At 68.5% G+C, this 44,048-nt stretch carries 44 protein-coding genes (1 of these 44 only partly in view); 24 read left to right on the plus strand and 20 right to left on the minus strand.

Going from position 1 to position 44,048, the window contains the following annotated elements:
• The 4 genes from AB7E83_RS10880 to lpdA all read left to right on the plus strand — a co-directional run.
• A protein-coding gene (locus AB7E83_RS10880) for a 3-methyl-2-oxobutanoate dehydrogenase (2-methylpropanoyl-transferring) subunit alpha (RefSeq protein ID WP_428568996.1) crosses the window boundary here: on the plus strand, positions 1 to 293 show its 3' end. 943 nt of this gene lie to the left of the window's left edge; the window shows 293 of its 1,236 coding nt (coding positions 944-1,236); its start codon lies off the left edge, out of view; the stop codon is at positions 291 to 293.
• Between the two features lie 77 nt (positions 294 to 370).
• Entirely contained in the window at positions 371 to 1,381 is a 1,011-nt protein-coding gene (locus tag AB7E83_RS10885; RefSeq protein WP_428569111.1) for an alpha-ketoacid dehydrogenase subunit beta, read from the plus strand.
• Positions 1,382 to 1,383: 2 nt separating this feature from the next.
• Positions 1,384 to 2,667 carry a dihydrolipoamide acetyltransferase family protein gene (locus AB7E83_RS10890; protein WP_428568998.1) on the plus strand — a complete coding sequence of 428 codons (1,284 nt, stop codon included), beginning with the start codon at positions 1,384 to 1,386 and terminating at the stop codon, positions 2,665 to 2,667.
• Positions 2,668 to 2,755: 88 nt separating this feature from the next.
• Positions 2,756 to 4,156 (plus strand): dihydrolipoyl dehydrogenase, encoded by a 1,401-nt coding sequence (lpdA, locus tag AB7E83_RS10895; protein WP_428569001.1) that lies wholly within the window; start codon positions 2,756 to 2,758, stop codon positions 4,154 to 4,156.
• 30 nt (positions 4,157 to 4,186) lie between these two features.
• Here lpdA and AB7E83_RS10900 read toward each other — a convergent pair whose 3' ends face one another.
• From AB7E83_RS10900 to AB7E83_RS10930, 7 genes are all read right to left on the minus strand, one after another.
• Positions 4,187 to 4,888 carry an alpha/beta family hydrolase gene (locus AB7E83_RS10900; protein WP_428569004.1) on the minus strand — a complete coding sequence of 234 codons (702 nt, stop codon included), beginning with the start codon at positions 4,886 to 4,888 and terminating at the stop codon, positions 4,187 to 4,189.
• Between the two features lie 158 nt (positions 4,889 to 5,046).
• Complete coding sequence (locus tag AB7E83_RS10905; protein ID WP_428569007.1) at positions 5,047 to 6,030, minus strand: Bug family tripartite tricarboxylate transporter substrate binding protein; 984 nt, start codon at positions 6,028 to 6,030, stop codon at positions 5,047 to 5,049.
• Positions 6,031 to 6,047: 17 nt separating this feature from the next.
• Positions 6,048 to 7,109, minus strand: coding sequence for an amidohydrolase family protein (locus AB7E83_RS10910; protein WP_428569010.1), 1,062 nt, complete (start codon positions 7,107 to 7,109; stop codon positions 6,048 to 6,050).
• A complete protein-coding gene (locus tag AB7E83_RS10915) occupies positions 7,106 to 8,182 on the minus strand; it encodes an NAD(P)-dependent oxidoreductase (protein WP_428569013.1) in 1,077 nt (358 codons plus the stop codon). Before AB7E83_RS10915 ends, AB7E83_RS10910 begins: the two co-directional genes overlap by 4 nt.
• A 12-nt stretch (positions 8,183 to 8,194) precedes the next feature.
• Positions 8,195 to 8,971 carry an HpcH/HpaI aldolase family protein gene (locus AB7E83_RS10920; RefSeq protein WP_428569016.1) on the minus strand — a complete coding sequence of 259 codons (777 nt, stop codon included), beginning with the start codon at positions 8,969 to 8,971 and terminating at the stop codon, positions 8,195 to 8,197.
• 45 nt (positions 8,972 to 9,016) lie between these two features.
• A complete protein-coding gene (locus tag AB7E83_RS10925) occupies positions 9,017 to 10,225 on the minus strand; it encodes an NAD(P)/FAD-dependent oxidoreductase (protein WP_428569114.1) in 1,209 nt (402 codons plus the stop codon).
• 3 nt (positions 10,226 to 10,228) lie between these two features.
• Positions 10,229 to 10,411 carry a ferredoxin gene (locus AB7E83_RS10930; protein WP_428569116.1) on the minus strand — a complete coding sequence of 61 codons (183 nt, stop codon included), beginning with the start codon at positions 10,409 to 10,411 and terminating at the stop codon, positions 10,229 to 10,231.
• A 248-nt stretch (positions 10,412 to 10,659) separates the two neighbouring features.
• Between AB7E83_RS10930 and dctP the strand changes: the two genes are divergently transcribed.
• Genes dctP through AB7E83_RS10960 form a run of 6 tightly spaced genes read left to right on the plus strand, consistent with a single transcriptional unit; the run spans position 10,660 to position 17,877 of the window.
• Complete coding sequence (gene dctP / locus AB7E83_RS10935; protein WP_428569019.1) at positions 10,660 to 11,763, plus strand: TRAP transporter substrate-binding protein DctP; 1,104 nt, start codon at positions 10,660 to 10,662, stop codon at positions 11,761 to 11,763.
• Positions 11,760 to 12,290 carry a TRAP transporter small permease subunit gene (locus tag AB7E83_RS10940; RefSeq protein ID WP_428569022.1) on the plus strand — a complete coding sequence of 177 codons (531 nt, stop codon included), beginning with the start codon at positions 11,760 to 11,762 and terminating at the stop codon, positions 12,288 to 12,290. The genes dctP and AB7E83_RS10940 overlap by 4 nt, the downstream gene beginning before the upstream one ends.
• The gene (locus AB7E83_RS10945; protein ID WP_428569024.1) at positions 12,290 to 13,588 is read left to right on the plus strand and encodes a TRAP transporter large permease; all 1,299 of its coding nucleotides are present in this window, start codon (positions 12,290 to 12,292) and stop codon (positions 13,586 to 13,588) included. Before AB7E83_RS10940 ends, AB7E83_RS10945 begins: the two co-directional genes overlap by 1 nt.
• Positions 13,588 to 14,658 carry an SDR family oxidoreductase gene (locus tag AB7E83_RS10950; protein ID WP_428569027.1) on the plus strand — a complete coding sequence of 357 codons (1,071 nt, stop codon included), beginning with the start codon at positions 13,588 to 13,590 and terminating at the stop codon, positions 14,656 to 14,658. Before AB7E83_RS10945 ends, AB7E83_RS10950 begins: the two co-directional genes overlap by 1 nt.
• A 29-nt stretch (positions 14,659 to 14,687) precedes the next feature.
• The gene (locus AB7E83_RS10955; RefSeq protein ID WP_428569030.1) at positions 14,688 to 15,935 is read left to right on the plus strand and encodes a cytochrome P450; all 1,248 of its coding nucleotides are present in this window, start codon (positions 14,688 to 14,690) and stop codon (positions 15,933 to 15,935) included.
• Between the two features lie 25 nt (positions 15,936 to 15,960).
• Entirely contained in the window at positions 15,961 to 17,877 is a 1,917-nt protein-coding gene (locus tag AB7E83_RS10960; protein ID WP_428569033.1) for an FAD-binding monooxygenase, read from the plus strand.
• A 75-nt stretch (positions 17,878 to 17,952) separates the two neighbouring features.
• Here AB7E83_RS10960 and AB7E83_RS10965 read toward each other — a convergent pair whose 3' ends face one another.
• The 3 genes from AB7E83_RS10965 to AB7E83_RS10975 are packed head-to-tail and all read right to left on the minus strand — an operon-like array spanning position 17,953 to position 20,389.
• Positions 17,953 to 18,777: a TauD/TfdA dioxygenase family protein gene (locus AB7E83_RS10965; RefSeq protein ID WP_428569035.1), complete on the minus strand. Its 825-nt coding sequence runs from the start codon at positions 18,775 to 18,777 to the stop codon at positions 17,953 to 17,955.
• 44 nt (positions 18,778 to 18,821) lie between these two features.
• Positions 18,822 to 19,589, minus strand: a complete 768-nt coding sequence (locus tag AB7E83_RS10970) for an enoyl-CoA hydratase/isomerase family protein (protein ID WP_428569038.1) — start codon at positions 19,587 to 19,589, stop codon at positions 18,822 to 18,824.
• Positions 19,586 to 20,389 carry a citryl-CoA lyase gene (locus AB7E83_RS10975; RefSeq protein WP_428569041.1) on the minus strand — a complete coding sequence of 268 codons (804 nt, stop codon included), beginning with the start codon at positions 20,387 to 20,389 and terminating at the stop codon, positions 19,586 to 19,588. The genes AB7E83_RS10970 and AB7E83_RS10975 overlap by 4 nt, the downstream gene beginning before the upstream one ends.
• 118 nt (positions 20,390 to 20,507) lie before the next feature.
• On the opposite strand from AB7E83_RS10975, the gene AB7E83_RS10980 reads away from it, so the two are divergent.
• Positions 20,508 to 21,407 carry a LysR family transcriptional regulator gene (locus tag AB7E83_RS10980; RefSeq protein ID WP_428569044.1) on the plus strand — a complete coding sequence of 300 codons (900 nt, stop codon included), beginning with the start codon at positions 20,508 to 20,510 and terminating at the stop codon, positions 21,405 to 21,407.
• A gap of 22 nt (positions 21,408 to 21,429) precedes the next feature.
• On the opposite strand, the gene AB7E83_RS10985 is transcribed toward AB7E83_RS10980, so the two are convergent.
• The gene (locus AB7E83_RS10985) at positions 21,430 to 22,401 is read right to left on the minus strand and encodes a Bug family tripartite tricarboxylate transporter substrate binding protein (protein ID WP_428569047.1); all 972 of its coding nucleotides are present in this window, start codon (positions 22,399 to 22,401) and stop codon (positions 21,430 to 21,432) included.
• A 216-nt stretch (positions 22,402 to 22,617) separates the two neighbouring features.
• Between AB7E83_RS10985 and AB7E83_RS10990 the strand changes: the two genes are divergently transcribed.
• Positions 22,618 to 23,598 carry a Bug family tripartite tricarboxylate transporter substrate binding protein gene (locus AB7E83_RS10990; protein ID WP_428569049.1) on the plus strand — a complete coding sequence of 327 codons (981 nt, stop codon included), beginning with the start codon at positions 22,618 to 22,620 and terminating at the stop codon, positions 23,596 to 23,598.
• 17 nt (positions 23,599 to 23,615) lie between these two features.
• Here AB7E83_RS10990 and AB7E83_RS10995 read toward each other — a convergent pair whose 3' ends face one another.
• The 5 genes from AB7E83_RS10995 to AB7E83_RS11015 are packed head-to-tail and all read right to left on the minus strand — an operon-like array spanning position 23,616 to position 27,767.
• Entirely contained in the window at positions 23,616 to 24,107 is a 492-nt protein-coding gene (locus tag AB7E83_RS10995; protein WP_428569051.1) for a MaoC family dehydratase, read from the minus strand.
• Between the two features lie 24 nt (positions 24,108 to 24,131).
• Positions 24,132 to 25,322 carry a CaiB/BaiF CoA transferase family protein gene (locus AB7E83_RS11000; protein WP_428569053.1) on the minus strand — a complete coding sequence of 397 codons (1,191 nt, stop codon included), beginning with the start codon at positions 25,320 to 25,322 and terminating at the stop codon, positions 24,132 to 24,134.
• Between the two features lie 59 nt (positions 25,323 to 25,381).
• Positions 25,382 to 26,212, minus strand: a complete 831-nt coding sequence (locus tag AB7E83_RS11005) for an IclR family transcriptional regulator (protein WP_428569056.1) — start codon at positions 26,210 to 26,212, stop codon at positions 25,382 to 25,384.
• A 12-nt stretch (positions 26,213 to 26,224) separates the two neighbouring features.
• Positions 26,225 to 27,025 (minus strand): 2-oxo-hept-4-ene-1,7-dioate hydratase, encoded by an 801-nt coding sequence (hpaH, locus tag AB7E83_RS11010; protein ID WP_428569058.1) that lies wholly within the window; start codon positions 27,023 to 27,025, stop codon positions 26,225 to 26,227.
• A gap of 10 nt (positions 27,026 to 27,035) precedes the next feature.
• Positions 27,036 to 27,767, minus strand: a complete 732-nt coding sequence (locus AB7E83_RS11015) for a TetR/AcrR family transcriptional regulator (protein ID WP_428569061.1) — start codon at positions 27,765 to 27,767, stop codon at positions 27,036 to 27,038.
• An 84-nt stretch (positions 27,768 to 27,851) separates the two neighbouring features.
• On the opposite strand from AB7E83_RS11015, the gene AB7E83_RS11020 reads away from it, so the two are divergent.
• From AB7E83_RS11020 to AB7E83_RS11035, 4 genes are read left to right on the plus strand one after another with little or no spacing between them, the layout of a single operon-like run.
• Positions 27,852 to 28,871, plus strand: a complete 1,020-nt coding sequence (locus AB7E83_RS11020; RefSeq protein ID WP_428569064.1) for an ornithine cyclodeaminase family protein — start codon at positions 27,852 to 27,854, stop codon at positions 28,869 to 28,871.
• A complete protein-coding gene (locus AB7E83_RS11025; protein ID WP_428569067.1) occupies positions 28,868 to 29,836 on the plus strand; it encodes a Bug family tripartite tricarboxylate transporter substrate binding protein in 969 nt (322 codons plus the stop codon). The genes AB7E83_RS11020 and AB7E83_RS11025 overlap by 4 nt, the downstream gene beginning before the upstream one ends.
• 60 nt (positions 29,837 to 29,896) lie before the next feature.
• A complete protein-coding gene (locus tag AB7E83_RS11030; RefSeq protein WP_428569070.1) occupies positions 29,897 to 31,030 on the plus strand; it encodes a cupin domain-containing protein in 1,134 nt (377 codons plus the stop codon).
• A gap of 4 nt (positions 31,031 to 31,034) precedes the next feature.
• Positions 31,035 to 31,469: a nuclear transport factor 2 family protein gene (locus AB7E83_RS11035; RefSeq protein WP_428569073.1), complete on the plus strand. Its 435-nt coding sequence runs from the start codon at positions 31,035 to 31,037 to the stop codon at positions 31,467 to 31,469.
• Positions 31,470 to 31,498: 29 nt separating this feature from the next.
• Here AB7E83_RS11035 and AB7E83_RS11040 read toward each other — a convergent pair whose 3' ends face one another.
• From AB7E83_RS11040 to AB7E83_RS11050, 3 genes are read right to left on the minus strand one after another with little or no spacing between them, the layout of a single operon-like run.
• On the minus strand, positions 31,499 to 32,695 hold the full coding sequence (locus AB7E83_RS11040; RefSeq protein ID WP_428569076.1) for a cytochrome P450: 1,197 nt from the start codon (positions 32,693 to 32,695) through the stop codon (positions 31,499 to 31,501).
• A 13-nt stretch (positions 32,696 to 32,708) separates the two neighbouring features.
• On the minus strand, positions 32,709 to 33,689 hold the full coding sequence (locus AB7E83_RS11045) for a Bug family tripartite tricarboxylate transporter substrate binding protein (RefSeq protein ID WP_428569079.1): 981 nt from the start codon (positions 33,687 to 33,689) through the stop codon (positions 32,709 to 32,711).
• A complete protein-coding gene (locus AB7E83_RS11050) occupies positions 33,686 to 34,543 on the minus strand; it encodes a TauD/TfdA dioxygenase family protein (protein ID WP_428569082.1) in 858 nt (285 codons plus the stop codon). Before AB7E83_RS11050 ends, AB7E83_RS11045 begins: the two co-directional genes overlap by 4 nt.
• Positions 34,544 to 34,694: 151 nt before the next feature.
• Between AB7E83_RS11050 and AB7E83_RS11055 the strand changes: the two genes are divergently transcribed.
• Genes AB7E83_RS11055 through AB7E83_RS11090 form a run of 8 tightly spaced genes read left to right on the plus strand, consistent with a single transcriptional unit; the run spans position 34,695 to position 42,752 of the window.
• Positions 34,695 to 35,507, plus strand: coding sequence for an amidohydrolase family protein (locus AB7E83_RS11055; protein ID WP_428569084.1), 813 nt, complete (start codon positions 34,695 to 34,697; stop codon positions 35,505 to 35,507).
• 32 nt (positions 35,508 to 35,539) lie between these two features.
• Positions 35,540 to 36,574 (plus strand): extracellular solute-binding protein, encoded by a 1,035-nt coding sequence (locus AB7E83_RS11060; protein ID WP_428569086.1) that lies wholly within the window; start codon positions 35,540 to 35,542, stop codon positions 36,572 to 36,574.
• A 28-nt stretch (positions 36,575 to 36,602) separates the two neighbouring features.
• Complete coding sequence (locus AB7E83_RS11065; RefSeq protein ID WP_428569089.1) at positions 36,603 to 37,673, plus strand: ABC transporter ATP-binding protein; 1,071 nt, start codon at positions 36,603 to 36,605, stop codon at positions 37,671 to 37,673.
• Positions 37,670 to 38,527, plus strand: coding sequence for an ABC transporter permease (locus AB7E83_RS11070; RefSeq protein WP_428569091.1), 858 nt, complete (start codon positions 37,670 to 37,672; stop codon positions 38,525 to 38,527). Before AB7E83_RS11065 ends, AB7E83_RS11070 begins: the two co-directional genes overlap by 4 nt.
• The gene (locus tag AB7E83_RS11075; RefSeq protein WP_428569095.1) at positions 38,524 to 39,303 is read left to right on the plus strand and encodes an ABC transporter permease; all 780 of its coding nucleotides are present in this window, start codon (positions 38,524 to 38,526) and stop codon (positions 39,301 to 39,303) included. The genes AB7E83_RS11070 and AB7E83_RS11075 overlap by 4 nt, the downstream gene beginning before the upstream one ends.
• Before the next feature lie 11 nt (positions 39,304 to 39,314).
• Complete coding sequence (locus AB7E83_RS11080; protein ID WP_428569097.1) at positions 39,315 to 40,709, plus strand: dihydroorotase; 1,395 nt, start codon at positions 39,315 to 39,317, stop codon at positions 40,707 to 40,709.
• Positions 40,706 to 41,698, plus strand: a complete 993-nt coding sequence (locus AB7E83_RS11085; RefSeq protein WP_428569100.1) for a zinc-dependent alcohol dehydrogenase family protein — start codon at positions 40,706 to 40,708, stop codon at positions 41,696 to 41,698. The genes AB7E83_RS11080 and AB7E83_RS11085 overlap by 4 nt, the downstream gene beginning before the upstream one ends.
• Positions 41,699 to 41,708: 10 nt before the next feature.
• A complete protein-coding gene (locus tag AB7E83_RS11090; protein ID WP_428569102.1) occupies positions 41,709 to 42,752 on the plus strand; it encodes a CobW family GTP-binding protein in 1,044 nt (347 codons plus the stop codon).
• A gap of 32 nt (positions 42,753 to 42,784) precedes the next feature.
• Here AB7E83_RS11090 and AB7E83_RS11095 read toward each other — a convergent pair whose 3' ends face one another.
• Positions 42,785 to 43,549 carry a dienelactone hydrolase family protein gene (locus AB7E83_RS11095; RefSeq protein WP_428569105.1) on the minus strand — a complete coding sequence of 255 codons (765 nt, stop codon included), beginning with the start codon at positions 43,547 to 43,549 and terminating at the stop codon, positions 42,785 to 42,787.
• Positions 43,550 to 44,048: the final 499 nt, after the last annotated feature.

The raw sequence follows: 44,048 nt of genomic DNA on the forward strand, positions 1-44,048 counted from the left end.
CCTCCGACGATCCGTCGAAGTACCGTCCTTCGGACGACTGGCAGCGCTTCCCGCTCGGCGACCCCATCGAGCGCCTGAAGTCGCACCTGATCGGACTCGGCGCGTGGTCCGACCAGGAGCATGAACAGGTGCGCCTCGAACTCGAAGCCGAGGTCGCGGCCGCGCAGAAGGAAGCGGAGAGCCACGGCACGCTGCTCGACGGCCACATCCCCAGCCCCGCGACGATGTTCGACGACGTCTACGCGGAAATGCCGAAGCACCTGCGCCAGCAGCGCCAGCAACTGGGGGTATGAACATGCTGACGAAAACCAGGGACGGCGCGGTGGGCTCCGACGACACCGCGGCCGCGGCGCGCGGCGAGACGCGCGCGATGACCATGATCCAGGCGCTGCGCTCCGCGCTCGACGTGATGATGGGCCGCGACGACGACGTCGTCGTGTTCGGCCAGGACGTCGGCTACTTCGGCGGCGTGTTCCGCGTGACCGAAGGCCTGCAGGCGAAATACGGCAAGTCGCGCTGCTTCGACGCGCCGATCAACGAAGGCGGCATCGTCGGCGCGGCCGTCGGCATGGCCGCGTATGGTCTGAAGCCCGTGGCCGAGATCCAGTTCGCGGACTACTTCTATCCCGCGTCGGACCAGATCGTGTCGGAAGCCGCGCGATTGCGCTACCGCTCCGCGGGCGACTTCACCTGCCCGCTCACCATCCGCATGCCCTGCGGCGGCGGCATCTACGGCGGGCAGACGCACAGCCAGAGCCCGGAGTCGCTGTTCACGCACGTCTGCGGCATTCGCACCGTGATGCCGAGCAATCCGTACGACGCCAAGGGCTTGCTGATCTCGGCGATCGAATGCGGCGACCCGGTGATCTTTCTCGAGCCCAAGCGGCTGTACAACGGTCCCTTCGACGGTCACCACGACCGGCCCGTCGTGCCCTGGGGCCAGCACCCGCTCGCGCAGGTGCCCGAGGGCTACTACAGCGTGCCGCTCGACACGGCTTCGGTGTTCCGCGCCGGATCGCAACTGACCGTGCTCACCTACGGCACGATGACGTGGGTCTCGCAGTGCGCGGCCGAAGAGACCGGCATCGATGCCGAGATCATCGACCTGCGCTCCATCTGGCCGATGGACCTCGACACGGTGATCGCGTCCGTGAAGAAGACGGGCCGCTGCGTCGTCGTGCATGAGGCCACGCGCACCAGCGGCTTCGGCGCGGAGCTCGCCGCGCTGGTGCAGGAGCACTGCTTCTATCACCTCGAGGCGCCGGTGGAGCGCGTCGCGGGATGGGACACGCCGTATCCGCATGCGCAGGAGTGGGCGTACTTCCCGGGGCCGGCGCGAGTGGGCGCGGCTTTCAGGCGCGCGGTGGAAGGAGGGGCCTGATCATGGGAACCTATGCGATCAAGATGCCGGACATCGGCGAAGGCATCGCCGAAGTGGAGCTCGTCGCCTGGCGGGTGAATGTGGGCGATATGGTGAAGGAAGATCAGGTGCTCGCCGACGTGATGACCGACAAGGCGACGGTGGAGATTCCGTCGCCGGTCGCGGGCACGGTGAGCGAACTGCTCGGCGAGCCGGGCAAGGCGATGGCGGTCGGTGCGGAGTTGATCCGCATCGATGTGGAGGGCGACGGGAACGTGAAGGCGAAGACCGTCGTGGCGGCGCCCGCGGTCGCCGTCACGCCCGCGATGAAGGACGATGTGACGGCCACGCCGCCGGGCGATGCGGCGCCTGCGAAGGCTGCCGCCACGAAACAGCCGCTACCTCGCCCGACAACAGCCCCCTCCCGAGCTCCCGGCGACAAACCCCTCGCGTCCCCCGCCGTGCGCCGCCGCGCCTTCGAGCTCGGCATCGAACTGCAATTCGTCCATGGCAGCGGGCCGGCCGGCCGCATCACGCACGAAGACCTCGACGTCTACCTCGCCTCGCGCGGCCAGCCCGGCGCCGTGGGCGCGCCGCGCCTGCGCGAGAAGCACGGCGAGGAAGCGATCCCCATCGTCGGCCTGCGCCGCAGGATCGCCCAGAAGATGCAGGAGGCGAAGCGCCGAATCCCGCACTTCAGCTACGTCGAGGAAATCGACGTGACCGAGCTGGAAGACCTGCGCGGCAAACTCAATGCGCGCTTCGCCGCGCGCGGCAAGCTCACGCTGCTGCCCTTCATCGCGCGCGCGACCGTGCTCGCGCTGGAGGACTTTCCGCAGATGAACGCGCGCTTCGACGACGATGCCGGTGTCGTGACGCGCCACCAGCCCGTGCATCTGGGCATCGCGACGCAGACCGACAACGGCCTCGTCGTGCCCGTGCTGCGGCATGCCGAGGCGCAGGACCTGTGGGGCTTCGCGACGGAACTCGCGCGTCTCGCCGAGGCGGCGCGCACCGGCAAGGCGACGCGCGAGGAGCTTGGCGGCTCCACGATCACGATCACGAGCCTCGGGCCGCTCGGCGGGCTCGTGACCACGCCCGTGATCAACCATCCCGAGGTGGCGATCATCGGCGTCAACCGCATGGTCGAGCGGCCGATGTTCCGCGGCGGCCACGTCGTCGCGCGCCAGCTGATGAATCTCTCCTCGTCCTTCGACCATCGCGTGATCGACGGCATGGACGCGGCGCGCTTCATCCAGGCGATTCGCGCGCTGCTCGAGAGTCCCGCCATGCTGTTCGTGGAGTAGATATGGCCCCCGCGCTTTTCACTTCGTGTAATGCGCTGCCCCCCGAGGGGGCCGCAGCCTCCTTCGGGCGGCCGTGCGGAGGCTGCCCATGAAAGAGAAGACAACGAATCTGCTCGTCATCGGCGGCGGACCCGGCGGCTACGTCGCCGCGATCCGCGCGGCGCAGCTCGGCATCGCGACGGTGCTCGTCGAGGGCGACCGCCTCGGCGGCACCTGCCTCAATATCGGCTGCATTCCGTCGAAGGCGCTGATCCATGTGGGCGACCAGTACGAGTCCGCCACGCACTTCGCGGGCGACTCGCCGCTCGGCATCCGCGCGGCGAAGCCGAGCCTCGACCTCGTGCAGGCGCAGCGCTGGAAGGACGGCATCGTCGGCAAGCTCACCGGCGGCGTCGAGGCGCTGCTGCGCAAGAACGGCGTCGAGGTGGTGAAAGGCTGGGCGCGCATCGTCGACGGCAAGACCGTGGAGGTGGCGCAGGGCGCGGGCGGCAACGTGCTGCGCGTGCGCTGCGAACACCTGCTGCTCGCCACCGGCTCGCAACCCGTCGAACTGCCGGGCCTGCCTTTCGGCGGCAAGGTGATGTCGTCGACGGAGGCGCTCGCGCAGCAGGAACTGCCCCGCCACCTCGTCGTGCTCGGCGCCGGCTACATCGGCCTGGAGCTCGCGATGGCCTATCGGAAGATGGGCGCGGACGTGACCGTCGTCGAAGCGGCGGGCCGCATCCTGCCGGCGTATGACGAGGAGCTGACGCGGGCCGTCCACCAGAGCCTCAAGCGGCTCGCCATCACGCTGCACCTCAACGCGCGCGCCGAAGGACTCACGAACGACGGCGAGGGCGTGCGCGTGCGCAGCGGCCATGCGGACGAATTCGTGCTGCCCGCCGACCGCGTGCTCGTCGCCGTGGGCCGCGTGCCTCGCACGCAGGGCTTCGGCCTGGAGTCGCTGCAGCTGGAAATGAAGGGCCGTTCCGTGCGAATCGACGAGCAATGCCGCACGTCGATGCGCAACGTGTGGGCCATCGGCGACGTGGCGGGCGAGCCGATGCTCGCGCACCGCGCGATGGCGCAGGGCGAGGTGGCGGCGGAGGTGATCGCGGGGCACAAGCGCCGCTTCGCGCCGATGGCGATTCCGGCGGTGTGCTTCACCGACCCCGAGGTCGCGGTCGCGGGGCTCTCGCCCGACGAGGCCGAGGCGCAAGGCATCGCGACCGTGGTCTCGTCCTTCCCCTTCGCCGCGAATGGCCGTGCGATGACGCTCGAATCGACGCAAGGCTTCGTGCGCGTCGTGGCGCGCAAGGACACGCACCAGATCCTGGGCTGGCAGGCGGTGGGGCGCGGCGTGTCGGAACTGTCGACCGCGTTCTCCTATGCGATCGAGATGGGCGCGCGGCTGGAGGATGTGGCGGCGATCGTCCACGCGCATCCGGGACTGGGCGAGGCGGTGCAGGAAACGGCGCTGCGTGCGCTGGGGCACGCGCTGCACATCTGAGGGGGGATTCGAAGGGCGCCGCGCGCGGCCTCAGCTCGCGTTCTCGGCCATCCAGCTCGCCATCGATTCGCAGATCTCGTCGAGCAGGGCGTCCGGCGAACGGCCCGAGCGCACGAGCAGCTGGAAGCCGTGATCCGCGCCGTCGGCGATGTGCAGGGACGTGCGGTTGCCGATGGGCCCCAGCGCCACCTGCACGAGCGACAACTCGGCCAGGGGGTCGCGCGTGCCTTGTACGAACAGCATGGGCAGTTGCACGCCGACCAGATGTTCGGCGCGCTCGATGGAGGGTTTGCGCGGCGGATGCAGCGGGAAGCCGACGAAGACGAGGCCGCGCACGCCGGGCAGCGGCTTCGCGGCCTGCGCCTGCGAGGTCATGCGCCCGCCGAAGGATTTGCCGCCCGCGAAGAGCGGCACGCCGGGCAGGCGGCGCGCCGCCGTATCCACCGCCGCACGCACCGCCGCGTGCGCGACTTCGGGGCGGTCGACGTGGTCGCGCCGGTTTTCCATCCAGGGAAACTGGAACCGCAGCGTCGCGATGCCGTGGCCCGCGAGCCGCCGGGCGACGGCCGCCATGAACGGATGGCGCATGCCGGCGCCGGCGCCGTGCGCGAACACGAAGGCCGCGCGGATTGTGCGCGGCATGTCGAGCAATGCCGACACCTCCTCGCTGCCGAGCGGCACGCGCAGCTCGTGCGTCAGGATCTGGGAATCGGTCGCGGAGTCTGAAGGCATGTCGGGGCGTTGGGGTGCGTGGTCACGGGGATCGATCCGCGATGTCGCGCGGAGTATAAGCAGAAACCATGCGCACCCGGGCGAAAGCCCGGCCGAAAGGCCTCTCGACCTTCGTCGATTCGCCTGCGAAGTTGCGCGCCTCACCCGTCCCGAGCGGCTCAGTCCTCCAGCGGAATCTTCGCGGCCTCGATCGCGGACTTCAGCAGCGCGGCGTCGTCGGCGATCACCTTCTCGAACGCGGCGCGCGAGACGGGGCGCGTGTCGAACATGAAGGTGTCGGCCTGCTTCTGGAACTCCGGCGACTTCATCGCGGCGAGCACCATGTCGTGCAGCTTCGACGTGATCGCGGGCGGCAGGTTGGCCGGCCCGAAGATGCCGAACCACGCGCCCATGACGCGGCCGGGGTAGCCGCTTTCGCCGAGCGTCGGCACGGTGGGGAAGCCGGGCAGGCGCGTCGGATTCGAGGTCGCGAGCGGCTTCATGCGCCCCGCGTCGAGCATCAGGCGGCCGCTGGCGGGCGAGGTGATCATGAACTGCGTCTCGCCGGCGATCAGGCCCTGCACCGCGGGCGCGGCGCCCTTGTACGGCACGTGCAGCAGGTTCGCGCCGGTGATCGACTTGAACGCTTCCATCCACAGGTGGTTGCCGCTGCCGAAGCCGTTGGAGCTGTAGGCGAGCTGCTTCGTCTTCGAGGTGTCGATCACTTCCTTCAGCGTCGCATAGGGCGAGTTCGCCGGCACCACGAACAGGAAGCTCGTGTACGCGACCTGCGCGATGGGCGTGAGCTGGCCGATGTTGTACGGCGGCTGCTTCTTCAGCATCGGGTAGATCAGCGTCGCGTCGGCGGCCGACAGCGTGATCGTGTAGCCGTCGGGCGGCGACGCGATGGCGGCCTGGATGCCGATGGCGCCCGCGGCGCCGGCGCGGTTCTCCACCACGACGGGCACGTTGTTCTGCTCCGAGAGCGCGCGGCCGAGCGCGCGCGACATCACGTCGGTCGAGCCGCCGGGCGGGGCGGGCACGATCAGCTTGATGGGCCGCGAGGGATAGGCCTGCGCGAATGCGGCGCCGGCCAGGACGCTCGTGGCGGCGAGAGCCGCGGCGAAACGCAACGCCGCGCGACGGGGGGATTTCATGTTCATCGTGGGTCTCCGGAGGGTCAGATGTCGAGCCGGTACACGGCCTTCGCCGTGCCGAGAAAAAGGCGTTCGCGCTCGGCGGCGCTCGCGTCGCGCGTGATCCGCTTGAAGGTGTTCCACAGCACCGCGTAGCTGCAGCTTTGCTTGTCGGGCGGGAAGTTGCTCTCGAACATGCAGCGGTCGACGCCGAAGAGTTCGATGCAGGTCTCGATGTAGGGCCGCCAGGCCCGTGCGAGCTCTTCCGAGCCTACGGGCGGCACGCGGTTGTTGAAGCCCAGGCCGGACAGCGGCATGCCCAGGCCACCGAGCTTGACGAAAACGTTCTCGCAACGCGCGAGCTCCGCCATGTCGCGCTTCCAGTCGGCAAAGACTTCGTCGCGCCGACCGGCGAAATCGGCGACGCCCAGCGGCGCGCCGAAATGGCAGCACACCATGCGCGCCTCGGGCACGGCGCGCGCGAGGTCGGCGAAGTCGCGAAGCTGCGGATGGAAGTGCCACGAGTCGTAGCTCAGGCCGCGCGCCGCGAGGCGCTTCAGGCCCGCGCGGAACGACGGGTTCTTCATCAGGTCCTTCGACGGCACCAGCGTGCCGACGTCGCCGATGCGCGGCTCGTACTGCGCGCGGTTGCGGATGCCGGCGAGGCGCGAGCCCGCGCACGCCTGGTAGGCGTCGAGCACGCGGTCGACTTCGTTGCCCATTCGCAGGTCGGCGAAGCCGATGATGCCCGCGTTCACGCGCGCGGGACCATAGCGCCCGCTCGCGCTCATCGCGGCGATGCCGTTGGCGAACTCGATCTCGCCGAGCGGGCGCAGCGACTCGTCTCCGCCTTGCCGCCACATCGTCGAACACTCCGCGAAGACGGTGGCCACGATGTTGTGGCCCGAGTAGACGTCCTTCAGGAAGTCGTCGAACAGGTAGCGCTGCCCCGGCAGGTCCGCGCGGTCGAAGATGTGGTGGTGCGCATCCACGATCCGCAGCTCGGGAAACAGGATCTCCTCGTGCGGCTGGTAGCGGTGCCGCTCGTTCAGGATGTCGAGCGACTGCCAGAAGTGCCAGTCCTGGCCCGGGGCCGCGGCGCTCATCCGAAGCGCGCCTTGTGTTTTTCGACCGCCTTCGGGTTCGCCGCATGGCGCGCGCCGCGGCCTTGCAGGAAGTCGATGGCCAGGCGCGCGGCGACGGTCTCGGAGCGCTTGATGTCCTCGCCGCAGGCGCCGCCGACGTGCGGCGTCACCACCACGTTCTCCATCGTGAAGAGCTTGTGGTTGTCGGGGAGCGGCTCGGGCTCGGTGCAGTCCAGGCCCGCGCCCGCGATCTGCTTGGCCTCCAGCGCCTCGATCAATGCGTCCGTGTCGACGATGGGCCCGCGCGCCGTGTTGATCAGGTAGGCGGAGGGCTTCATCAGCTTGAACTGCTCGCGGCCGATCAGGCCCTGCGTCGCGGCGTTGAGTGGCGTGTGCAGCGAGATGAAGTCCGACTGCGCCAGGACTTCGTTCAGGTCGTGGACGAGTTCGACACCGAGGCGTTCGGCTTCGAGCCGGTCGAAGAACGGATCGTAGGCGACGATGCGCATGTGGAAGCCGAGGCGCGCGCGGTCCGCGAGATGGCGGCCGATGAAGCCGAAGCCCACGATGCCCAGCGTCTTGCCGTACAGCTCGCCGATGGAGGGCGTCGAGGTCATCGCATACTGCCGCGCCCACTTTCCCGTCTCGCGGCTGTAGCGCGAGGTCGCGTCCACGCGGCGCGCGAGCGTGAGCATGAGCGTGAGCGCGTGCTCCGAGACGCCGATGGCGTTGCCGCCCGGCGCGTTGAAGATCACGATGCCGCGCTCGGTGGCGGCCGCCGCGTCGATCTTGTCGAAACCGGCGGCGCCGATGTAGATCACCTCCAGCTTGTCGGCGCGGCGGATCAGGTCCGCCGGCACCGGCAGGTGGCCCGTCACGTCGTTGGCGCACAGCACGCGCGCTTCGTGGATGCGCTCGGCCAGCGCCTTCTGCGTGATCTCGCTGCGCATCTTCGCGCGTTCGAAGGCCCAGCGGCCGTGGCTGCGCTCCTCCTCGCTCAGTGCGAAGTCGAGCTCGAAGCCCGCGTTCGCGAAAGCGCGCTGCGTGTCGGGGCTCATCATGAAGCCCGGGACCAGAACCTTGCCTGAGGACACGGTGCGACTCCCTTATTCGGCGGTGGCCGCGCGCAGCATCTGCTGCGCGCCGATCTTGAGCATGGCCAGATCGCTGCCGATGGAGATGAGGTCGTAGCCCATCTTCGAGAACTCGCGCGCCCGCTCGCCCGTGGGCGCGAAGATCGCGGGGATCTTCTTCGCCGCGCGCGTGCGCTCCAGCGCATGGCGCACCGCGTCGTTGACTTCCGCCGAGGCCGGGTCGAGCTTGCCGCCCGACAGCGTGATCGACAGGTCGGCCGGGCCCATGAAGATGCCGTCGATGCCGTCGACCGCGAGGATCGCGTCGATGTTGCCGAGGGCCTGGCGCGTCTCGATCATCGCGAAGCACAGCGTGCCCGCGTTCGCGCCGGCAAGGTATTCGGCGGGCGTCATGCCCGTGGTGCGCACGACGTTGGCCGCGCCCCAGCTGCGCGCGCCGCGCGGCGCGTACTTCACGAAGGACGCGAGCTGCTTCGCGTCCTCGGGCGTGTTGATCATCGGCGCGATGACGAGGGCCGCGCCGCAATCGAGCACGCGCGAGGCCATCGTGAATTCGCCGACGGGAATGCGCACGCCCGCCGCCTTGCCGGCGAGCGTGATGAGCTGGATCGCCTGCATGGCCGCCGGGAAATCGTAGCCACCGTGCTGCAGGTCCACGCAGACCGTGCTGTAGCCCGGCTCGCGCGCGAGCGCGTCGGCGAGCTGCGGGTCGGGCGCGGTACACCATGCGCCCATGAGCGCCTTGCCGGGCTGGATCAGGCCCGGGAGGGTGAAGAGAGCGGTAGGCATGTCGTTCGTTCCTTGTGAACTTGGAAAAAGAGGGGGCGCGGCGCTTCAGCCGCGGGTGGCTTTCGCATGGGACAGGGCGTCGTCCCACGACGCGCCGTCGCCGAGCAGGCGGCGCCAGCCGAGCACCGCGCGCACCTTGCCGATGCCGGCGATGCCCGCGAGGCGATGGCCGCGCCGGTAGAGCGCGATGAACTTGGGATCGTCGTCGGAGGGCGGGTCAACCATCAGCACTTCCTCGTGGCCGACCGTGGAGCCGTACACCTGGAGCTTCAGGCCGAACTGGTCGGACCACACCCAGGGAACGGGCGTGTAGTTCTGCGCCGGCGACGCGGGCATGGCGAGCAGCGTGCGCGCGGCGTGCCGCCCCTGCTGCACGGCGTTTTCCCAGTGCTCGACGCGCCGGCATTCGTCGAAGCGCACGTTGGGCCAGCGCGCGATGTCGCCCGCCGCGACGATGCCGGGCGCGGCCAGGCAGGTGGCGTCGCACAGGACGCCGTCGGACACGTCGAGGCCCGAGCCTTGCAGCCAGGCGGTGTCGGGCGTCACGCCGATGGCGACGACGACGACTTCGCAGGCGACTTCGCTGCCGTCGGCCAGTTGCACCGCGCGCACGCGCCCCGCGCCGTCGGCCAGCGCGCCGACGGCCTGCCGGCCCGTCAGCAGGTCGACGCCGTGCCCGGCATGGATGCGGTCGACGTGCGCCGACACGGCCGCACCGAGCACGCGCAGCAGCAGGCCGGGAAGCGGCTCGACGATGGTCACGGCGATGCCGAGCGCGCGGCAGGTGGACGCGACCTCGGCGCCGATGAAGCCGCCGCCGATCACGACCACGCGCGCGGGCTTGCGCTCGAGGTCGGCCTTCAGCGCCTGCGCATCCTCGCGCGTGCGCAGCACGTGCATGCCGGCCAGCGTGCCGAAGGGCAGGCGGCGCGGCGATGCGCCGGTGGCAATGACGAGGCCGTCGAAGGCGAGCGTCTCGCCGTCGTCGAGCGTGAGTGTTTTGCCGGCGACGTCGAGGCGCGAGGCCGCGCGACCGAGCCGCCAGTCGAGATCGAGTTCGGGCTTGCAGTCGAGCGCGAGCTCGGCGGCGGGCATCGTGCCCTCGAGCATCTGCTTCGACAGGGGCGGGCGGTCGTAGGGCATCCCGGCCTCGCGCCCGACCATGACGATGCGCCCGCCGAAGTTCGCGGCGCGAAGCTCCTGCGCCGCGTTGAGCCCCGCGAGCGATGCGCCGGCGATGGCGATGGTTCGCAGCGCTCAGCCCTCGATGGTGATGGCGCGGCGCGGGCAGGCCGCCACGGCGCGCTCGAGCGCGGCGCGCTGCTCCTCGGGCGGCGTTTCCTGCAGCACGATGAGCATGTCCTTGTCGTCGATGTCGAACAGTTGCGGCGCGGCGGGCACGCAGGCGCCGTTGCCTTCGCAGCGGTCCCAGTCAATCACGATCTTCAATTCCGTCTCCTATGAAACACGCCCATGCGCGAGCGGACCGTATCGTTCGACGCGCCGGCCGCGCGCGTCAACGCGCCCGAGAGTCCCGTTCCGTACAGTGGATCGCCCCGTGTCGCACTATGTGGAACAAGGGCGATCCAATGTACGGAACAGGCGAATGGGCGTTGTTGCGGCGGCCGACGCGCGCGCCGCACCATGCCTCGCTGCAGAAGCGCCATCCATTCCAACCGGAGACAAGCATGAAATTCCAAGCTAGACGCCTTGCGCTCGCGAGCGCGCTCGCACTGGCCGTGACCGCGTCGGGCCTCGTCCCCACGACCGCGAGAGCGGCGACGGAGCTGACTTTCGCTTCCTACCTGCCCACGGCCTTCCCGATCTCGGCCGTCAACAACTGGATGATGGACGAGATCGAGAAGCGCACGAACGGCGAGATCAAGTTCAAGCGTTTCTTCGCGAGCACCTTGCTGAAGGCGCCCGACACCTTCCCCGGCCTTGCGAGCGGCGCGGCCGACATGGCGATGGGCGCGCCCGGCGCGTACAACCGCAACGACTACCGCCTCAACAACTTCACGCTGCCCTTCGTCACCGACAACGCCGCCGCGGGCAATCACGCCGCGATGGACATGCTGCTGAACAACGCCGACCTCAAGCGCGAGTTCGAGTCGCGCGGGACCGTGGCGCTCTTCGCCAGCATGTACGCGGAGAACAGCTACTGGAGCAGCAAGCCGCTGAAGACCGCAGCCGACTACAAGGGCAAGCGCATCCGGGCCGTGCAGGACATCGGCACCGCGATCCAGAAAATGGGCGGCACGCCGGTGGCGCTGTCGTACGCCGAAGCGGTGGAAGGCCTGCCGCGCGGCGTGGTCGATGCCGTGTCCTCGGTGCCGATGGATGCGGCCGTCCTCGGCGGCATCCACGAGGCGGCGAAGTTCGGCTCCGACGGCGGTGGCCTCGGCACGTTCTCGATCGGAATCACCGCGATCAACAAGGCGCGCTGGGACAAGCTGACCGAGGGCCAGCGCACGATCTTCCGCAACGTGATGAAGGAGGCGCTGCCGCGCTACCTGGATCTGCTCAACGCGTCGCTCGACAGCGCCGTGACGAAGATCTGCGACTACAAGGGCGACCTCGTCGTCAACCGCTTCTCGGCCGACGAGAAGAAGAAGCTGAAGGACACCGTCGGCAAGGAAGTGCATGCCGAATGGATCAAGTGGGCCTCGGCCAACGGCAACGCCGGCAAGCTGCTGGAGGAGTATTCCGCCGCCGTGCGCAAGCATGAGGCGACGGTGAAGTGGACGCCGGCCTTCGACCGCCTCGCCGCGAAGAAGTGCAAGGTGCAGTGAGGCTCGTTGCCGCCTTCGAGTCCTTCGCGCGCTGGCTCAGCGTGCTGAGCGGGCTGTTCGTCCTCGGGATCATCGCGATCGTCGTGATCGACATCCTGGGACGCAGCCTGTTCAACTGGCCGCTGCCCGGCGGCACCATCCTCTCGACGCTGCTGCTCGTCTGCGTGATCTTCCTCGGCCTCGCGAACGTGCAGCGGGCGAAGGAGCACTATCGCGTCGACCTCATCGCCAACCTGTTTCCGCCGCGCGGGCAGCAGGCGATCGAGGTGTTCGCGCACGCGGTCGGCCTGGCGGTGGTGTCGCTGCTCGCGAAGCTGAGCAGCTCGCACGCGATGCGATCGTTCGACCAGAACGAGATGAGCTTCGACCTCGTGCCTTTCCCCTTGTGGCCCGCGCGCATGGTGCTCGCGTTCGGCCTGATCCTGCTCGGGGTGCAACTGCTCATCGACCTGGTGCGCTCGGTCCGTGCTCTGTTCCGTCCGCTGCCGCCGCCCGAGGCGGCCGCAGCGAACGAAGGAAGCCGCTGATGGGCGGCACCTACAGCGCCGGCATGGCGATGGTCGTCGTGCTGCTCGGCCTGCTGGCGCTGCGCGTTCCCATCGCCTTCGGCCTCGCGGCCTCCGGCATCGTGGGTCTGATGATCGAGCGGCCGTGGCGCGCCATCGAGTTCCTGCTGTCGAACGTCGCGTACGCGAATTCCGCGGAATTCGGCTTCGTCGTGATGCCGCTTTTCCTGTTCATGGGGCACATGGCGTTCTCCGCCGGGCTTTCGGCACGCGCCTACGAGGCCGGGCAGAAGCTGCTGGGCCGCGTCCACGGCGGCCTGGCCATTGCCACCGTCTTCGCCTGCGCCGCGTTCGGCACGATCTGCGGTTCGAGCGTCGCGACGGCCGCGACTTTCGCCCGCGTCGCGCTGCCCGAGATGCTGGAGAAGGGCTACAAGGAAAGCCTGGCGACCGGCTGCGTCGCCTCGGGCGGCACGCTCGGCGCGCTGATCCCGCCGAGCGGCATCCTCATCCTCTACGCCATCGTCACGCAGGTGCCGATCAGCAAGCTCTTTCTCGCGGCTTTCATTCCGGGCATCCTGACGGCGGTGGTCTACATCATCGGCATCCTCATCATGGTGAAGTGGAAGCCCCACCTGGCCGGTCCGAAGCCCACCGAGCGCTACACCGTGCGCGAAAAGGCCCGCGCCGTGGTGAACATGTGGGAGGTGATCCTGCTGTTCCTGCTGGTGATGGGCTCGATCTACACCGGCCTCGCGACGCCCACCGAGGCGGCGGCCGTCGGCGCGCTGCTGTCGCTCGTGGCGGTGCTGCGCCGTCCGAAGCCCATGGCGCACGTGAAGGAGGGCCTGATGCAGACGGGCGCCACCACGTCGTCGATCTTCGCGCTGATCATCGGCGCCGGACTCTTCAGCCTCGCACTGACGACCACGCAGGCCGCGCAGGAGCTGGTGCAGTACATCACGTCGCTCAAGCTCTCGCCCACGCAACTGCTGCTGCTGCTGCTCATTCCCTACTTCGTGCTCGGCTGCTTCCTCGACGGCGTGTCGCTGCTGCTGATTACCGTGCCCATCGCCTTTCCCATCGTGCAGGCCGCGGGCATCCACCCCGTGCTGTTCGGCCTGCTCGTGTGCAAGCTGATCGAGATCGGCTGCCTCACGCCGCCGGTCGGCCTGAACGTGCTGGTGGTGAAGGCATCGCATCCCGGCATTTCGCTGCGCGACGCCTTCGTCGGCTGCGCGCCCTTCCTGCTGATGGAGATCGTGATCGTCGGGCTGATGATCGCGTTTCCGCAGCTCTCCCTGTTCCTCATCGAGTGATGCCGAAAGTCGTCGTCGCCGGCGCACTGGGCCTGATCGGGAGTTCGGCGGTCGCCCATTTCGAGTCGCTCGGCTGGGAGGTGGTGGGGCTGTCGCGCCGAGCGCAGGCCTCGTCCAGCACGACGAAGTACATGGCGGTCGACCTGACGAGCGCCGAAAGCTGCGCGCAGCTCGCTGCCCTTCGCGACGTCGATGCGGTCGTGTACGGCGCGCTTTACGAAAGCCCCGACCTGCTGGGTGGATGGTTCGACCCGAAGCACACCGAGATCAACACGGGCATGCTGCGCAACCTGCTCGATGCGCTGGAGCCCGGCAACCCCGGTCTGCGGCACGTGACCGCGATGCAGGGCGCGAAGGCATACGGCGTGCATCTCGGCCCCACGCATCCGCCGCTGAAGGAGCGCGCGCCGCGTCACATCCATCCCAACTTCTACTGGACGCAGGAAGACCTCTTGCGCGAGCGCGGCGCGAGGCGCGGGTGGAAGTGGACGGTGTTCCGGCCGCAGGGCATCCTCGGCCTCGCGACCGGCAGCGCGATGAATCCGCTCGTCTACCTCGGCGTGTACGCGGCGATCAGCCGCGAGCTCGGACTGCCGCTCGTGTTCCCCGGCACGGGCGAGGACGTCGTGCTGGAAGCGACCGATGCGCGGCTGCTCGCGAAGGCCATCGCCTGGGCGATCGACTCGCCGTCCGCCGCCGACGAGATCTTCAACATCACCAACGGCGACGTGTACACGTTCCGCGGCCTGTGGCCCGAGCTCGCGCGCGTCTTCGGCATGGAAACCGGCCTCACGCAGCCAATGCCGCTCGTGAAGGTCATGAGCGGCAAGGACGCGGTCTGGTCGCGCATTGTGCAGCGCCACGGCCTGCAGGACATTGCGCTCGACACGCTCGTCGGCGCCAGCTGGCAATCGGCCGACTTCGCGCTGAGCGACCGCCACGGCGCACGCTCGCAGCTCATGAGCACGATCAAGATCCGCCAGGCCGGTTTCGCGGACTGCATCGACACCGTGGATAGCTATTCGTGGTGGTGGCGCGATCTGCAGAAGCGCAAACTTCTGCCGGACTGAATTTCGTTTTCCCAGGAAGGAACCTCCCCATGTCCCTCACGACCGACGCGGTGAAGTCGCCGCATGCCGCCTTCGATTTCGACCCGTTCTCGCACGCCGTCATGCGCGATCCGCTGCCCTTCTACAAGGTGCTGCGCGAGAAGCATCCGGCCTATCACATGCCCCAGTACAACGCCTGGGCGTTCTCGCGCTTCGAGGACGTGCTGCGCATCTTCCACAACGACCACCATTTCCACACGTCCGAAGGCACGCTCGGAAGCAAGGAAGGCCTCTCGAAATTCGAGAAGGGCGCGGGTCCGAAGTGGCAGAAGGACCCGACGCCGCTGTTCGGCTTCAACGAGCCGGGCGTCTACGCCAAGCTGCGCAACGCGATGATGGCGGAGCTGCGGCCGAAGTCGGTCGCCGCGATCGCCGACGACATCCGTGCGCGCACCAATGCGCTGCTCGACGCGCTGATTCCGCGCAAGCGCTTCAACCTCAACCTCGATTTCGCGGGCATCGTGGCGGCTGGCTCGGTGTGCCGCATGTGCGGCATTCCCATCGAGGACGCGGCCGAGGTGCTGGCCGCCGCGAACTTCGCGACCAAGCAGGACCCGGTGACGGGCGGCTTCCCGCCCGACTGGCAACAGAACCGCGAGGTGCTGCTGGAAATCTGCCGCAAGGCCATCCGCAAGCAGATCGACGGAACGTCGGGACACGCCGTGCCCGCCATCGACAAGCTGCGCGCGCTCGACGTGGAAGGCCGCAAGCTCACGGTCAACGACATCGCCACGCTGATGTCCAGCATCGTCCTCGGCGGGTCGGAGACGCTGCCCAAGGTGTTCGCGCACGGCCTCATGGAGTTGAACAATGCGCCGGAGCAGAAAGCCGAGGTGCTGAGCGACCTGGAGAACAATGCCGCGCCTGCGTTCGAGGAGATGCTGCGCTACTGCGGCCCGGCGCAGTGGTTCATGCGCACGGTCGACACGCCCATCGAGATCGCGGGCCAGAAGCTGGAACGCGGCGAGCGCGTGATCGCGCTGATCCAGTCCGCCAATCGGGACGACCGCGAATTCGACAATCCCGACAAGTTCATCTGGAACCGCAAGATCGAGCGGCACATGGGCTTCGGCAACGGCCTGCACTTCTGCATCGGTTCGCACCTCGCGCGGCTGGAGGGCAAGATCCTGCTGCAGGAGTTCCTGCGGCGCGTGCCGGAGTACACGATCGAGGAAGCGATCCGCACGCCGTCGTCGTTCCAGTGGGGCTATACGAGCGTGACGGTCTCGATTCCCTGAGGCCACGTCGGCGCAAAATGCCGGGATGCAATTCCATCTCGACGGCTTTCGTCCCGGCGATCCGCATGTCCAGCCCGCCGCGCCCGGCATGCCGGCGCGCACCGAGGCGCTGCCCTCGACCACCGACGTCCTGATCGTCGGCTGCGGCCCGGCCGGGCTCACGCTCGCCGCCCAGCTCGCCGCTTTCCCCGACATCCGCACCTGCATCGTCGAACAGAAGGACGGAGCGCTTCAGCTCGGCCAGGCCGACGGCATCGCCTGCCGCACCATGGAGATGTTCGAGGCCTTCAACTTCAGCGAGCGCGTGCTGAAGGAGGCGTGCTGGATCAACGAGGTGACGTTCTGGAAGCCGGGCGAGGACGATCCGGCGAAGATCGTGCGGCACGGGCGCGTGCAGGACACCGAGGACGGCCTGTCGGAGTTTCCGCACGTGGTGCTGAACCAGGCGCGGGTGCATGACTTCTATCTGGATCTCATGCGCAATTCGCCGTCGCGCCTGGAGCCGCATTACGCGCGTCGCGTGGTCGATGTGGCGATCGATCCGGCTGCGGCCGACCATCCCGTCACCGTGCGCATGGAACGCGCGGGCGGCGAGGTCGAGACCGTGAAGGCGCGCTACGTCGTCGGCTGCGACGGCGCCCGCAGCGCGGTGCGCAAGGCCATCGGCCTGCAGCTGGTCGGCGACTCGGCCAACCAGGCGTGGGGCGTGATGGACGTGCTGGCCGTCACCGACTTTCCCGACATCCGCTACAAGTGCGCGGTGCAGTCCGAAAGCGGCAACCTGCTCGTGATCCCGCGCGAAGGCGGGTACCTCGTGCGCCTCTACGTGGAGATGGACAAGCTAGGCGAGGACGAGCGGGTGTCGAGTCGCGGCATCACCTTCGAGAAGCTGATCGACACGGCGCGGGCGATCCTGCATCCCTACACGCTCGACGTGAAGGAGGTGCCGTGGTGGTCGGTGTACGAGATCGGCCAGCGCATCTGCGACAACTACGACGACGTTCCGCCTGGCGAGCGGGATTCGCGCGAGCCGCGGGTCTTCATCGCAGGCGATGCGTGCCACACGCACAGTCCGAAGGCCGGACAGGGCATGAACTTCAGCATGCAGGACACGTTCAACCTCGGCTGGAAGCTGGCCGCGGTCTTGCGAGGGCGCAGCGCGCCTTCGCTGCTGCATACGTACTCGCAAGAGCGGCAGGTGGTGGCGCAGGAGTTGATCGACTTCGACCGCGAGTGGGCGAAGATGTTCAGCGACAAGGCTTCGACGGGCGCCGACGGCGGCGAGGCGGGCGGTGTCGACCCGAAGGAGTTCAAGAAGTATTTCGAGCGGCATGCGCGCTTCACCGCGGGGATGGGGACGCACTATCGTCCGTCGATCATCCGGGGCGGCGACACGCATCAGGCGTTGGCTTCTGGCTTCGTCATCGGCACGCGCTTTCACTCGGCGCCCGTGATCCGCATATCGGACGCGAGACCCCTGCACCTCGGGCATGTGGGCAAGGCCGATGGGCGGTGGCGCTTGTATGCCTTCGCGGACAGGGAAGACGACGCGGGCACGGCCTCGGGCATTCGCGCGTTGTGCCGGTTCCTCGCGGAGGATGCGACTTCGCCTTTGCGCCGTCACTCGCCGGCGGATCAGGACCCCGATGCGGTCTTCGACCTCCGCGCGATCTTCCAGCGGGCGCATGCGGAGCTCGCCATCGACTTCATGCCCGCGCTGCTGCTCCCGCGCAAAGGCCGCTTCGGCCTGATCGACTACGAGAAGATATTCAGCGCCGACCCGAAGAACGACATCTTCGATGTTCGGGGCATCGACCGCGAGCGCGGCGCGCTGGTCGTCGTGCGGCCGGACCAGTACGTCGCGCATGTGTTGCCGTTGGAGGCGCATGCGGAGCTGGCGGCGTTCTTTGCCGCGTTCATGACTGCGATCAATCGCGCATGAACCCTCGACGAGATTCGCCGGACCTCTTTCCGCGACGGGCCGAGACGACGAACTCGATGAGCTTTCCGAGGGCCCTCAGACCGGCTTCGTCCCCGCCAGCGTGATCCGCTGCAGCACGCGCCGGAAGCCGTGGTAGTCGTTGACCGGGTTGTGCTGCGCGGCCCGGTTGTCCCAGAAAGCGATGCAGTCGGGCTGCCACGACCAGCGGCAGGTGAATTCGGGCTTGATCTGGTGCTCGAAGAGGAAATTCAGCAGTGGCGCGCTTTCCGCTTCGGTGAGGCCGACGATGCCCGCCGTGTGCGCCGTGTTCACGTACAGCGCCTTCTCGCCCGTCTCCGGGTGCGTGCGCACGACGGGATGGTGCGCGGTGTATTCCTTCTTCGCTTCCTGATTGCCGTCGGTCTTCAGCCGGTCCTCGCGCGTCTTCGAGACGTCCGCCTTGGCGGAACTGGCGATGCCCACCAGCCCGTCGAGCAGGCGCTTCATCGTGTCCGACAGCGCCTCGTACGCCGCCACCTGGTTGGCGAACAGCGTATCGCCGCCGTAGGGCGGCACGATCTTCGACAGCAGCATCGTGCCCATCGGCGGCGTCTCGAGATACGTGGTGTCCGAATGCCACACGCCGCCGAAGTTGACGCGCTCATGCTCCAGCTTCTTGACCTCGATGATCTCGGGATACCCCTCGATTCCCTTCACGAACGGATACTCGACGGGCGTGCCGAACAGGCGCGCGAACTGCACGAACTGCGCCGGGTCCAGCGGCTGGCCGCGGAAGAACACGACCTTGTGCGCGAGGTATGCGGCGCGCACTTCGGCCGCCTGCGTCTCGGTGAGCGGCTTGCGCAGGTCGAGCCCGGAGAGTTCGGCGCCGAGGGCGCCCGCGATGCGTCGGATTTCCATGGAGGCTCCTCGTCGAAATCGATTCGTGTGCTTGAAGGGTGTGCTCAGGGCATGCGCCAGTTCGGCTTGCGCTTCTCGGCGAAGGCGGCGAGGCCTTCCGCGCCGTCCGCCGTGCCGAACACGGTGGAGACGAGGTCGACCGCGGCGCCCGCGCCCTGCCGGTAGCCGTTGTCCGTGGCGCGCGTGAAGCCCGCCTTGCCCAGGCGAACCAGCGTGGGCGACTTCTTCGCCAGCACGGCCGCGACTTCGCGTGCCTTCGCCAGGACGTCGGCGGCCGGCGCGGTGCGGCTCACGAGCCCGAGGTCCACCGCCTCCTGCGCGCTGAACACGCGGCCGGTGAAGAGCAGGTCGAACGCGCGATATCGGCCGACGATGCGCGGCAGGTGGTTGTAGTGGATCGCGGGCACCAGGCCGACTTCGAGCTCGGGATAGCCGAACGTGGAATCCTCCGCCGCCACGATCATGTCGCAGGTGATGGCGATGGACATGCCGCCGCCGCGCACGGAGCCGACGATGGCCGCGATCACGGGCTTGGGCAGGCTCTGCTGCAGCTCGAAGAGCTCGAAGTAGAGCTTGTTCACGATCGCGTGCATCTGCTCGGGCGTGCTCTCGCGAAACTTCGGCAGGTCGAGGCCGCCGCAGAAGCGGCCCGGCACCGCGCTGCCCAGCACGATGGCACGCACGCGGGAGTCCTTGCCCGCCTCGCGCAGCTGCGCCATCAGCTGCTCGAGCGATTCGAGCGTGATGCCGTTGACGGGCGGGTTGTCCAGCAGGATCTGCGCGACGCCGTCCTGAACTTCGTAGCGGATCATTTCGACTTGTCTCCGTCCGCCGCGGGCTTCATGTGCGCCGTCGCGCGCTCTTCGATGCTGGCCCAGATCTCGCCGCCCATCGGGTTGCGCGACTCCTCGAGGATGTGGCCCACCAGGCCGACCGCGCGCGCCATGACGCCGAGGCCGCGGCAGATCTTCCAGTCGAAACCCATTTCGCAGCACAGCGCGCCGATGGCGCCGGTCGCGTTCATCGGCAGCACCTTGCCGCTCGCGCGGCCAGCTTCCGCCGCCACCGCTTCCATGAGCTTGAAGTACGGGCCGTCGAAGCCGGTCTCGCGCGCGAGTTCCTGCAGGCGCGGCGTGCGCGGATCGATCGGCTTGTGCAGCGGATGCCCGATGCCCGGCACGATGCGCTTGCCGTCGGTGAAGGGCTTGACGATGGCGGCCGCGAGCGCGGCGAAGTCGGCGTTGGGATCGGCCTTGGGCATGGCGTCGTGCAGGATGCGGGCCGCGCCTTCGATGCTGCCGACGAACACGGTGCCCAGCCCGTTCAGGCCGGCGGCCACCGCGCCCTGCAGCGACTCGGGCGCGCCCATGTAGGTCATGCGCGCGACGATGGCGCTGGGCGTGATGCCGTGTTCGACGAGCGTCACGACCATGGCGTTGAACATCTTCGATTCGGCCGGGTTCGGGAAGCGCCCCGTGAGCTCCAGGAAGCCCATGTCGCCGAGGTTGAGGTGCCCCAGGATCTCGCTCGGGAAGTCCCGGCCGAAGAGGGTGATGCTGGCCGGGTCGCTCCAGCCGATGTCGGTGCGGATTTCTTTCTGCTTGCGGGCCACGGGGGCGCTCCTGTTCGGGTGAATGACGATGCTAGGATCGTGGCGCGTGCGGCACAAGTCAAATAATCTGATCGATTCTTCAGTGCTCCCTTCCGTGCCTCCTCGTCCAGCCTCTCCGATGAAGATCAACTTCAAGGTGCTTTCCACCTTTCTCGCGGTTGCCGAGAACGCGAGCTTTCGCAAGGCGGCGGAGCAGATGCACCTGTCGCTGCCCGCCGTCAGCATGCAGATCAAGCAGCTGGAGGAGCGCCTGGGCGTCGCGCTCTTCCAGCGCACCACGCGCAAGGTCGAGCTGACCCGCGAGGGCGAGGAGCTGATGATCAGCACGCGCAAGGCCATGGCCGAGCTCGATGCGTCGCTTGCGCGCATCCAGCAGGCGGCGGATGCGCAGCAGGGGCAGCTCTCGTTCGCATGCGTGCCGACGGTGGCGGGCAGCAGCCTCGCGGCCATCCTCGCGGAGTTCTCGCGCGACTATCCGGGCATCCGCGTGAAAGTGCGCGAGCTGGCCCAGCCCGAGCTGCTCGAAGCCGTGCGCCGCCGCGAGGTCGACTTCGGCATCGGACCGCCGCCCGACAAGCCGGGCGAGCTCGACTCGCAGCCGCTCTTCGTCGACGACTACGTGGCCGTGGTGCCGGCCGATCATCCGGCGGCCCGGCGACCCACGATCACCCTGCGGGAGCTGTCGAAGGGCCGCATCCTCGCGCCCGGCAACTCCCAGTTCCTCGTGCATCTGCAGGACGTGCTGAGGCAGGAGGGGCTCGAGCCCGACTTCAGCTACCAGTTCACGCACGTGAGCACGACGCTCGTCATGGTGGAGGCCGGGCTGGGCGTCGGCGTGCTGCCGGCCGTGTCGTTGCCGCGGCACACGGCGCTGAAGACCGTGCGCATCGTGCGGCCGGCGCTGAAGCGCACGATCTCGATCGTCACGATCCGCGGCCATTCGCTGTCGCCCGCGGCGAAGCGCTTCGTCGAGTTGTGCGTGGCGAAGTCGGCGCCGCGTGCGCGGCGCGCGACCTGAGGCGCGTTTGCGCCGCCCCGGCTTACTGCGGCGCGATCCCTGCCTGCTTCATCAGCGACTCCCAGCGCGGATTATCGGCGCGAAGCCGGGCGGCCAGGTCCTTCGACGACAGCGAGAGCACCGAGGTGTTGAGCACCTGGAAGCGTGCCTTGACTTCGGTGCTGGCCATGGCCTGCTTCAGCGCCGTGTCGAGCTTCTGGACCACGGCCGGGAGCGTGCCCGCCGGAGCCTGGATCGCGATGATGGTTTCCAGCGCGCCGGCCGCGCGCGGATACGACTCCTGCAGCGTCGGCACCTGGGGCGCCCCGGCATAGCGTTTCGTCGACGAGATCGCGAGCGCGCGCGCCTTGCCGCCATTGACCTGCGCCAGCGCGTTGCCGACGTCGACCACGGCCACTTGCACCTGCCCGCCGAGCATGTCGGTGATGGCCTGCGGAATGCCGCGGTAGCTCACCGCCAGCGGCTTCGTCTGGGTGACGGTCGAGAAAAGCGCCACGGCCACCTGGCCGGTCGGCGAACCGTAGGCCATGCTGACGGGCTGCTTCTTCGACGCGGCGGCGAGGTCGGCGATCGTGCGCAGCGGCGAATTTTCCGGCACGACGAACATCATGGCGGTGGAGCCGACCGCGGCGACCGGCGTGAAGCTCTCCATCGGGTCGTAGGGCAGCGTCTTGTAGAAGCTCTTCGCGACGAACATGCCCGAAGAGCCCACCAGCAGCGTGTAGCCGTCGGGCTTGGCGGCGGCGACGAAGGCGGCGCCGATGGTGCCCTGCGCGCCGGCCTTGTTCTCGACCACCACGGGCTTGCCGAGCTGCTGGCTCAGCGAATTCGCGAGCACGCGCGTCACGGCGTCGGTCACGGAGCCGGCGGGGAAGGGCGCGACCAGCGTGATGGGACGCGACGGAAAGTCGTCGCCCTGGGCGTGGACCCACGGTGCCGTGGCGGCCAGCAGCGGCGCGGCCGCCAGGGCCAGCAGCGTTCTGCGATCGATCATCTTGTCTCCTGAATGCTGAATGTGAAAAAACAAACGCCTCGAAGAGGCGTGAGCGCGAGCGTAGGCGCTCCCGGGCCTGCGTACAAATCAAATGATCTGAAGGATTGTTCAATCCCGCTCTTCAGCGGCGCTGAACAATGGTTCCGATCATCTGAGTTGCGAGCCCGAGCGCGACTGCCCTAGCATCGGGCTCGACCCACGAAGGACAAGAAAGCCATGGAGACATTCTGCATTACTCGCCGCGCGGCCGCCGTCGCGCTCGCCGCCGCGCTGCTGCCCGTTGCCGCCCTCGCGCAGGACTTTCCGTCGCGCCCGGTGACCATCGTCGTCCCGTACGGCCCCGGCAGCTACACCGACAACGTGATCCGACCGGTGGCCGTCGCGCTGGCGAAGGTGCTGGGTCAGCCGGTCGTCATCGACAACAAGGCCGGCGCCAACGGCGTGATCGGCAGCCAGTTCGCCGCGCGCGCGAAGCCCGATGGCTACACGCTGCTCGCCGGCTCCACGACCACCCTCGCGGCGAACGTGGGCCTGTTCAAGCAGTTGCCCTACGACCCGATCAGGGACTTCGTGCCCGTCGCCGGCCTGGCCTCTACGTCGATGATGTTCCTCGTGCGCGCCGACTACCCCGCGAAGGACCTGAAGTCGCTGATCGCGCACGCCGGCCGCCAGCCGCAGCCGCTTGCCGTGGGCTACGGCTCGTCGAGCGCGCAGGTCGCGCTGGCCGCGCTGTCGAAGATCAGCGGCGTCAAGTTCACCGGCGTGCCGTACAAGGGCACGCCCCAGGCCATCACCGACCTGCTGGGCGGCCAGGTGCCGGTGGCCATCGTCGACGTGAGCAACGGCGTGCCGCAGGTGCGCTCGGGCAAGGCTGCCGCCGTCGCGATCTCGGCCGGCAAGCGCTCGAGCGCCGCGCCCGAAGTGCCGACGCTCGAAGAATCGTTCCCCGGCGTACCCGGCACGCAGCTCGTCACCTGGATCGGCCTGGTCGCGCCGCAGGGCACGCCCCAGGCCGTGGTCGATCGCATCGCCCAGGCGGTGAACACGGTGCTCGCGCTGCCGGAGGTGAAGCAGCAGTACGTGTCGCTCTCCACCGACCTCGAGCCCATGAACGCGGCCGAGATGGGCCGGCGCATGCGCGGCGACCAGACGCAGTGGCTGGAGCTGATCAAGGCCGCGGGCATCCAGCCCGAGTGAGCCGGCCCCCCTGAGGATCAGGCGGCGACCGGCCGCTTCTTCAGCAGGTACTTCTGCAGCCCGTCCATCACCAGCTCGCCGCGCTGGTTGTGGACGGTGACGCGCAGGGTGAGCACGCCGGTCGTGCGGTTGGGCACGAGCTCGATCACTTCGAGCGCGGGGTAGACCGTGTCGCCCACGAACACCATGCCGAGGAAGCGGCTGCTCTGCTCGATGAAGCCCTTGAGCGAATCCTCGACGTAGTAGGCGAACAGGCCGGCGCCGCCGCAGGTCTGCGCGAGGATCTGGAAGCCGTGGGCCAGCATGTGCGGCATGCCGCGCGCGCGGCAGTATTCCACGTCGTAATGCACCGGATGGTTGTCGCCGCTGGCCGCCTGGAAGGCGGCGAACACGCCGTCCGTCATGGTGCGCGAGGGCAGGACGAAGCGCTCGCCCATCTTGAAATCCTCGAACCATTTGGTCTCGACCATGCGGTGCTGCGTCGGATCGAATTTCGTTTCTTGCGTCATGGGCATCGGGTGTTCGAATTGGGGTCAGGCGATCGTGCCGGCGGCGCGCAGCGCGGCGATGTCCGCGTCGGCGTAGCCGGCTTCGCGCAGGATCTCCTCGGTGTGCTCGCCCAGCAGCGGCGGCGTGCGCGCGGCTTCGCGCGGCGCGCCGTCGAAGCGCACGGGCAGGCCGACCTGCTGGAGGGTGCCGAGCACGGGGTGCTGCGTCTCCTCGATCAGGCCGCGCGTGGCGACCTGCGGATGCGCGAGCGCCTGCGCGACGGTGTGGATCGGCGAGCAGGGCACCGAAGCGGGCGCGAGCAGCGCGAGCCATTCGGCCACCGTGTTCTTGCGCACGCGCTCCTGCACGATCGCGACGATTCGGTCGAAGTTCGCCACGCGCGCGGCGTTGGTCGCGAAGTCGGGGTCGGCAACGATGTCCTGCAGTCCCGCCGCCTCGCAAAAGCGCTTCCATTGCGCGTCGTTGCCCACGCCGATCATCATCGGGCCGTCCTTCGCCTCGAAGGCCTGGTAGGGCGCCATCGCCGGATGCCCCGTGCCCATGCGCTGCGGCAGCTTGCCGCTCTGCCAGAAGTTCTGGATCGGGTAGCTCATGAGACCGAGGGCCGTGTCGAGCAGCGAAACCTCGAGGTACGTGCCCTTGCCGGTGCGCCCGCGCTCGAGCAGCGCGGCGAGCACGCCGCTCATGGCGTACATGCCGGTGGACATGTCGATGGGCGAGAAGCTGGCGCGCGCGAAGCCGCCGCCGGGCTCGCCCATCGTGGCGAGCATGCCGCTGAAGGCCTGCAGCATCACGTCGTAGCCGGGGTCGTTGCCCTTGGGACCCTCGCGGCCGTAGCCGGAGACCTCGACGTAGATCAGGCGCGGATTGATCGCGCGCAGCGTCGCGTCGTCGACGCCCAGCTTCTCGCCGGTGCGGCCGCCGAAGCCCTGCAGCACGACGTCGGCGTTCTCGACCAGGCGCTTCACGACATCGCGCGAGCCCGGGTGCTTGAGGTTCAGGCCGAGGCTGCGCTTGTTGTGGTTGACGGCGAGGTAGGTCGCGGAAATGCCTTCCTTCTGCGGAAACCACGAGCGCGTGTCGTCGCCCGTGTCGGGCGGCTCGATCTTGATGACGTCGGCCCCGAGTTCGCCGAGGTACTGGCCGCACAGGGGGCCGGCGAGGACCTTGCTGAAATCGAGGACGCGGATACCGGTGAGGGGACGGAGGCTCATGCGCGCGATCCTAGGCGAGCGCGGCCCCTCGGCACAAGTCAAAAAACCTGAGGAGTCGTTCAGCGGTTCGGGCCGCCCGGCCCCACGCGCGGATACGGTCCCGTGTAGCCGAGGATGCTCGAGATCTCGCCGGCGCAGCGCAGCGCTTCGCGTTCGTTGCGCGCGTGATGCTGCGCCATGCGCGCCGTGGGGCCGATGACGGCGAACGCGGCGACGATCTGCCCCGTGCGGTCGAACAGCGGGACGGACAGCCCGTCGACGCCCGCGTCGATGCCGCTCGAGCTGAGCGCGACGCCGGTCTCGGCCACGCGCTCCAGCGTCTGCTTGAGCGCCTTGCGCGTGGTCACCGTGCCGGGGCCGATCTTCTCGAGCGGCGTGTCGCGCAGATACGCATCGAGGTCGATCGACTTGTCGTAGACGAGAAACAGGTGGCCGAGCGACGTCGCGTAGAGCGGCCGCTGGCTGCCCAGGCGCGGGCTGTAGCGGAACGCGACCTCGGGCTCGACCACGTCGGTGTAGACGACCGAGCGGCGGTCCTCGGCGAGCACGGAGAAGATCACGGTCTCCGACACCTTGCGCGGCAGCTCGGCGTACAGCGTGCGCACGAGCGGCGGAAAGCGCTGGTTGCCCATGAGCGCGGCGCCGAGCTTCAGGGCCTCGGCGCCCAGGCGGTGCTGGCCGTCGCGCGAGATCACGTAGCCGCCCATCTCCAGCGAGCGCAGCAGGCTGAACAGGCTGGTCTTGGGCAGCTGCAGCTGCTCGGCGAGCTTGCCGAGCGACAGGCCATCGGGCTGCGCGGACAAGGCGAGCAGGACCTGCATGACACGCAGCGGCGAGCGGGGCGCCGCGTTGCGCTCGAGTTCCTCGTCGTCCGGGGCCGTCGTCGTCATCGGCGCGGCCGCTTACTCGAACGTGAAGCTGAACTTCCCGAGGCTGCCGTAGTCGGCCTCGAACACGTCGCCCTTCTTCGCCGCGACGGGGCGCGTGAACGAACCGGCGAGCACGATCTCGCCGGCCGCAAGCTCCTCGCCCCACTGCGCGAGCTTCTTCGCGAGCCATGCCACGCCGATCGCGGGATTGCCCTGCACGCCCGCGGCCAGGCCGGTCTCTTCGACCACGCCGTTTTGCCGCAGGACGGCGCCGACCCAGGGCAGGTCGACTTCGCCGGGCGCGCGCTTCGTGCCGCCGATCACGATGGCGGCGTTCGCGGCGTTGTCGCTGATGGTGTCCTGGACCCGGCGCATGACCTTCGTGCCGCGGTCGAACTGCTCGATGCGCGCGTCGATGATCTCGATGGCGGGCGTGACGTACTCGGTCGCGTCGATCACCTCTTCCACCGTCACGTTCGCGCCGGCCAGCTTTTTCTTCAGGATGAAGGCGAGTTCGACCTCGACGCGCGGCGCGATGAAGCGCGACATGGGCAGCGGCCCCGGCGCGAAGAGCATGTCGTCGAGCAGCAGCCCGAAGTCGGGCTCGTCGATCTGGCTTGCCTGCTGCATCGCGCGCGAGGTGAGGCCGATCTTGTGGCCGATGACCTTGCGGCCCTCGCCGAGCTTGAGCTTCATCCACTCGCGCTGCACGGCATAGCCGTGCTCCACGGTCATGCCGGGAAAGCGCCGGGAGAAATGCTCGATCTGCTTTCCGGTGCGCTCGCTCTCGTGCAAGTCGCGGGCGAGTTGGGCGATCTGTTCGTGGGTCAACATGGGCGGTGTCTCACTTGTGGGGTGCGGCCGGCTTGCGGCGCGGCGCGCGGGTGGGTTCACGGGAAGGGGTTCGGGCCGGCTCGCGTTTGGACGAGGCGCGCGCCGGGCGGTCGCCGGGTGCGACGGGCTGCAGCTGCGACATCACCATGCGCGTGAGAAGCTCGCGCTCGCGCACGCCCTTCTCGCCGGGGTGGAAGATCAGCTCGACGGCGAAGCCGCGTGCCGCGCCCATTGCCACGTGCCGCATGGTGCGCAGCTCTTCGGGGGTGCGGCCGAGATCGTTGAAGAGCGTGCCCCAGGTGCCCTCGATCGCCTCCGACATGCCTTGCATGTGCGCGCGCAGCGGCGCCGCAAGCGACGGGTCATTGGTGATCGCGAGCCAGATGTGCAGCGCGGCGCGGAACGTTCGGCTGGAAAACGTGGCCCAGTAGGTGTCGATCACCTGGCGCACGCGCTCCTCGATCGGCCGGCCGGCCAGCGACTCGGCGTCGAGCTTGAAGTTGAGCTCGTTCGCGACGTGGTCGATCACGGCCATGTCGAGGTCGGTGCGGCTTGCGAAGTGGTATTGCAGCGCGCCGCGCGTCACGTTCGCGCGCTCGGCGATGACGGGCGTGGTCGCTCCGGCGTAGCCCATTTCGGCCAGGCATTCGATCGCGCATTCCACCAGCCGCATCCGCGTCTCGGTGCTGCGGTCCTGGGTCTTGCGCACGGGCGGAGAAACGTCGACGGACTTTCGAGGCATCCGCTCGATTCTCACACGGCGGGCGAGGGGACTTCACAACAATCATTCATGAATGTATTATGCGGCCTTCCTCAGGAGACGCCCTTGTCAGACTTCCTCTATCTCACCGAGCGCGACGTGACCGCGCTCCTGGACCCGCGGGCGGTGATCCGCTCGCTCACCGGCATGCTGCGCGAGCAGGCGCGCGAAGAAGCGCGCAACGTGCCGAAGGCGCTTGCCACCTGGGGCGATGGCGGCTCGATGCATGCGCTGGGTTCGCTCATGCCGGGGCGCGGCTACCTGGGCTTCAAGACCTGGGCGCACACGAAAGAGGGCGGCGCGGCGATGTTCACGCTGTTCGATTCGCGCACGGGCAACCTGCTTGCGGTGATCGAGGCGCGCACGCTCGGGCAGTTGCGTACCTCCGGTATTGCCGGCGTGGCCACCGATCTCATGTCGTCGGCGTCCGCGGACTCGATGACGCTCGTCGGCACGGGCGCGCAGGCGATGCTGCAGATCGCGGCCGTCGCCGCCGTGCGGCCGCTGCGCAGCGCGACGGTGTTCAGCCCCACGCCCGAGAAGCGACGCGCGTTCGTCGAGCGGGCGCGCAAGCTGTTCCCGTTCGAGATCCGCGAGGCCGATTCGGTGGCGTCGGCGGTCGACGGCGCGCCCATCGTCACGATCATCACCCGGGCGCGAGAGCCCTTCCTGCGCGCCGCCCACCTTGCGCCGCGCGCGCACCTCAACGCGGTCGGCGCCATCCTGCCGATGTCGGCGGAGTTCGACCAGGACGTCTTCGGCGTGACGCGCGCGGTGGTGGTCGACGACATGGAGAACGCACGCCGCGGCTCGCGCGAACTGCGTGAACGCTTCGGCACGGGCGAGGGCGGCTGGGACGAAGTCCGCACCCTCGCGCAGCTCGCGGCGGGCGTCACGAAGCTTCCCGACGGCGAGGGCATCACCGTCTTCAAGGGCATGGGCATGGGTCTGTCGGATCTCGCCCTGGCCGCGGCCGTGTACGAAGGCGCGAAGGCGAATGATGCCGGCGCGAAGATCAAGTCGCCCGAGCGCTTCGACGCGCTCGCGGTGTGGAGCGAAGCAGGAAAGATCGGAGACAGGAAGTGAAGCTGAAGCGTTCGACATTCATCCGCCTCGCGGCGGCCTTCGCCGCGTGCGGCATCGCCACCGCGGCCCAGGCGTGGCCGACGAAACCCGTGCGCATCATCGTGCCGGGCGCCGCGGGCTCGGCGCCCGACGTCGCCATGCGCCTCGTGGGCGAGAAGATGGCCGAGCAGCTGAAGCAGCCGGTCGTCATCGACAACCGCCCCGGCACCGGCGGGGTGGTCGCCATGAACGGACTGCAACTCGCGAAGGACGACCACACCTTCCTCTTCGTCATCACCTCGACCTCGGCCATCGCCCCGGTCACGATCAAGTCGGCCACATCCTTCGACTACGTACGCGATCTCCAGCCCGTGGTGCGACTCGCGCTGACGCCGCTGATGATCGTGGCCGCGCCCGGCGCGCCCGCCACGATGGAGGGAATGATCGCGGCCGCGAAGAAGGATCCGGGCAAGGTGGCTTTCGGCACGCCCTCGCCCGCGACGCTCGGCGCGCTCGGCGTGAGCTGGCTGTCGGAAATGACGGGGGCGAAGTTCAACGCGATTCCGTTCCTGCGTCCGGCCGAGAGCCTCACGGCGGTCGCGACCGGCGAGACGCAGTACTTCATCGACGGCGTCTCGGTGTCGCTGCCCTTCCTGCGCGCGGGCAAGGTGAAGCCGGTGGCCGTGCTGTCGTCGACGAAGCTGCCCGGGCTTGAAGCCTATCCGCTCGCGGTCGACAGCGTGAAGGGGTTCGAGGTCGTGGGCCGATTCGGCCTCATGGCCACGCGCGACGTGCCGCAGGCGGCGCTCGACCCCATGCTCAAGGCGGCGAGCGCAGCGCTGACGCACCCCGACGTGATCGCGCGCCTCACCAACCTCGGGCTCTTTCCGAACGTGGGCGGCCCCGCGGAGTACCTGCAGCAGCTCAAGGGCGAAAACGACCTGTGGCGCCGCGTGGTCAAGCAAGCGGGCGTGAGCCCGGAATAAGGCCATGAAGTTCGCCACTTACCTCCTCCTCACTCTCCACGTCCAGCAGGAATCAATCGCATGAAAACCACTTCCGCAGAACAAGGCGCCCTCGTGTTCCAGGACCAGTCGGGCCTCGCGCCGCGCCAGCCCGAGATCTGGGCGCCGATGCTCGTGACGCGCGAGGCCATCGAGGCCGAAGCACGACGCCTCGCCGAACTGCCCGCGCCGCGCAGCGGCCGCCGCTCGGCGGTCATCGTGCACCCGTCCTCGCGCACGGCGGACAGCTTCACGCCGGCCACGTCGGTCAGCATCCAGGTGCTGCTGCCCGGCGAGAAGACGCTGCCTTTCAAGTCGAACGCGAACCTGCTGGAGATCTGCATCCGCGGCGGCGGCAAGGTCACGGTCGACGGCTCGTTCGAGCCGCGCCTGCACGACGTCTGGACCGTTCCCTCGATGCGCGGCCACATGTACGAGAACACGGGCGACGAGCCCTGGGTCCGCCTGACCTACAGCAACGCACCGCTGCTGAAGCTGCTCGGCGTGCTGTACGAAGAGGAGGGCGTGGAGGTGTCGAATGCGCAGCGTCCCGAGGACGGTCTCACCGACGCGCAGCGCCGCAAGTACGCGTCGGACAACGCACCCGACGTGCAGCTCACCGAGGCCGGCGCGCGCCTGCGCGGCTACGAATTCCTCACGGATATTCCAGTGGTGCCCAACCCCGCGCTGCACTGGCCGTGGGAGAAAGTGTGGCCCTACCTTTCGCAGGTGCCCGGCGACGACAGCGACGAGCGCCGCCGCATCTGGCTGCTCTACCACCCGGCCACCGAGCGCCGCAACGGCACCACCGGCACCTACTTCGCGACCATCGGCGGCAGCCCGGCGGGCACGCCGGCCTACACGGGCAAGCACGGCCATCGCCACACCTCGGCGTCGATCAACTATCACATCAGCGGCGGCACGGGCTACAGCATCGTGGACGGCGTGCGCATCGACTGGAAGGCGGGCGACCTGCTGCTGTCGGCGCCGAGCTGGTCGGAGCATGCGCACTATCATGGCGACGACGGTTGGCGCGTGCTGACCGTGCAGGACCATCCGCTGCACATCGCGATGGGGTCGCTGCTGTGGCAGGAGAAGTTCGACGGCCCGATCCTCGCGCTGGGCAGCGAGGAAGGCCAGAAGGGCTACACCTCGCCGCGCACGCAAGGGACATGACGACATGAATTCTTCCGATACCGCCTCGAATGCCCGTAACGACGAGCATGCGTGCTTCTCGACAGTGCTGCGCTTCTTCGGCGCGCTCGATCGCGGCGACGCGGACGGCTGCGCGTCGTTGATGGCGAAGCAGGGCGTGTGGGACCGGCAGGGCAAGAAGCTGCAGGGGCCCGACGGCGTACGCGAGGCCGTGTCGCAGCGCGTCGCCTCGCGGCGGACGGCGCACACGATCTCGAACCTGCTGTTCGAGCCGGTCGGCGCCGACCGTGCGAAAGTGACCTTCCTGCTGGTCGCATACGAAGCGACGCTCGAAGAGGGGGCGGCCGCCGCGCCCGTCGGCAAGCTCGCCGGCATCCGCCAGTGCACGGATGTCTTCGTGCGTGAAGACGGCGCCTGGCGTATCGAGGACAAGTCCACGGTCGCGTGGATGCGCGGCTGAGGCCGCGCGTCCCTTTTTCTTTTTCTTCCTCAACGCTGCCCGGTGACGGGCAGCGACATGAGCGACGGAAACTTCACCGACGGATAGCGCTTGCCCGGCCCCGCGCTCAGTTCGAAGCGTCGGAACGTGGCGGTCAGCGCGCGAAGCGTTTCCTGCAACTGGATGCGCGCGAGCGGCGCGCCGAGACAGTGGTGCAATCCACCGCCGAAGGCGAGGTGCCGCCCCGCGTTGCCGCGACGGAAGTCGATGCGGTCCGGCTCCGGAAACATCGCCGCGTCGCGGTTGGCCGAGGCGAGCATGAGCAGCACTTCCGCGCCCTCGGGGATGACCGTGCCGTCGGACGCCGTGAAGCTTTCGGCAAGGAAGCGGTGGCGCAGGTGAATCGGCGTGCGCACGCGCAGGATCTCCTCGATCGCGCCGACCATCAGCGACGGGTCGTCGCGCAGCTGCGCGTGGAGTTCGGGCTTCTGCGCCAGCAGTTCGACCGCGTTCGAGATCGACGTGCGCGTCGTTTCGTAGCCCGCGTCCAGCACTGTGTGCATGAGCGACACGACCTCGGCACGCGAGAGCGTGCCGGCGCGCTCGGCCTCCAGCAGATGCGGCGCGAGCAGCGAGTTCCTCACGGTGTCGGGGTTGTCGAGCAGGCCCGAGAAATAGTCGCGATAGAACGCGGCGACCTTGTCGAGGCGCTCCCGCTCGTCGTCGCTCAGCGGAAAGGGCGAGAAGATCAGCAGGAAGTCGTGCTGCACCGCGACGAGCCGCTCCCAGTCCGCATCCGGAATGCCCAGCAGGTGGCAGATCGCGCCGCGCGGCACGAGCCCCGCGACCTGTGTCACCACGTCGATCGACGCATCGCCGTCGGGCAGTGCGTCGACGGCGCGCCGCACGGACGCCGCGGACACCTCGCGCAGCTTTTCGAGATTGCGCGGCACGAAGAACGGCCCCACCACGCTGCGCAGGCGCGCATGGATGGGGTCGTCGGTCTGCGCCAGGTTGGCCTTCATCCGTTCGAGGCCGGGACCGGGCTGCATCCACGGCGGCGCGTCGGTGCCGGGCGGCTGAACGCGGCCCTCGGCCTTGCGCAGCACGAGTTGCACGTCGGCATGGCGCGAGAGCAGCCAGGTGTCCGTGTCCGGCACGCGGTACACCGGCGCGCGGGCGCGCAGGTCTGCGTAGCCCGCGCTGCGGTCGCCCGCCAGGAAGGCGGGATCCTTCAGGTCGATCATGCGGCGCTTGCGCTCAGTCCAGCTTCAGCTGGAGCCGGTCGATCAGCGTCTTGTAGCGCACGCGATCCCCCTCCAGCCGGCGCGTCATCGCCTCCGTGCCGAAGGCCGCGGGCTCGAGGCCCATCTTGACCATGCTGTTGGCCTGCAGGTCCGGGTCTTCCGCCGCGGCGCGAATCTCGCGCGCGAGCCGCTGGATGGCGGCGGGCGGCGTCTTCGCGGGCGCGAGGTAGCCGAACCACGCGCCGGGGAAGTTGACCTGGAAGCCCTGCTCGGTGGCGGACGGCGTGTTGGGGAACTGCGGCGCGCGCTTCTGGCGCAGCGGCGCGATGAGCTTCAGCCGCCCGTCCTGGATGTACTGCGTCGCGATGCCCGTCGTGCCGACGACGAACTGGATGTCGCCCGTCAGCAGCGCCTGGTACAGGTCGGCCTGGCCCTTGTACGGGATGTGGTTCATCTCCGTGCCGATCATGTGCTCCAGCTCCGCCGTCGACAGGTGCGCGTTGCTGCCGATGCCGTAGGTGCCGAAATTGATCTTCTTGCCCTCGCGCTTCGCCCACGCGGCGAATTCGCGCATGTTGGTGGCGGGCACCTTCGGGTTCGCGATCAGGCATTCGACGGTGTCGGCGACCAGCGTGATCGGCACGAAGTCGCTCGCTTCGTAGGCGACCTTGCGATAAAGGAAGGGGCTGATGCTGATCGTCGCGTCGGTGCCGAAGAGGAGCGTGTGCCCGTCCGCTGGCGCCTTCGACACGAGCTGCGCGCCGATCATCGTGTTGGCGCCGGGCTTGTTGTCGATGACGACCGCCTGCTTGAGCGACACGGCCATTTTCTCACCGATCTTGCGTGCGATGCCGTCGAGCAGGCCGCCCGGCGGATAAGGCACGACGACCGTGATCGGCCGCGTCGGCGCCCATTCCTGGGCGAAGGCCGTGCGCTGCGCAAGCAGCCCGGCGGCGGCGGCGGCGCCGAGAATGATCTGGCGGCGGGTGGTCATTGCATCGTCTCCTTCGTGGTGTCCTGGCGGGCGGCGGCGACCGGCTCGTGGTCGCTCGCGATGGCGCAGCGGCGCAGGGTGCGGCGCGCCGAGGGCTGGAATTTCGAGCGTGCGTGCTGCAGCAGGGTGTTGTCCCACACCAGCAGATCGCCTTCGCGCCAGGTGTGGCGGTACACGACCGCGTCGTCGGCGACGAGCGCCGAGAGTTCGTCGATCAGCGCCTTCGACTCGGCGTCGCCGTAGCCCTCGATCTCTTTCGTGGTGTCGGGGCTCATCATGTGGATCACCTCGCCCGAATCTTCATGGACGGCCAGCGCGGGATGGCGCGCCTGGGCGACCTGCGCCTTCACCTGTTCCTTCAGCGCCGCGCCGTAGCTGAGCGCGCCGTAGTCGAGTCGCGCGACGACGTTGCGCCCTTCCAGGCGGCTGCGCAGCGCGGCCGGCATGCGCTCGACGACGTGGGCCGAGTTGGAGAAGAAGGTCTCGCCGCCTTCGGCCGGCACCTCGATGCCATACAGCATGATCGCCTTCAGCGGATGCTCGAAGTACATCTGGTCCGAGTGGAAGTGCAGCTCGACGTCGCCGAATGCGCCATCGGCGCGGACGTTCGACACATACGTCGCGTCGGGGCTGATGCTCTGGATCGGCCCCTGCTTGGAGATGCGGCCGAACGTCTTCGCGAACGCGACTTGCTGCGGCTCGTCGATCTGCTGGCCGCGCAGCAGCAGCAGGCCGCGCGTCGCCATCGCGCCGCGCAGCAGTTCGCGCACGCCGGGCGCAAGCGGTTTCGAAGCGTCGACACCCTGCACCTCGTAACCGAGGCAAGGGTGGAGCGGGACGAGGGTGGCGCCCATGGGTCGTTGTCTCCTGAATTGAACCGGGCGAAGAATACATTCACGAATGAATGCTGTCAACGCGGGTTGCCCCGGGGGCGTTGGGGCCGGCCTGCCGATCTGCTTGTGGAATACTTGGCCGCGAGTCGACCGACCTGTCGGTGGAGTTGCGATGAGTGAGCCGGTTTCGTTTCCCCAAGGTGCATGGGACACCCACTTCCACGCCTGGGGCGAGGAGGGCGATGCCGAGGCCGCGCTGGCCGAGGCGCGCGAGCTCCACCGGGGGCTGGGAATCGACCGCGCGGTGCTCGTGCAGGCGGGCCATCCGCCCGCGGACCAGGGGCCGCTGCTGCGGCTGCTCGCGCGCCATCCCGATCTGCGCGCGGTCGCCAAGATCGACGATGCGCAAGACGACGCCGTGCTCGACGCGCTGGCCGCGGCGGGCGTGCGCGGCGTGCGCTTCCAGTTCGTTTCCTTCCTGCCGAAACCGGCCACGCCGGAAACGCTGCGGCGTGGCGTGGAGCGTGCGGCCCAGCGGGGTTGGCACGTGCTGCTGCACGTCGAACTGACCGACCTGCCGCCGCTGGCCGATGCGATCGCGCGGATGACCGTGCCCGTGATCGTCGATCACTGCGCGCATTCGCGGCCCTCCGCTCTGCACGACCGGGCCTTCGATCTGCTGCTGCAATTGCACCGCCTGCCGCATTGCTGGGTGAAGCTCTCCAGCATGGACCGCTGGTCGAAGGTGGGCGCGCCGACCTACGAGGACATGGTGCCCCTGGGCCGCGCGGTGCTTGCCAATGCGCCGGAGCGCGTGCTGTGGGCGACCGACTGGCCGCACGTGATGTATCGCGATCCGCGTGCGCCCGGCGATCCTCCACCCGACCCGCGCCACCTGGCGCGTTTGTTGCACCGCATGGTGGATGGCGACGAGGCCCTGCTGCGGCAGGTCCTCGTCGACAACCCCTCGCGCCTCTACGCCTGAACCCTCGTCCGATCATCCGAATGGAGACCCGCATGAAGAACCTGAATGTCCTTGCCGCCGTGGCGCTCGTCGCGTTCGCTCCCGTCCTCTCGCGTGCCGAAACGGTGCTCAACGTCTACATGCCGCAAGGCGTGGTCGCCGCGGTCGAGAAGTACATCTCGCCGATCATGAAGGCACGGCACGACACGCGCGTGGTCATCACGCCGGTGCTGAGCGGGCAGGCGCTGACCAAGGCCGTCGCGCAGCGCGCGAGCCCCGAGATCTCGGTGTTCATGCTCGACGAAGGCCCGTGGCTACAGGGCAAGCAGGCCGGTCTTTGGGAGCCGCTCGACGGCGTGAAGAACGTGGCCGACATTCCCGCGCGCTTTCGCGACAAGGACAACCAGGGCAGCGCCTTCCTGCTTTACCTGCTCGGCATCATCTACGACGAGCGCGCGCTCGCGGCGGCCGGCGTGAAGCCGCCGACCTCCTACGCGGACCTGTGGAATCCGGCGCTCAAGGGCAAGGTGACGATTCCCGACTCGAACAGCACCTTCTCGTACGCGCTGCTGTTCAAGGTGAACCAGATGCAGGGCGGCGACGCGAAGAAGTCGGTCGACCCCGGCTTCAAGCGGATGGCCGAACTCCGGCCGAACGTGAGCGTTTTCCATGGCGGCGCGTCCACGCTGATCCCGCTTTTCGCGCAGAAGCAGGCCGCGATGGGTTTCAACGCGAGCTTCCCGGCGCAGCGTCTCGCGGCCGATGGCCTGCCGATTCGCTGGGTCGCGCCGAAGGAAGGCGCGATCGCCGTTGCTTCGTACATCGCGGTGGCGAAGAACGCGCCCGCGAAGGATGCGGCCAAGCAGTTCGTCGACCTCGTGCTCTCGCCGCAGTATCAAGGGCTGCAGACCGAGGCGTCGTTCTCCGGCTACGTCAATCCCAAGACGACGCTGGCCCCCGCGTTCGAAAAGAACTTCCTCATCAAGCAGGCCGACATCCAGAAGGCCGCGCTGATGGACTGGGACACGTTCCTCGCCAAGCGCCGCGAGCTAACGCAGCGCTGGCAGCGCGAGGTGGAAGCGAAGTAAAGTGAACTGAAGGGCGAAGCAAGAGCCGATGTCGACACTCTCCCTCTCCGGCCTGCGCAAGAGTTTCGGAGGTCCGGCGGTCCTCGAGGGCATCGACCTCGAAGTGGCCGACGGCGAGTTCGTCTCGCTGCTCGGCCCCTCGGGCTGCGGCAAGACGACGACGCTGAACATCGTCGCCGGGTTCCAGACGCCCGATGCGGGCGAGGTGCGCATCGGCGGGCGGCGCGTGAACGACGTGCCGGTGCACGAGCGGAACCTCGGCATGGTGTTCCAGGGGCATGCGCTGTTTCCGCACATGACGTGCTTCGAGAACGTGGCGTTCGGGCTGCGCATGCGCGGCCTGGCGGAGGCGGAGCTTCGTTCGCGTGTCGGCGAAGCGCTCGAGCTCGTGCACCTCGGCGATTTCGGTGGCCGCTTCCCGCGCGAGCTGTCGGGCGGCCAACAGCAGCGCGTGGGCCTCGCGCGGGCGCTGGCGATCCGCCCCGCCATCCTGCTGCTCGACGAGCCGCTGTCGAATCTCGACGCCAAGCTGCGCAAGGCGATGCAAGGCGAGCTGCGGCAGATCCACACGCAGGTGCGCACGACCATGATCTACGTGACGCACGACCAGGAAGAGGCGCTCACGCTGTCGGACCGCATCGCCGTGATGAATGAAGGGCGCATCGAGCAGCTCGACACGCCCGAAGGCATCTATGCCCGGCCGAAGACGCGGTTCGTGGCGGATTTCATCGGCGCATCGAGCTTCGTCGAAGGACTGCTGTTCGCGGGAGGCGACGGCGAGTGCACGGTGGAAGTGCCGGGCGCCGGTCACGTGCGCGTGCGCGCCCCGGACGGGACTGTGGCGATGCCGGGCGCGAAGGTCCAGCTCGGCGTGCGCGCGGACCGCGTGCGCATCGTCGCGCCCACCGCCGACGGCGCGACCCTGCACGGCACGGTGGTCGACCGGGTGTTCGCCGGCGCCGTGCACCACGTCATCGTCGACCTGGGTGAAGGTCGCCGCGTGACCGCGCACGAAAGCGCCGCGCCCGCCGACTGGGTACGCTCCGGCGCACGCGCGGGCCTGCGCGTGGATGCCGCCGACTGGATGCTGCTCGCGTGACACGCGCCGCGCCGCTCGCCATTCCGCCGGTGCTGTGGCTGCTCGCCTTCTGGGCGTGGCCGCTGCTCCTCGTGTTCAGCATGAGCTTTCGCGAAATGGACAGCGTGACCTTCGAGATGCGCGGTTTCACGCTCGCGCATTTCGCCGAGGTGCTGACCGACGGCTTCCACCTCGACTCCGTCTGGCGCTCGATCAAGCTCGCCACGCTGGCAACGCTGCTGTCGGGCGTGCTCGGCTACCCGGCGGCGCTGCACATCGCCGGCATGCGAAACCCCCGCCTGCGCGCGACGCTCACGCTGGTGCTGCTGATTCCGATCATGATCAGCCTGGTGGTGACCGGGTTCGCGTGGATCCTCATCCTCGGGCCGAACGGTCTCCTCAATCAGGTGATCCAGGGGACGGGACTTGTCGGCGGCCCGCTGCAGTTCCTCAACAGCGAGAGCGGCGTGCTGATCGTGCTGGTCTACAGCTTCGGCCCCTACATGGTGATCAACATCGTCACCGCGCTCGACCGCGTCGACCCCGCCGTGATGCGCGCCGCGCAGGTGCATGGCGCGACGCCCTGGCAGGCGTTTCGCCGCGTGACGCTGCCGCTCAGCTTCCCGGGCATGCTCTCGGGCGGGCTGATCGTGTTCTCGCTCTCGGCAGCGGCGTTCGTCACGCCCTACATCATCGGCGGCAACCGCGTGAAGGTCGTGCCGCTGCAGATCTACAACGCGGCGGTGACCACGTTCGACTGGCCCATCGCGGCGACGCTGAGCGTCGTGCTGTTCATCCTCGCGATGCTCGTCGCGACCGGCGTCGCGAAGCTGGCGGAGCGGCGCTTCGCGGGGTGGCTGAAGGTGAAGGCATGAAGATCTCCTTCGTGTCCTGCGCCGCCTGGCTCACGTACGCGTTGATCGTCGTGCCGCTGGTCATGGTGATCGGCGCGTCGTTCACCGAGACGCGATTCATCACGTTCCCGCCGCAGGGCTTCACCTTCCGGTGGTACGACGCCGCGCTGAACGACAAGGCGCTGATGGGCGGGCTGGGGCTGAGCGCGATCGTCGCGCTCGCGGCGGTCGCCATTTCCGTCGTGCTCGGCACGCTCGGCGCACTGTATCTTTCGCGTACGGCCGGCCGCGTCAAGGAAATCGTCTCGGCCTTCTTCCTCGCGCCGCTCAACGTGCCGGCGGTCATGACCGCGTTCGCGCTGCTGCTCGCGTTCACGCAGTGGCATCTCATCAACGTGTGGGGCCTCGTCATCGCGCATGCGGTGCTCACGCTGCCCTACATCGTGCGCTCGGTGCTCGTGAGCCTGGCGGGGCAGGACCCGGCCATCGAGCGCGCGGGCGCGATCCTCGGCGCGAGCCCGTGGCGGGTGTTCCGGCACATTACGCTGCCATTGATCCGGCCGGGCATCGTCGCGGGCGGCACCTTCGCATTCCTCATCTCGTTCAACAACGTGCCGATCTCGGTGTTTCTCGCTTCGCCCGGCTCCGCGCCGCTGCCCGTCGTGCTCTTCAACCGCATGCAGTGGCTCGCCGAGCCGTCCGTGGCTGCGGCGGCCACCCTCACCGTCGTGACCACGCTCGTCGTCATGCTGGTGCTGGAGCGCCGCTTCTCGTTCTACAAATCCCTTTTCCGCTAGGAGATCAACTCATGATGAAAGCCGACTTGCTCGTTCGCGGCGCCGACGTCGTCACGCCCGGCGGCGTCGTGCGCGCCGACGTCGCGGTCAAGGGCGGGCGCATCGCCGGCCTGTTCGCGGGCGAGATGTCGCCCTCTGCCGACGAGACGATCGAGGCGCAGGGACTCGTGCTGCTGCCCGGCGGCGTGGACACGCACACGCACCTGCGCGAGCCCGGCTTCACGCACAAGGAAGACATCGAGAGCGGCACGCGCACGGCGGCGGCGGGCGGCTACACCACCGTGTCCGGCATGCCCAACGTGCAGCCGGTGACGACGACGGTGCAGCGCTACCTCGACGTGATCGAGGCGTACAAGCGCTCCTCGCTCGTCGACTTCAATCACAACCCCTCGCCCACGAACCTGAGCGAGATCAAGGGTCTGGCCGAAGCCGGCGCGCTCGGCTTCAAGATCTTCATGATCACCGACAAGGGCGCGGACTATCCGCACATGCCGGAGCTCGGCGTGCATCACCAGGGGCAGCTCTTCGAGATCGCGGAGGAGGTCGCGAAGACCGGCATTCCGCTGATGGTCCACCCGAACAACCAGCAGCTCATCGAGACGCTGTCGGAACGCGCGCTGAAAGTCGGCGACACCAGCTACCAGACCGTCGCGCGCCTGTCCGCCTCCTACGACGGCATCGTGTTCGATTCCGCCATCAGCTACCTGTGCCGCATGCAGGAGGTGCTGGGCTTCCACCTGCACGTGCTGCACGTCCGTTCGCCGCGCTCGATGGAGGTGCTGCGCGCCGCCAAGGCGAAGAAGCAGGCGGTGACGGTCGAGACCAATCCGCACATGCTGTTCCTCTGCGACGACTGGAACGAGATCGAGCGGCTCGGACCCTACGCGCTCAACCTCTGGAACGGCCCGAACACCACGAAGATGCTGTGGGATTCGCTGCGCGACGGCACCATCGACGTCATCGGCTCCGACCACGCGCCGCACCTGCGCGAGGAAAAGGAGATCGGCTGGACCGACATGTTCGCCGCGGCCAACGGCACGCCCAAGATCCAGGAGACGCTCCCGCTCTTCCTCGACAAGCTGAACCAGGGCGAGATCTCGTGGACGCGGCTGGCCGAAGTTTTCTCTTCGACGCCCGCGAAGACCTTCGGGCTCTATCCGCGCAAGGGCGCGATCCAGGTCGGGTCCGACGCCGACATGGTGCTGGTCGATCCGCGCCAGGAGCAGGTGCTGCGCAACGAGGACATGCTGAGCAAATGCGGCTGGACCTCGTGGGACGGCCGCAAGGTGGTGGGCGCGGTGAAGCACACGCTGGTGCGCGGCGCGTTCGTCTACCGCGACGGCAAGGTGGTGGGCAAGCCGGGACACGGCCAACACCTGAAGCCGCAGCGGCCGGAAGGCGCGTGAGAAAGATCGTCATCCGCGCGCCGGGCGGCGTCGAGGCGCTGGAGCTCGTCGACGTTCCCGCGCCCGTGCCGGGGCCGCGCGACGTCGTCGTCGAGGCGGCGGCCATCGGTGTCGGCTGGCCCGACATCCTGATCCGGCGCGGCACGTACAAGTGGATGCCCACGTTGCCCGCGAGTCCGGGCAGCGACCTGGCCGGCCACGTGGTCGCGGTCGGCGCGGAGGTCGACACGTCGATGCTCGGGCAGCCCGTGCTCGTGACCGCGCGCGAACTGCCCCAGCGTGGTGGCTGCTACGCGGAGCGCGTGTGCGTGCCGGCCGATGCGGTGTTCGTGCTGCCGCCGCATCTCGACGTGGAAGCGGCCGTGTGCCTGCCGAACTACCAGGTCGCGTGGAACCTCGTGCATGAGGTGGAGCGCTCCCGCCCCTTGCGCAGCATCTTCATCAACGGCGTGGCCGGCGGCGTCGGCAGCGCGGTCGCGCAGATCGCGAAATCGGCGGGCATGACGGTGTACGGCAGCGTGAGCTCGGAAGCCAAGGCGGCATTCGCGCGCGAGCAGGGCGTCGATCATGCGATCGACCGCACGCGCGGCAGTGTCGTCGCTGAAGTGATGCGGCTTTCGCAGGGCGCGGGCGTGGACATCGCCGTCGATCACGTCGGCGGCCCTGGCTTCGCCGCGCTCATCGGCCTGCTCGCGCCCTGGGGCACGCTCGTGTCGTACAACGCGAGCGGCGGCCTCCCCGAAGAAAACCTGCTCGGCGAACTGCGCCGCCATGGCGCGCGTTGCCCCGCCATCCGCATCTTCGAGATGCACGTCTACGACAACGACCGAGAGAATCGCCGCCGCATCATGAACAGCGTGATTGCCGCGTGGGCGGAAGGCCGCATCCGGCCCATCGTCTCGAAGCGCTACGCGATGGAGGACGTGCGGCAGGCCCATGCGCTGCTGGAGAAGGGCGACGCGATGGGCAAGGTCATCCTCGAGCCATGAGGCGGACTGAATGAGCGAAGGCCGCATTCCCGTCTCGGTCATCACCGGCTTTCTCGGCAGCGGCAAGACGACGCTGCTCGCGCGGCTGTTGCAGCATCCGGCGATGGGCGATGCGGCGGTCATCATCAACGAGTTCGGCGAGATCGGGCTCGACCATCATCTCGTGGAGTCGTCGCGCGACGACGTGATGGTGATGAGCAGCGGCTGCCTGTGCTGCACGATCCGCACGGACTTGGTCGACACGTTGCGCACGCTGCACCGCAAGCGTGAGCAGGGCGAGGTGAGCAAATTTCGCCGCGTGCTCGTCGAGACCACGGGTCTCGCGGACCCGGCGCCGATCCTGCACACGCTGATGAATGATCCGCTGGTGTCGCGGCAGTACGCGCTCGACGGTGTGATCACCACGGTGGATGCGCTGCATGGGCGCAAGCAGCTCGACGATCACTTCGAATCGCTGAAGCAGGCAGCGGTGGCCGACCGCCTGCTGCTGACGAAGGTCGATGCGGCTTCGCCCGAAGAGATTGCCTTGCTGCGCGAGCGATTGCAGCGGCTGAATCCCGGTGCGCCGCTGATCGAGGTGGTGCAGGGGGAGATCGATCCGGCCGTGCTGTTCGACGCGGGGCTCTACGATCCCGCGACCAAGTCCTCCGTGGTCACCGAGTGGCTGCGCGCGGAGGCGTTCGAGGACGAGCATGCGCAGGGTCATCACCACCATCATCACAACCACGACGTCAACCGCCACGACGCGCGCATCCACGCGCATTGCCTCGTCTTCGACTGTCCCCTCGACTGGCGCTATTTCAGCCCCAACCTCGCGTCGCTCGTGAGCCGCCATGCGGAGAAGCTGCTGCGCGTGAAAGGCATCCTGAACGTGCAGGGCGAGCCGCAGCCGGTGGTGGTGCATGGTGTACAGCACCAGTTCCAGCGGATGCGGCTTGCCGCCTGGCCTGATGAAGACCGGCGCTCGAAGCTCGTGCTGATCGCGCGTGACCTCGACCGGAAAACGATCGAGGCGTGGCTGCGCGACGACCGCCTGGCCGAACTCGGACGCTGACGCGTGGAATCGGCCGCGGCCTCAGGCCCCGTTCAGGCCAGCGCCTCTTTGAGCGTCGCCAGAAGCCGCGCCCAGGCGCGCTCCGATTGGGCGGCGTCATAGACCTGCGTGTCGGGCGGGCACCAGCCGTGCGCGGCCGGATACACCTCCACCTCGGCCCGCAGCTTGGCGGCCTCGAGCGCGGTGCGCAGCGCGACCTTGGCCTGGGGATCTTTCTGATCGTCGTTCTCGGCCACGGCGATGAGGTAGTGCGCCTTTGTCTGGGCGACCAGGCGATGCGGGCTGTCGGGCGCGGAGGTCACCATGGCGGCGCCGTGGAAACTTCCGACAGCGCCCACGCGGCCCGGCGCCACGGTGGCTGTGCGCACGGCGATCGGCGCGCCCATGCAGTAGCCGGTGGTGCCGATCTTCCGCGCCTTGTCCACTTCACGCTGCGCATCGAGCCAGGCCACGAAGGCCTTGCCATCCGTCAGGTGCATGGCCGGCGTCAACGCCTGCATCAGCGGCAGCACTTCGGCGATGGGCGTCTTGCCGCCTTGCGGCGCGGTCGGCGCCTTCTTCTGCCGATAGAAGGGGTTCACCACCAGCACGCTGTAGCCCGACTCGGCCAGGCGCCGCCCCATCTGCCTGAAGGCAGGGCGAAGGCCGAAGATGTCGGGCCACACCAGCACCGCGGGTGCCGGTCCGGACGTGGGAGCCACGAAGTACGCGTCGCACGTGCCGTCTGGCGTGGCGATGGTCACATCACGCTCGGCCACGGCAACCGCATTGGCCACGCTGGGCAGAGCGGTCAGCATCCCGGCGGATGCGGCCCAAGTAGCGAAATCGCGGCGAGTGTATCGCGCGTGCTCATCCTGGTCGTTCAAATCACACACGTTGGTCACCTCTCGTAAAACGGGTGCCTAGTATGTCCTTTCTGTGAGAAGGCACACGGATGCCGGGGGCATGGATCACGCGGCGGTGACAGGCAGAAGACTGGATGCCAGCATCCTTGCATTTCGGCAGTTTGGTTGCCAATTTACAAGGATTTGTACGGCGCGCACGGTCTTGGTTGTCCGTCTCGACTGAACAGGTTATCGCTCGATTGACTTCCGCCACACGTGTTTCGATTCGCGACCTCGGCGAACTCTCCGCGATTGGCCTTCTCTCCGAGTTCCTTGCGTAGCGCTGTGTCTGTCCGAGCATCCCCGTCTCGTGACGGGAGGGCCATTCTTCAGATGTCGAGGACGTGCCGCAGCGCGCCGTAGGTCACGCTCCAGGACGCGGTGTCGGTTTTGACGGTTGCGGTCTTGGGAT

The sequence above is a fragment of the Ramlibacter sp. genome (genome assembly GCF_050250995.1).
GTDB lineage: Bacteria > Pseudomonadota > Gammaproteobacteria > Burkholderiales > Burkholderiaceae_C > Ramlibacter.

What these genes read in the sequence shown, in the direction of transcription:
- AB7E83_RS11045 (WP_428569079.1), bottom strand. Translation starts at nt 33,689, where the DNA reads ATGACCACCCGCCGCCAGATCATTCTCGGCGCCGCCGCCGCCGCCGGG.
- AB7E83_RS10950 (WP_428569027.1), top strand. Translation starts at nt 13,588, where the DNA reads ATGCCGAAAGTCGTCGTCGCCGGCGCACTGGGCCTGATCGGGAGTTCG.
- AB7E83_RS11075 (WP_428569095.1), top strand. Translation starts at nt 38,524, where the DNA reads ATGAAGATCTCCTTCGTGTCCTGCGCCGCCTGGCTCACGTACGCGTTG.
- AB7E83_RS10920 (WP_428569016.1), bottom strand. Translation starts at nt 8,971, where the DNA reads ATGCCTACCGCTCTCTTCACCCTCCCGGGCCTGATCCAGCCCGGCAAG.
- lpdA (WP_428569001.1), top strand. Translation starts at nt 2,756, where the DNA reads ATGAAAGAGAAGACAACGAATCTGCTCGTCATCGGCGGCGGACCCGGC.
- AB7E83_RS10980 (WP_428569044.1), top strand. Translation starts at nt 20,508, where the DNA reads ATGAAGATCAACTTCAAGGTGCTTTCCACCTTTCTCGCGGTTGCCGAG.
- AB7E83_RS10910 (WP_428569010.1), bottom strand. Translation starts at nt 7,109, where the DNA reads ATGAGCGCCGCGGCCCCGGGCCAGGACTGGCACTTCTGGCAGTCGCTC.
- AB7E83_RS10985 (WP_428569047.1), bottom strand. Translation starts at nt 22,401, where the DNA reads ATGATCGATCGCAGAACGCTGCTGGCCCTGGCGGCCGCGCCGCTGCTG.
- AB7E83_RS11090 (WP_428569102.1), top strand. Translation starts at nt 41,709, where the DNA reads ATGAGCGAAGGCCGCATTCCCGTCTCGGTCATCACCGGCTTTCTCGGC.
- AB7E83_RS11005 (WP_428569056.1), bottom strand. Translation starts at nt 26,212, where the DNA reads ATGACGACGACGGCCCCGGACGACGAGGAACTCGAGCGCAACGCGGCG.
- AB7E83_RS10945 (WP_428569024.1), top strand. Translation starts at nt 12,290, where the DNA reads ATGGGCGGCACCTACAGCGCCGGCATGGCGATGGTCGTCGTGCTGCTC.
- AB7E83_RS11060 (WP_428569086.1), top strand. Translation starts at nt 35,540, where the DNA reads ATGAAGAACCTGAATGTCCTTGCCGCCGTGGCGCTCGTCGCGTTCGCT.
- AB7E83_RS11080 (WP_428569097.1), top strand. Translation starts at nt 39,315, where the DNA reads ATGATGAAAGCCGACTTGCTCGTTCGCGGCGCCGACGTCGTCACGCCC.
- AB7E83_RS10990 (WP_428569049.1), top strand. Translation starts at nt 22,618, where the DNA reads ATGGAGACATTCTGCATTACTCGCCGCGCGGCCGCCGTCGCGCTCGCC.
- AB7E83_RS10970 (WP_428569038.1), bottom strand. Translation starts at nt 19,589, where the DNA reads ATGATCCGCTACGAAGTTCAGGACGGCGTCGCGCAGATCCTGCTGGAC.
- AB7E83_RS11095 (WP_428569105.1), bottom strand. Translation starts at nt 43,549, where the DNA reads ATGCTGACCGCTCTGCCCAGCGTGGCCAATGCGGTTGCCGTGGCCGAG.
- AB7E83_RS11015 (WP_428569061.1), bottom strand. Translation starts at nt 27,767, where the DNA reads ATGCCTCGAAAGTCCGTCGACGTTTCTCCGCCCGTGCGCAAGACCCAG.
- AB7E83_RS10900 (WP_428569004.1), bottom strand. Translation starts at nt 4,888, where the DNA reads ATGCCTTCAGACTCCGCGACCGATTCCCAGATCCTGACGCACGAGCTG.
- AB7E83_RS11040 (WP_428569076.1), bottom strand. Translation starts at nt 32,695, where the DNA reads ATGATCGACCTGAAGGATCCCGCCTTCCTGGCGGGCGACCGCAGCGCG.
- AB7E83_RS11030 (WP_428569070.1), top strand. Translation starts at nt 29,897, where the DNA reads ATGAAAACCACTTCCGCAGAACAAGGCGCCCTCGTGTTCCAGGACCAG.
- AB7E83_RS10955 (WP_428569030.1), top strand. Translation starts at nt 14,688, where the DNA reads ATGTCCCTCACGACCGACGCGGTGAAGTCGCCGCATGCCGCCTTCGAT.
- AB7E83_RS10965 (WP_428569035.1), bottom strand. Translation starts at nt 18,777, where the DNA reads ATGGAAATCCGACGCATCGCGGGCGCCCTCGGCGCCGAACTCTCCGGG.
- AB7E83_RS10890 (WP_428568998.1), top strand. Translation starts at nt 1,384, where the DNA reads ATGGGAACCTATGCGATCAAGATGCCGGACATCGGCGAAGGCATCGCC.
- AB7E83_RS11055 (WP_428569084.1), top strand. Translation starts at nt 34,695, where the DNA reads ATGAGTGAGCCGGTTTCGTTTCCCCAAGGTGCATGGGACACCCACTTC.
- AB7E83_RS10995 (WP_428569051.1), bottom strand. Translation starts at nt 24,107, where the DNA reads ATGACGCAAGAAACGAAATTCGATCCGACGCAGCACCGCATGGTCGAG.
- AB7E83_RS11065 (WP_428569089.1), top strand. Translation starts at nt 36,603, where the DNA reads ATGTCGACACTCTCCCTCTCCGGCCTGCGCAAGAGTTTCGGAGGTCCG.
- dctP (WP_428569019.1), top strand. Translation starts at nt 10,660, where the DNA reads ATGAAATTCCAAGCTAGACGCCTTGCGCTCGCGAGCGCGCTCGCACTG.
- AB7E83_RS11050 (WP_428569082.1), bottom strand. Translation starts at nt 34,543, where the DNA reads ATGGGCGCCACCCTCGTCCCGCTCCACCCTTGCCTCGGTTACGAGGTG.
- AB7E83_RS10885 (WP_428569111.1), top strand. Translation starts at nt 371, where the DNA reads ATGACCATGATCCAGGCGCTGCGCTCCGCGCTCGACGTGATGATGGGC.
- hpaH (WP_428569058.1), bottom strand. Translation starts at nt 27,025, where the DNA reads ATGTTGACCCACGAACAGATCGCCCAACTCGCCCGCGACTTGCACGAG.
- AB7E83_RS10960 (WP_428569033.1), top strand. Translation starts at nt 15,961, where the DNA reads ATGCAATTCCATCTCGACGGCTTTCGTCCCGGCGATCCGCATGTCCAG.
- AB7E83_RS11000 (WP_428569053.1), bottom strand. Translation starts at nt 25,322, where the DNA reads ATGAGCCTCCGTCCCCTCACCGGTATCCGCGTCCTCGATTTCAGCAAG.
- AB7E83_RS10905 (WP_428569007.1), bottom strand. Translation starts at nt 6,030, where the DNA reads ATGAACATGAAATCCCCCCGTCGCGCGGCGTTGCGTTTCGCCGCGGCT.
- AB7E83_RS11035 (WP_428569073.1), top strand. Translation starts at nt 31,035, where the DNA reads ATGAATTCTTCCGATACCGCCTCGAATGCCCGTAACGACGAGCATGCG.